We start from the raw sequence: 57,671 nt of genomic DNA, 5'->3' as shown, positions 1-57,671 counted from the left end.
GTATAATATTTTCTATGGTTGCAGTTTACATTACAATAGTCGTAATAGGGGCTGAGCGTCTAAATCAAACACAACGAGCGGCTTCGAATTCATTTATTGAAGTGAACGGCAGAGCTTATGATTATCTGTCTAATGTTGCAGTCATAAAATGTTTTAATGCGGAAAAAATAGCCTCTGAGAAAATTTCAATATCATTGAAACTTGCAGTGGAAAGTTGGTCAAGCTGGTATAGAAAACGATCTCTTACGGCATCTCTGTCTGCAATGACAATTTTGGCAGGCATATCAATTATTATTTTCATTTCAATACAAGATTTTACTTCAGACAAATTAAGTATTGGTGATTTTGTTCTAATTAATACCGTGATTTTTCAGTTATTACGCCCGCTTGAAGGATTAAGCTTGTCATATCGAGACATTTGCAGAGCGTTAATATATATTGAAGGTGTATCGGACTTGTTCTCTGAAAAAATTGAAGCAAATAAAAACAGGAGTGAAGCGCGCAGCGAAATAACACGTGGGGAGGTAGTGTTCCGAAATGTACGATTTGGCTATGAAGGTGGCAAAGACGTAGTCCAAGGTCTCAATTTTCAGATCTCAGCGGGCAAAATATTAGGGATTGTTGGTCCAAGTGGCTCAGGCAAGTCCACGATTGCAAGATTGCTGTTACGTCTATATGAAACAGTTGATGGTAGGATTGATATTGATGGTAAACCCGCAGATGCAATATCTCATGAAAACATACGAGACGCTATTGCTATCGTAAGTCAAGAGACGACATTGTTTAATGATACTATTGGTTTCAATATTGGGATGGGTAGATTAAGCTATAGTCAAGAAGATATTGAAGAGGCAGCTAAAGCTGCTGAGTTGCATGATTTCGTTTTGTCATTACCTAATGGTTACGACACTATTGTGGGGCAACAAGGCCTAAAGTTATCGGGGGGAGAGCGCCAAAGAGTTGCAATTGCACGAGCATTAATTAGAAAGCCAAAATTATTTATATTTGATGAAGCGACATCCTCACTGGATTCTATTACCGAGCAGCAGATCCAGAAAAATATTTTGAAAATATCGCGTAATATTACAACATTGATTATCGCCCATAGGCTATCCACTGTTTGTCACGCGGACGAGTTACTAGTCATGGATAAAGGATCTATTATAGAACGTGGAACACACAATGCGTTGATACTCCAATCTGGAGTTTATGCTAAGTTATGGCGATACCAAGACAAAGCAAAACTGATTGTGAGTTGATGATTAGTAAGCGTCCGCTCAGGACCGCCTTACTTGTTTGTTTTCGATAGAGTATTTTCCTCCTGAGTTTTATGGAGGATGGCGTTGTCAGAGGTGGTCCCGTTTGTTTGGACAGTTTAGGACGGTTTATAAGTGGATCTGCTCCGATTACGCCGCAGCTTGAGTTATGCCTTGCGGGTGGTTGCAGTAAGCCTGATCCGGGGTATTCCAGTCAAGCGATGAATGTGGGCGTTTCTGATTATAAAAGTAAGCGGTGTTTAGACCACACCTTGACTTTCTTGTTCCTCAAAATTCCAGGGCAGGAGTTCGTTGATCTTGCTTTGTTTGTGGCCTTGGGCGATTTTTGTGAGTGTGGTTGCAAGGTAGGTGTGTGGGTTGATAGCACCCAGTTTGCAAGTTTCAATAAGAGAAGCGATCATGGCCCAGTTTTCCGCTCCAGCATCATGACCGGCAAATAATGCATTCTTGCGGTTTAGAGTTATTGGCCTGATTGTGCGCTCAACAGAATTGTTGTCCAGCTCTATGCGCCCATCGTCAAGGAAGCGGATTAGTCCATTCCAGTATTTGGCAATATAACTGAGGGCTTCTCCAAGAGGTGATTTTCTGGAGACCTTGGCCCTGTGGTTGTTCAACCACTCTTCAAAGGATTCGATTAACGCTCTGCTGTGTTTCTGACGCGCGACCAGACGTAACCGTCCGCTCAAGACCGCCTTACTTGATTGCGTTTGATTGAGTATTTTCTTCTTCAGTTTTTGCTGAGGAGGCAAGTCATTGTTGGATGGATCGAAGCCACGGCGGTCGTGGACACGGGTAGAAAAGGCGGCAATCACCGCGCAAGTTGGGGTTGATGGAGCAACGCTGTTCGATGTTGCGCAGAGCCATGATGTCAGCCGGTGCTTGCTGAAGCGATGGATGGCTAAGTACGGCGACAGCAACACAAGTGAAAACACGAAGGCTCCCCTTTTTGTGCCTGTTGTTGTTACTGATCCAGAACCGTCAGGACTGTAAGCGTCCGCTCAGGACCGCCTTACGGGTTTGTTTCTGATAGGGTATTTACCTCCTGAGTTTTGTAACCGTCCGCTCAGTACCGCCTTACTTGGGTAACCGTCCGCTCAGTACCGCCTTACTTGGGTAACCGTCCGCTCAGGACCGCCTTACTTGGTTGCGTTTGATTGAGTATTTTCTTCTTCAGTTTTAGTTGAGGAGGCAAGTCATTGTTGGATGAATCGAGGCCACGGCGGTCGTGGACACGGGTAGAAAAGGCGGCAATCACTGCGCAAGTTGGGGTTGATGGAGCAACGCTGTTTGATGTTGCGCAGAGCCATGGTGTCGGCCGGTACTTGCTGAAGCGATGGATGGCTCAGTACTGCGACAGCAACACAAGTGAAAACACGAAGGCTCCCATTTTTGTGCCTGTTGTTGTTACTGATCCTGAGCCTTCAGGACCCACCGTTATTGAGGTTGGGCTCGGGAACGGTCGCAGCCTGAGGGTTTCCAGTGACTTAAGTGATGCGCAGGTTCGCCGGTTTATTGGGCTGGTGGAAGCGACATGATCGGGCCGGGAACAGGTGTGCGGGTTTATCTTGCGTGCGGTGTGACGGATATGCGCAAGGGCATTGCGGGTCTGGCCGCTTTGGCGGAGACGGAATTACGCCAGCGCCCTGCAAATGGCGCCGTGTTTGCGTTTCGCGGTCGGCGCGGCGATCGGATCAAGTTGCTTTACTGGGATGGTCAGGGATTTTGCCTTTACTACAAGGTGCTGGAAAAGGGTCGGTTCCCGTGGCCTTCACCAGTCGATGGCTCAGCCCGACTTACCTCAGCACAGCTGGCCATGCTGTGGGAAGGGATGGACTGGAGACGCCCCAGTTGGGGAGCTCCGCCCGTTCGAATGGGGTGAATATCTTGGGTTTTGAATGAGGTATTACTTTGATATTGGAGATATATGAGGTAAAATATCCATATGAACCAGTCTCTTAACTCCCTTCCTGATGATCCAGTTTTACTCAAGGCCATGGTGCTGGCGTTGCAGGGAAAGGTTGAGAGTTTACAAGCCAATGAGCAGGCCCATCTGGTTCTGATCACATGGTTCAAACAAGCTTTGGCCAAGTTGCGCAGGCAACGCTTTGGCGCATCTTCAGAAAAGATCGACCGCGAGATTGCCCAGCTTGAACTGGCGCTGGAAAACCTGGAGACTGCCCACCCATGCCAGGAGCCGGAAGATGAGCAGTTGCCCGTGCCGGAACTGGCCACCTCCACACTTGAAGAGCCCCCCAAACCGACCCGCGGCAAACCTCGGGTGCGTAGCGATGTGGAACGCGAGCGGGTCACTCTGCAGTCACCCAAAGCGTGCCCCGAGTGTGGCGGCGAGCTGCGGCTCATCGGGGAGGATGTGTCTGAGCTGGTGGAGTTCATCACCGCAAAGCTAAAGGTGATTGAAACAGCGCGGCCCAAGACGTCCTGCCGGGTGTGCGAGAAAATCGTGCAAGCTCCAGCACCAACCCGGCCCATTGAAAAATCCAGTGCCGGAGCCAGCTTACTGGCGCATATTCTGGTCTCCAAGTTCGATGATCATTTGCCGCTATACCGTCAGAACGAAATCCTTGCCCGGCATGGCATTGATATTCCCCGCTCTACTCTGTCGGACTGGTGCGGGCTTGCCATGAAAACGCTGGCTCCGCTGAGCGAACTGCTTAAAGCTGAGGTGATGCTCTCAGATCGCTTGCATACCGATGACACACCCATTGATGTCCTGGGTCGCCAGTTCAAGGCGGCGAGCGGTTCCGGCAAAGCTTCGAGGCAGGGCCGGATCTGGACCTATGTGCGCGATGATCGCCCCTTCGCAGGAGAGGCCCCGCCTATTGCTGCCTATTGGTTCTCCGCAAATCGCAAGGCTGACAACCCGCGATGCCACCTCAAAGAGTTTTCCGGCATTCTGCAGGCCGATGCCTATGCCGGCTACAAGCAACTTTATGACAGCGGGGACATTAAAGAAGCCGCCTGCTGGGCGCATTGGCGCCGCGACTTCCATGATATCTTCACCGCCACCAAATCAGAACTGGCCAGATACGCACTGGAGCAGATCGGTAAGCTTTATGACATTGAACGTCAGATCAGCGGAAAACCACCAGACCTGCGGCATGAAGTGAGGCAGAAGCACAGTAAACCCATCGCTCAGGCCTTCAAGGCCTGGTGCGAGGCTCAGCTTACCCGCATCTCAGGCAAATCACCGCTGGCCAAAGCCATCCGTTATGGCCTCTCCCGTTGGCACGCCTTCACCTTGTTCCTCGACGAGGGTCGCGTCGCGATCGACAACAATGCGGCTGAGCGCGCAGTCAGACCTATTGCATTGGGCCGTAAAAACTTCTTATTTGCCGGATCAATGGCCGGCGGAGAAACTCTGGCGGACGCCATGACGTTGATTGAAACCGCCAAACTCAATGGTCTCAACCCGCAGGACTATCTCACAGATGTCCTTGCCCGCATCAACGATCACATGATCAACCGCCTCCACGAGTTCCTGCCATGGAACTGGAAGCCGGACGCAAAATCACAGCGTCAAGCCCAAATCATGGCGCCTTGAGCGGACGGTTACTTACTTGGTTGCATTTGATTGAGTATTTTCTTCTTCAGTTTTAGTTGAGGAGGCAAGTCATTGTTGGATGAATCGAGGCCACGGCGGTCGTGGACACGGGTAGAAAAGGCGGCAATCACTGCGCAAGTTGGGGTTGATGGAGCAACGCTGTTTGATGTTGCGCAGAGCCATGGTGTCGGCCGGTACTTGCTGATGTCAGTGCTGGATGTATTCTCCCCATTTGTGCTGCTTGAAAATTTCCCACTTTCGCAGCTTTGACTTTTGATTGAAGGGGCATGCCCCTTCAATCAAAAGCTGGCCAAACTCTCCCTCACGTTCCGGTTGGAAAAAGGGGTGCGGAGGGGTGGTCAATCGTAACCGTCCGCTCAAGGCGCCATGATTTGGGCTTGACGCTGTGATTTTGCGTCCGGCTTCCAGTTCCATGGCAGGAGCTCGTGGAGGCGGTTGATCATGTGATCGTTGATGCGGGCAAGGACATCTGTGAGATAGTCCTGCGGGTTGAGACCATTGAGTTTGGCGGTTTCAATCAACGTCATGGCGTCCGCCAGAGTTTCTCCGCCGGCCATTGATCCGGCAAATAAGAAGTTTTTACGGCCCAATGCAATAGGTCTGACTGCGCGCTCAGCCGCATTGTTGTCGATCGCGACGCGACCCTCGTCGAGGAACAAGGTGAAGGCGTGCCAACGGGAGAGGCCATAACGGATGGCTTTGGCCAGCGGTGATTTGCCTGAGATGCGGGTAAGCTGAGCCTCGCACCAGGCCTTGAAGGCCTGAGCGATGGGTTTACTGTGCTTCTGCCTCACTTCATGCCGCAGGTCTGGTGGTTTTCCGCTGATCTGACGTTCAATGTCATAAAGCTTACCGATCTGCTCCAGTGCGTATCTGGCCAGTTCTGATTTGGTGGCGGTGAAGATATCATGGAAGTCGCGGCGCCAATGCGCCCAGCAGGCGGCTTCTTTAATGTCCCCGCTGTCATAAAGTTGCTTGTAGCCGGCATAGGCATCGGCCTGCAGAATGCCGGAAAACTCTTTGAGGTGGCATCGCGGGTTGTCAGCCTTGCGATTTGCGGAGAACCAATAGGCAGCAATAGGCGGGGCCTCTCCTGCGAAGGGGCGATCATCGCGCACATAGGTCCAGATCCGGCCCTGCCTCGAAGCTTTGCCGGAACCGCTCGCCGCCTTGAACTGGCGACCCAGGACATCAATGGGTGTGTCATCGGTATGCAAGCGATCTGAGAGCATCACCTCAGCTTTAAGCAGTTCGCTCAGCGGAGCCAGCGTTTTCATGGCAAGCCCGCACCAGTCCGACAGAGTAGAGCGGGGAATATCAATGCCATGCCGGGCAAGGATTTCGTTCTGACGGTATAGCGGCAAATGATCATCGAACTTGGAGACCAGAATATGCGCCAGTAAGCTGGCTCCGGCACTGGATTTTTCAATGGGCCGGGTTGGTGCTGGAGCTTGCACGATTTTCTCGCACACCCGGCAGGACGTCTTGGGCCGCGCTGTTTCAATCACCTTTAGCTTTGCGGTGATGAACTCCACCAGCTCAGACACATCCTCCCCGATGAGCCGCAGCTCGCCGCCACACTCGGGGCACGCTTTGGGTGACTGCAGAGTGACCCGCTCGCGTTCCACATCGCTACGCACCCGAGGTTTGCCGCGGGTCGGTTTGGGGGGCTCTTCAAGTGTGGAGGTGGCCAGTTCCGGCACGGGCAACTGCTCATCTTCCGGCTCCTGGCATGGGTGGGCAGTCTCCAGGTTTTCCAGCGCCAGTTCAAGCTGGGCAATCTCGCGGTCGATCTTTTCTGAAGATGCGCCAAAGCGTTGCCTGCGCAACTTGGCCAAAGCTTGTTTGAACCATGTGATCAGAACCAGATGGGCCTGCTCATTGGCTTGTAAACTCTCAACCTTTCCCTGCAACGCCAGCACCATGGCCTTGAGTAAAACTGGATCATCAGGAAGGGAGTTAAGAGACTGGTTCATATGGGTATTTTACCTCATATATCTCCAATATCAAAGTAATACCTCATTCAAAACCCAAGATATTCACCCCATTCGAACGGGCGGAGCTCCCCAACTGGGGCGTCTCCAGTCCATCCCTTCCCACAGCATGGCCAGCTGTGCTGAGGTAAGTCGGGCTGAGCCATCGACTGGTGAAGGCCACGGGAACCGACCCTTTTGTAGGGTAAGAGACGTCAGCCACAGCTGACGTTTCTCCCCTCCGAACCGTACGTGCGGCTTTCACCGCATACGGCTCTCCATTCAAGCTTGGCTAGAAAGCCAGCACGAGACCACGATAGTGCGTTTCGTAGAAAGGAGCCTCGTTCTTTTCCCGAAGATAAGGATTTGAACGTGGTGTCTTCCAGCGGAATTGCCCGCGCTGATGATTGGTTAGCCGGTACAAGATGCTTGAAACGCGTACTCCTTCTTTCGTCATCGAGTGCACCATCCATGTCTTGGCTTTTAAGCCATACGGCCGCGCGAACCACTTTCGCATCAGACGAGAGATGCGCGAGCGATACTTGCGCCCCAGCCAATGTGCCATTTTCCAGAACACGACGGTATCGACGTGCTGGAAGACCTTGGATGTGTAATCGGTGAACTGATAGAAGTTTGCCCAACCCATGAGTTGGCGGTTTAGCCGCTTAATCATGTCGGTATGGGGCGTATTGTGGTCGCCGCTAAGAGCCTTAACCAGTCGATGTTTGAAACCGCTGGTTTTCTCTCGGGGAATGGTCGTTACTGGCCGCATCACGCCACGGGGACCGCGTTTGCGAATGATCCGGTGACCGAGAAAGACAAACCCATCATTAACATGAGTGACATGGGTTTTCTCCATGTTTAACGTCAATGCCAGATCGCCTTCCAGGAATGCTCGGCATTCCTCGCGTACCGCGAGCGCCTGTGCCTTCGTGCCTTTGACGATGACAACAAAGTCATCGGCATAACGGCAATAGGACACTGCCGGTCTGCGACAGCGGTTCTCACGAACCGCCACAGGGCTGGCTTTTCTGACGCTCTCATTCCAACCACGACGTTTGTTGCGCGCTGCTTTTCCAAGGAATTTCTCATCCATCCAACGATCAAACTCATTGAGCATAATGTTGGACAGAAGCGGAGAAAGAACCCCGCCTTGAGGAACGCCCTTGCTGGCGGCGCAGAAGAGGCCTTTATCGATGTGACCTGCCTTCAAAAGCCTCCAGAGCAGTGCGATAAACCGTTTGTCCCGGATGCGCTTGCGCACACACGAGAGCAGCTTGCGGTGATGGACAGTATCAAAGTAGCTTGCTAGATCACCTTCGATCACCCAGCGACCCTTTGTGTTCCTGCCATCCGTTGTCTGCATCAAAACGGCCCGGATCGCGTGGTGCACGCTACGCTGTGGCCTGAAACCATATGAGTAAGGACTGAAGTCGCTTTCCCAAATCGGCTCCATCACCATCAGCATGGCGCGCTGTACTATGCGATCCGTCAGTGTCGGTATTCCCAACGGTCTCAGCTTTCCGTTCCCTTTCGGGATGTAGACGCGTCGTGTTGGAGCGGGCGCATAGGTCCCATCCAGCAGAGATCGCCCCAACGTCGCAAGGAGTTCCTCCTCATTTTGTCGGAAACGATCTCGGTCCACGCCATCTACGCCCGGGGTCTTTGCGCCGCTCGACGCCAAGGCAACCCGGGCAGCCTCAGTCAGCCAAGTCCGATCGGCAATTAAGCGTAAGAGGCGATCAAATCTTCTGGTTCGCTCGTCCTGCGCCCATTTCGCAAGCTTGTGTTGCATGTCGCTGATTATCAAAGGTCTTCACCTCGTTGTGGTCAGTTAATGTGCAGCCCTAAGCAGCTTGAACTGTTCCCCTTCGCCATGTGACAGGCTTTCCCTATCTCGGACTACTACGGGAACTCCGCCAGCGTGGCCGTCATCGGGGTGAACTCCCTTGCGAGTATTAAATATACCAACCTCATTCGGCACACGCCTTCCCTCGTTCCTATGTTGGACTTAAAGCGTATTGGTTAGGCTGCCGGCCGTAGTCTTTTCCCTTGCGTCCCGCAAGTCGGCATCGGCCATCGCCAACAAACTGCATAAGTTGACGACACCCTCGAAAGCGTTTCTGGAGTACGCTGTCGGTTTGCGCGCTTCCGGTCATGAAATCCATGGCGCGACCGATGTTCCGCCTGTTAAGCCATGTAGGCGGAGGCTACAATTCAGCCCCTCAGATACGGTTTAGCCGGTTCGTGTTCCTCAACCTTCCAATACTCAGCCTGAAGATGGGTCTTGACTTAATGGCTTCGTCGCACATCTCTTTATCCCACGGGCTACGTCACCTTGCCAGTTCACGACAAATCACCGCCGCTTCGGCTCTCGCCCTTTCGCAGTAAAGGACGGTCTGTTAAAGGAAACCCCTCCTTTCACTAGAATTCCAAACATAAGCGCCCCGGTCGAAACCAGGTTCGAGGCGCACCCAGCACCTTGTAGTAAAGGCAAAATCCCTGACCATCCCAGTAAAGCAACTTGATCCGATCGCCGCGCCGACCGCGAAACGCAAACACGGCGCCATTTGCAGGGCGCTGGCGTAATTCCGTCTCCGCCAAAGCGGCCAGACCCGCAATGCCCTTGCGCATATCCGTCACACCGCACGCAAGATAAACCCGCACACCTGTTCCCGGCCCGATCATGTCGCTTCCACCAGCCCAATAAACCGGCGAACCTGCGCATCACTTAAGTCACTGGAAACCCTCAGGCTGCGACCGTTCCCGAGCCCAACCTCAATAACGGTGGGTCCTGAAGGCTCAGGATCAGTAACAACAACAGGCACAAAAATGGGAGCCTTCGTGTTTTCACTTGTGTTGCTGTCGCAGTACTGAGCCATCCATCGCTTCAGCAAGTACCGGCCGACACCATGGCTCTGCGCAACATCAAACAGCGTTGCTCCATCAACCCCAACTTGCGCAGTGATTGCCGCCTTTTCTACCCGTGTCCACGACCGCCGTGGCCTCGATTCATCCAACAATGACTTGCCTCCTCAACTAAAACTGAAGAAGAAAATACTCAATCAAACGCAACCAAGTAAGGCGGTCCTGAGCGGACGGTTACGAAGATCGTAATGATCCATAATTTGAAGCAGCAAGGCTTGTCTATAAGTGCCATAGCGCGCAAAGCGAGCCTGGATAGAAAGACAGTCGCTAAATATCTGCACCAAGGCCTTGAAGCCCCTGTTTACGGACCTCGTCAGCGTGATGGGCGTATGCTGGAGGACTACAAAGACTACTTGCTTGAACGCCTGGAGCGGTTCCCAGGCCTGTCTGCCCGGCGCTTACACCGTGAGTTAAAGGCACTGGGATTTGAAGGCGGTTACTCCACTGTAACGGAGTATCTTCGCGAGCTTCGCCCAGCTTCGGCACGCCCGTTCGAACGACGCTTTGAGACAGCACCCGGCCAGCAGGCACAGGTGGATTTTGCTGAATTTCAGGTAGAGTTCACCAGTGAACCGGGCATGACGCGCAAAGTCTTTTTGTTTTCTATTGTCCTTGGCAATTCTCGGTTTGTGTGGGGACGCTATTGTTCCAATCAAAAACTGGAAACAGTCCTGCGCTGTCATATTGCAGCCTTTGAAGCCTTCGGCGGTGCCACACTGGAGGTGCTGTATGATCGCATGAAGACAGCCGTACTGGGAGAGGATCCAGATGGCACTGTTCGCTTTAATCCATCTCTTGTCGCTCTTTTGGACCATTATGACGCTCAGCCGGATGCTTGCCAGCCATACCGGGCCAAGACCAAAGGCAAGGTAGAACGTCCATTTCGCTACATCCGGCAGGATTTCTTTCTCGCTCGCACATTCCGCGATCTGGATGATCTCAATGCCCAGTTCACAAGGTGGTGCGAGGACTTTGCCAATGCCCGTGTTCATGCCACCACCAATCGTGTCGTGAACGAGGCTTTCTGTGAGGAACAGCCTGCTCTGATCCCTTTGCCAGCACACCCTTATGATGCTGTTTTGCTGGTGGAACGACGGGTGACACATGAAGGCATGGTCTCAGTTGCAGGGAACCTTTATTCAGTGCCGGACACCGTCAAGAAGCGCAGGGTTGAAGTCCAGCATCATCCGCAAGAAGTTCGCATCTATGAAGAGGGTCAACTGATTGCCACCCACCCGGTATTGGAAGGCAAGAACCAGCGTCAGGTTGACCCACGTCATCGTAAAGCCCTTCCACGGACAACACAGCGCCGCCGTGGCGGGAAAGAGCCAGCCAAACACAGCGGTGTAAGTCAACGCCCACTGGAGTTCTATGAAGCCGTAGGCCAGCGACTTGCCTGGGCGGGAGGCAAGCCATGAGTTCTCTTAGTAAACGTATTCAGTCTTCACTGGTGGGCTTGAAAATGCCTCGGGCATTGGAGGTACTCGACCACACGCTCAGCCAGCTGGAACAAGGCGAGCTCACAGCACTGGAGGCTTTAGATAGCCTGCTCAATGAAGAGTATTCAACGCGCGAAGGCCGCCGCATTGGTGTCGCTCTGACAACAGCCCGTCTTACACCCATCAAAACACTGGAAAGCTTTGACTTCACATTCCAGCCCTCATTGGACCGGGAGCGCATCATGGCTCTGGCGGAGCTGGAGTTTATCAGCCGCAATGAAGTGCTTCACTTTCTGGGACCTCCTGGAACCGGGAAGAGCCACCTGGCAACGGCTTTGGGAGTTGCTGCCGTTAAAGCGGGAAAGCGCGTCTATCGCATCGCCTTAGCTGACCTGATTGAAGCCTTGGCAAAAGCTGAAAGAGAAGGCCGGCTGACGGAGAAACTGCGTTTCTTTGCACGAACCTCTCTGTTGATCGTCGATGAGATTGGCTATCTGCCAATCACCACAGGAGGGGCAAACCTGTTCTTCCAACTCGTCAATGCCCGTTATGAAAAAGGCTCGATGATCCTCACGTCAAACCGTGGCTTTGCAGAATGGGGAGAGATCTTTGGCGATCGTGTTGTTGCAACCGCTCTTCTCGACAGACTGTTACATCATGCCGTTGTCATTCACATCGAAGGCGCAAGCTACCGCTTGCGCGGTCACACCGACCTTATTCCAGAGCATATAAGAGCCAACGCATCAATAACTCCTCCACCACCACCCAAACGTCGCGGAAGACCACCTAAAAAGGAGAACTAGACCTAAAAAAAAGGCTGGTCACCAAACCTCAAACTGGGGAAATTTGGTCCAGCACTTTTGGGGAAATTTGACCCAGCATTGACAGCTGAAGCGATGGATGGCTAAGTACTGCGACAGCAACACAAGTGAAAACACGAAGGCTCCCCTTTTTGTGCCTGTTGTTGTTACTGATCCAGAACCGTCAGGACCAGTAGTTATTGAGGTTGGGTTCGGGAATGGCCGGAGCCTGCGACTTTCCAGTGACTTAAGTGATGCGCAGGTTCGCCGGTTTATTGGGCTGGTGGAAGCGACATGATCGGGCCGGGAACAGGTGTGCGGGTTTATCTTGCGTGCGGTGTGACGGATATGCGCAAGGGCATTGCGGGTCTGGCCGCTTTGGCGGAGACGGAATTACGCCAGCGCCCGGCAAATGGCGCCGTGTTTGCGTTTCGCGGCCGGCGCGGCGACCGGATCAAGTTGCTTTACTGGGATGGTCAGGGGTTTTGCCTTTATTACAAGGTGCTGGGTGCGCCTCGAACCTGGTTTCGACCGGGGCGCTTATGTTTGGAATTCTAGTGAAAGGAGGCGTTTCCTTTAACAGACCGTCCTTTACTGCGAAAGGGCGAGAGCCGAAGCGGCGGTGATTTGTCGTGAACTGGCAAGGTGACGTAGCCCGTGGGATAAAGAGATGTGCGACGAAGCCATTAAGTCAAGACCCATCTTCAGGCTGAGTATTGGAAGGTTGAGGAACACGAACCGGCTAAACCGTATCTGAGGGGCTGAATTGTAGCCTCCGCCTACATGGTTTAACAGGCGGAACATCGGTCGCGCCATGGATTTCATGACCGGAAGCGCGCAAACCGACAGCGTACTCCAGAAACGCTTTCGAGGGTGTCGTCAACTTATGCAGTTTGTTGGCGATGGCCGATGCCGACTTGCGGGACGCAAGGGAAAAGACTACGGCCGGCAGCCTAACCAATACGCTTTAAGTCCAACATAGGAACGAGGGAAGGCGTGTGCCGAATGAGGTTGGTATATTTAATACTCGCAAGGGAGTTCACCCCGATGACGGCCACGCTGGCGGAGTTCCCGTAGTAGTCCGGGATAGGGAAAGCCTGTCACATGGCGAAGGGGAACAGTTCAAGCTGCTTAGGGCTGCACATTAACTGACCACAACGAGGTGAAGACCTTTGATAATCAGCGACATGCAACACAAGCTTGCGAAATGGGCGCAGGACGAGCGAACCAGAAGATTTGATCGCCTCTTACGCTTAATTGCTGATCGGACTTGGCTGACTGAGGCTGCCCGGGTTGCCTTGGCGTCGAGCGGCGCAAAGACCCCGGGCGTAGATGGCGTGGACCGAGATCGTTTCCGACAAAATGAGGAGGAACTCCTTGCGACGTTGGGGCGATCTCTGCTGGATGGGACCTATGCGCCCGCTCCAACACGACGCGTCTACATCCCGAAAGGGAACGGAAAGCTGAGACCGTTGGGAATACCGACACTGACGGATCGCATAGTACAGCGCGCCATGTTGATGGCGATGGAGCCGATTTGGGAAAGCGACTTCAGTCCTTACTCATATGGTTTCAGGCCACAGCGTAGCGTGCACCACGCGATCCGGGCCGTTTTGATGCAGACAACGGATGGCAGGAACACAAAGGGTCGCTGGGTGATCGAAGGTGACCTGGCAAGCTACTTTGATACTGTCCATCACCGCAAGCTGCTCTCGTGTGTGCGCAAGCGCATCCGGGACAAACGGTTTATCGCACTGCTCTGGAGGCTTTTGAAGGCAGGTCACATCGATAAAGGCCTCTTCTGCGCCGCCAGCAAGGGCGTTCCTCAAGGCGGGGTTCTTTCTCCGCTTCTGTCCAACATTATGCTCAATGAGTTTGATCGTTGGATGGATGAGAAATTCCTTGGAAAAGCAGCGCGCAACAAACGTCGTGGTTGGAATGAGAGCGTCAGAAAAGCCAGCCCTGTGGCGGTTCGTGAGAACCGCTGTCGCAGACCGGCAGTGTCCTATTGCCGTTATGCCGATGACTTTGTTGTCATCGTCAAAGGCACGAAGGCACAGGCGCTCGCGGTACGCGAGGAATGTCGAGCATTCCTGGAAGGCGATCTGGCATTGACGTTAAACATGGAGAAAACCCATGTCACTCATGTTAATGATGGGTTTGTCTTTCTCGGTCACCGGATCATTCGCAAACGCGGTCCCCGTGGCGTGATGCGACCAGTAACAACCATTCCCCGGGAGAAAACCAGGGGGTTCAAATACCGCATGGTTAAGGCTCTTTGCGGCGACCACAACATGGCCCATAGCGACATGATTAAGCGGCTAAACCGTCAACTCATGGGTTGGGCAAACTTCTATCAGTTCACCGATTACACATCCAAGGTCTTCCAGCACGTCGATACCGTCGTGTTCTGGAAAATGGCACATTGGCTGGGGCGCAAGTATCGCTCGCGCATCTCTCGTCTGATGCGAAAGTGGTTCGCGCGGCCGGATGGCTTAAAAGCCAAGACATGGATGGTGCACTCGATGACGAAAGAAGGAGTACGCGTTTCAAGCATCTTGTACCGGCTAACCAATCATCAGCGCGGGCAATTCCGCTGGAAGACACCACGTTCAAATCCTTATCTTCGGGAAAAGAACGAGGCTCCTTTCTACGAAACGCACTATCGTGGTCTCGTGCTGGCTTTCTAGCCAAGCTTGAATGGAGAGCCGTATGCGGTGAAAGCCGCACGTACGGTTCGGAGGGGAGAAACGTCAGCTGTGGCTGACGTTTCTTACCCTACAAAAGGGCCGGTTCCCGTGGCCTTCACCAGTCGATGGCTCAGCCCGACTTACCTCAGCACAGCTGGCCATGCTGTGGGAAGGGATGGACTGGAGACGCCCCAGTTGGGGAGCTCCGCCCGCTCGAATGGGGTGAATATCTTGGGTTTTGAATGGGGTATTACTTTGATATTGGAGATATATGAGGTAAAATACCCATATGAACCAGTCTCTTAACTCCCTTCCTGATGATCCAGTTTTACTCAAGGCCATGGTGCTGGCGTTGCAGGGAAAGGTTGAGAGTTTACAAGCCAATGAGCAGGCCCATCTGGTTCTGATCACATGGTTCAAACAAGCTTTGGCCAAGTTGCGCAGGCAACGCTTTGGCGCATCTTCAGAAAAGATCGACCGCGAGATTGCCCAGCTTGAACTGGCGCTGGAAAACCTGGAGACTGCCCACCCATGCCAGGAGCCGGAAGATGAGCAGTTGCCCGTGCCGGAACTGGCCACCTCCACACTTGAAGAGCCCCCAAACCGACCCGCGGCAAACCTCGGGTGCGTAGCGATGTGGAACGCGAGCGGGTCCCCCTGTGTCAGGGATGTTGTCCGCTGTTCTATTTTTCTCTATTTTAAGGTGGGCGGGATAGGAAGATGACGTGGGATATTCACCGGAACGAAAAGCGGCAGTGCTTAAGCGGATGCTGCCACCGGGCAACATAGCCATTCGGCAGTTGTCGCGCGAGGAAGGGATTTGCGAGGCGACGCTCCATAAATGGCGGGCTGAGGCGCGCGGCAAAGGCCAGCTTTTGCCCTGCGCTGACACGAGCCCTGAGGGATGGTCCTCGCGTGATAAGTTTGCCGCTGTGTTGGAAACGGCGGCGTTGAATGAGGCTGATTTGGGCGAATACTGCCGCAAGCGCGGGCTCTATCCGGCGCAGATCGCTGCATGGCGGGTCGCTTGTGAGCAGGCAAATGACTGGGACCGCGCCAGCACTGCGCGTCTTGGTCAAGCGACGAAAGAAGAGAAAAAGAAGGTTAAGGATCTGGAACGGGAACTGGCCCGAAAGGAGAAAGCTCTGGCTGAGGCTGCTGCGTTGCTTATTCTCAGAAAAAAGGTCTCAGCGATCTGGGGGGGCGCAGAGGACGCATGATCAGCACCCCAGATCGCACAACCGCAGTCGCTCTGATCAACGAGGCTGTCACCGCTGGCGCACGACGCCTCATGGCCTTCGCAGAGCTGGAGATCAGTGAGCGGACATTCAGGAGATGGACGAAAGACGGCCAAATTCAGCCCGATCAGCGGCCTATTGTGCCGCGCCTGGAGCCAGCTAATAAGCTCAGCGAGTATGAGCGTGCCGCAGTGCTGGAGGTCTGTAATTCAGAGGAATTCGCCAGCTTGCCACCCAGCCAGATTGTACCAAAACTGGCCGATCAAGGCCGATATCTGGCGTCTGAATCCAGCTTTTACCGCATCCTGCGCACAGATGGTCAGCAGCATCACCGTGGCCGTGCCAAGCCTCCTGTACGGCGCAAACCACCCACCAGTTATCAGGCCAGAGGGCCCTGCCAGGTGTGGACATGGGACATAACCTGGATGCCCGGACCGATTGCGGGCATGTTCTTCTACCTTTACCTGATCGTGGACATTTTCAGCCGGAAAATCGTCGGCTGGGAAGTGCATGAGCGAGAGAGCGCAGAACGAGCTGCTGAGCTCATCGAAAAGGCGGTGCTGGCCCAGGGCTGTGTTCTGAAACCTCTGGTCCTCCACGCAGATAACGGCAGCCCAATGAAGGGGGCTACCATGAAAACAACGATGGAAAGGCTGGGCATTACAGCGTCCTACAGCCGACCACGTGTCAGCAACGACAATCCCTTTTCAGAAGCGTTATTCCGAACCTGCAAATACCGCCCTGACTGGCCCTCCAGGGGATTTGCCACAAAGGCCGATGCGCAGGCGTGGGTAAAATCCTTCGTCATCTGGTATAACAGCGAGCACTTGCACAGCGCGATCCGCTTCGTTACGCCAGACGCGCGCCATGCAGGGCAGGACCGAGCAACGCTCGACAAACGTGCCAGGATTTATGCAAATGCACGTGCGCAAAAGCCAGAACGCTGGTCAGGAAAAACACGCAACTGGCTACCTGAAGGACCCGTCTGGCTAAACCCGGAACGCGAAATCAGCGGCACCGAAATCAGAGACGCTGCATGAAATTGGCGGACAACTTGTTTGACAAACACCGGCTTATCGATCACCATGGAAGTGGAATTTTGTATCGAGGCGCTGGCAAAGCACGGCAAGCCAGAGATTTTCAACTCTGATCAAGGCTCTCAGTTTACCAGCATAGATTTTACGGATGTGCTTAAACGCAAGGACATCAAGATCTCCATGGATGGCAAGGGCGCTTGGCGCGACAATGTTTTCATTGAGCGGTTCTGGCGCACCATCAAATATGAGGAGGTCTACCTCAAGGCCTACGCCAGTGTGCCAGAAGCTAGAAAGGCCATCGGTAAATTCATCGCCTTTTATAATCAGAAACGCCCACATTCATCGCTTGACTGGAGTACCCCGGATCAGGCTTATTGCAACCACACGCAAGGCATAACTCAAGCTGCAGCATAATCGGAGCGGATCCACTTATAGATGATGCTCAACTGTCCAAACAAACGGGACCACCTCTGATTAATTAGTCATAAACCTAAGCTGTACATTCACTTAAAATGATTAGGAACACGAGAAATGAAAAAATCAATTCTTATGGGCAGTGTATTTGCTGCTACATTGACGTTTGCTACACTAGGCATGGCAAAGACCCTTGTTTACTGTTCAGAAGGTTCTCCTGAGGGCTTCACACCAGCTCTCTACACAGCAGGGACTACTTTTGATGCATCTTCCAAAAATATCTTCAACAGACTTATTGAGTTCGAGCGCGGTACCACAAACGTAGTTCCAGGGCTGGCTGAAAGCTGGGAAGTATCCGAAGATGGTAAAAAATACACGTTCCACCTTCGTAAAGGCGTAAAATTCCACACCACCAATAAATTCGCTCCATCTCGCGATTTTAATGCAGATGATGTAATATTCTCATTTGACCGTCAGAGCAATAAAGAAAACCCTTACCACAGTGTTTCTGGTGGCACTTACGAGTACTTTAACAGCATGTCTATGCCAACTCTTATCAAAGACATCGTTAAAGTTGATGACTACACAGTGAAGTTCGTACTCTCACGCCCAGAAGCTCCAATGATCGCAAATCTTGCGATGGACTTCGCATCCATTCATTCCGCTGAATATGCGGACAAAATGATGGATAACAAAGAAACATTCGACCAGAATCCTGTAGGGACTGGCCCGTTCCAGCTTGTGGGTTACCAGAAAGATGCCGCGATCCGCTACAAAGCTAACCCGGATTACTGGGCAGGTAAAGCGCCGATTGACAACCTCATCTTCGCGATCACGACTGATCCAGCCGTTGCCTATCAGAAGCTGAAAGTTGGTGAATGTCACATTATGGCATACCCAAACCCAGCTGATATTGCAGCAATGAAGGAAGATCCGTCTATCAACCTGTTGCAGAGTGAAGGTCTAAATATTGGCTTCTTGGCTTACAACACTCAGATGCCTCCGTTTGATAACGTTAAGGTCCGTAAGGCTCTAAACTCCGCTATCAACAAACAGGCAATTTTGGATACCGTGTTCCAAGGAGCTGGTAAAGCAGCAACCAACCCAATCCCACCGACCATCTGGTCTTACAAAGCCGACTTGAAGGACGACACTTACGATCCTGCTGCTGCAAAAGCGGCTCTACAAGCAGAAGGTGTGAAAGACCTGAAGATGAAGATCTGGGCAATGCCTGTGCCGCGTCCTTACAACCCAAACGCACGTCGTATGGCAGAAGTTATTCAGGCCGACTTCGCAAAGGTTGGTGTTGATGTTGAAATCGTGACGTACGAATGGGGTGAGTATCTCAAGCGCTCCACAGACGTAGAGCGTGACGGTGCTGTTCTTCTCGGTTGGACCGGTGATAATGGTGATCCAGATAATTTCCTCGCAGTTCTTCTTGGCTGTGATGGTGTTGGTGGAGCCAACCGCGCTCAGTGGTGTAATGCTGAATTCGAAAGTCTGATTCAAAAAGCGAAAGTAACTGCAAACCCTGCGGAGCGTACAAAACTTTACGAGCAGGCTCAGGTTGTTTTCAAGCGGGAAGCTCCATGGGCAACCATTGCACACTCATTGGTGTCTCAGCCAATCTCTGTAAACGTCAAGAACTACAAGATCGATCCATTCGGTGGTCACATCTTCTACGGTGTTGACCTGAAATAATTCGGAAAAATATTGCATGAAAATGAGAAGACTTGTAAGTATCCGGTGAAGCTTGCAGTTACCAATAAGTTGGGTTCTGTCGCAAACTTTAGGTGCGGACAGAATCCAGCTATGGTCTGGACGCAGTTATCCTGCGAGCGCCATAAACTGACGAAAGGCCTTAAAGCCCATCATGGGTTTGGTGATGCCCTTGATAAAGCGGTGATCCAGCTCAACGATATTGTTGAGGTATTTGACTTGAAGAATATCAATGAAGGACTGCCAGCGGCCCGCCAGGAAGAGGCAAATATTGATGTTGGTTAACCCGGCTTTGTTTGCTCCGCTTTTATCCATCACCACTTTTCCTGGACCAGTCCATACAGCGAAAGCAAAGACTGAAATTCTAATTGAACAGCCCGATGCACCAACTCCCTTGCGCCCTCTCTTATCAACTGCGTGAGCAGATCGGCCAGAAGACCGTTTTGACGAGCAAGCTCAAGAACTTTATCATGTGCCATGGTGGCGTATCTCCAAGTGGTTAAAACATTGATTTGCTCATCAATTATTCAACCCAATACGCTGCTATCTTAAAAGCCCCGTACACCAGATTCAGTTATAGCTCTTGGCACGGAGGGGCCATACATTTACTCCCGGATGCAAATCAACTCGCCTTACGTGTGCAGCTGTTCTTTGATGGTACGCCCATTAGCCCGCCCTCCGTGCCAATAAGTGTGAGACATTCCACCACCCCCTGTGTCAGGGATGTTGTCCGCTATTCTATTTTTCTCTATTTTAAGGTGGGCGGGATAGGAAGATGACGTGGGATATTCACCGGAACGAAAAGCGGCAGTGCTTAAGCGGATGCTGCCACCGGGCAACATAGCCATTCGGCAGTTGTCGCGCGAGGAAGGGATTTGCGAGGCGACGCTCCATAAATGGCGGGCTGAGGCGCGCGGCAAAGGCCAGCTTTTGCCCTGCGCTGACACGAGCCCTGAGGGATGGTCCTCGCGTGATAAGTTTGCCGCTGTGTTGGAAACGGCGGCGTTGAATGAGGCTGATTTGGGCGAATACTGCCGCAAGCGCGGGCTCTATCCGGCGCAGATCGCTGCATGGCGGGTCGCTTGTGAGCAGGCAAATGACTGGGACCGCGCCAGCACTGCGCGTCTTGGTCAAGCGACGAAAGAAGAGAAAAAGAAGGTTAAGGATCTGGAACGGGAACTGGCCCGAAAGGAGAAAGCTCTGGCTGAGGCTGCTGCGTTGCTTATTCTCAGAAAAAAGGTCTCAGCGATCTGGGGGGGCGCAGAGGACGCATGATCAGCACCCCAGATCGCACAACCGCAGTCGCTCTGATCAACGAGGCTGTCACCGCTGGCGCACGACGCCTCATGGCCTGCGCAGAGCTGGAGATCAGTGAGCGGACATTCAGGAGATGGACGAAAGACGGCCAAATTCAGCCCGATCAGCGGCCTATTGTGCCGCGCCTGGAGCCAGCTAATAAGCTCAGCGAGTATGAGCGTGCCGCAGTGCTGGAGGTCTGTAATTCAGAGGAATTCGCCAGCTTGCCACCCAGCCAGATTGTACCAAAACTGGCCGATCAAGGCCGATATCTGGCGTCTGAATCCAGCTTTTACCGCATCCTGCGCACAGATGGTCAGCAGCATCACCGTGGCCGTGCCAAGCCTCCTGTACGGCGCAAACCACCCACCAGTTATCAGGCCAGAGGGCCCTGCCAGGTGTGGACATGGGACATAACCTGGATGCCCGGACCGATTGCGGGCATGTTCTTCTACCTTTACCTGATCGTGGACATTTTCAGCCGGAAAATCGTCGGCTGGGAAGTGCATGAGCGAGAGAGCGCAGAACGAGCTGCTGAGCTCATCGAAAAGGCGTGCTGGCCCAGGGCTGTGTTCTGAAACCTCTGGTCCTCCACGCAGATAACGGCAGCCCAATGAAGGGGGCTACCATGAAAACAACGATGGAAAGGCTGGGCATTACAGCGTCCTACAGCCGACCACGTGTCAGCAACGACAATCCCTTTTCAGAAGCGTTATTCCGAACCTGCAAATACCGCCCTGACTGGCCCTCCAGGGGATTTGCCACAAAGGCCGATGCGCAGGCGTGGGTAAAATCCTTCGTCATCTGGTATAACAGCGAGCACTTGCACAGCGCGATCCGCTTCGTTACGCCAGACGCGCGCCATGCAGGGCAGGACCGAGCAACGCTCGATAACCGTGCCAGGATTTATGCAAATGCACGTGCGCAAAAGCCAGAACGCTGGTCAGGAAAAACACGCAACTGGCTACCTGAAGGACCCGTCTGGCTAAACCCGGAACGCGAAATCAGCGGCACCGAAATCAGAGACGCTGCATGAAATTGGCGGACAACTTGTTTGACAAACACCGCTGGTGGATCTTGGTGTGCTTAAATCCCACAGCCGACCCCATACCTCAAACGACAACCCGTTCTCAGAGACCCACTTCAAGACGCTGAAATATCAGCCCGAATTCCCCAAGAAGTTTGAAACCATCGAGCAAGCCCGCCACTTTTGCCGCAGATTCTTTGCATGGTACAACGAGCAACACCATCATGCAGGCATCGGACTCATGACCCCTGATCAGGTTCACTTTGGACAGGCCGAGGCAGTCTATGCCGCACGCCAAGTAACTCTCGAGGCTGCATTCATCAGTACACCCGAGCGCTTCGTACAAAAACCGCCAAAACCACCTCAAATCCCGACGGCCGTCTGGATCAATCCACCAAAGACAACGAAAGAAAATCAAGTTTAAAATCCAAAAGCTACTGTCTCAAAGTCGTTGACACGTTCCGCCCTCCGTGCCAATAAGTGTGAGACATTCCACCAGCTGAAGTTTAGACTTGATGGCGTAGGAGAACGACCCCATGGTTATGCCTTCACAGAGACCGCTTTCAGCCGATACTGGGCCTGATGATATTGTGCCCACGCCACCGCCAGCCCGCATGGTGACAGCGCCAGTGCAGCCTACAGCCGAGCTGACTGCGATCCCTAAGCGGAGAAGTTTCACAGCCAAATACAAACTACGCATTCTGGATGAGACGGACCAAGCAGCAGACACAGGTGGTGTTACAGCCATACTACGGCGCGAAGGGCTTTATTCTTCTGCGCTAACGGATTGGCGTCGGGCACGCGCTGCAGGCTCATTGGGAGCATTGCAGCCGCGTCACCGTGGCCCACAAAAAGCACCCGCCAACCCATTAGAGGCCGAACTGGCCAAGGCTAACCGTGAAGTTTCAGCGCTACGGCGGCGTCTGGACCAGGCGGAAGCCATCCTTGCAATCCAAAAAAAAGTGGCGACATTGTTGGACGAGATGGAGCAGACGCCAGAGCGCAGCGGCAAGTCATGATGGCCGTCGCGATTGCTCTGCCCTCAGGCAGCGGCCTGACCTCAGCCGTTTGCTCCGCGCTCTCGTTGTCGCGGGCAAGCGTTCTTCGCCATCGCGCTACATTGGCTGCTCCGCCACGCGCGGTAAAGCCACGCCCCCCTTCAGCGCGTGCCTTGCCGGAAAATGAACGGGCTCGGGTACTGGATCATCTGCGTGGGCCCAGGTTTGCCGACCAGACCCCCACCGAGGTATTCGCCACTTTACTGGATGAAGGCACCTACCTGTGTTCGATCCGCACGATGTATCGGATATTGGCCGCTCAGGGCGAGGTCACTGAGCGTCGCCGTCAACGCACGCACCCTGTCTATCAAAAGCCGGAACTTCTAGCCGAAGCTCCCAATCAGGTCTGGTCTTGGGATATTACCAAGCTGATGGGCCCGGTGAAATGGTCTTACTTCTATCTCTATGTCATCTTGGACATCTTCAGCCGCCGTGTTGTTGGCTGGCGCATTGAGCAGGCCGAAAGCGCCAGCCAGTTCAAGGAACTGTTCATGGATGCAATGGAAAAGCATGCTGTGCAACGCGATCAACTGACATTACATGCCGATCGTGGCGGGCCAATGAAGGCAAAGACAACTGCCCTGATGCTGGTGGATCTTGGTGTGCTTAAATCCCACAGCCGACCCCATACCTCAAACGACAACCCGTTCTCAGAGGCCCACCTCAAGACGCTGAAATATCAGCCCGAATTCCCCAAGAAGTTTGAAACCATCGAGCAAGCCCGCCACTTTTGCCGCAGATTCTTTGCATGGTACAACGAGCAACACCATCATGCAGGCATCGGACTCATGACCCCTGATCAGGTTCACTTTGGACAGGCCGAGGCAGTCTATGCCGCACGCCAAGTAACTCTCGAGGCTGCATTCATCAGTACACCCGAGCGCTTCGTACAAAAACCGCCAAAACCACCTCAAATCCCGACGGCCGTCTGGATCAATCCACCAAAGACAACGAAAGAAAATCAAGTTTAAAATCCAAAAGCTACTGTCTCAAAGTCGTTGACACGTTCCGCGGGTGCACAGCAACTTTTGCGAGCGGCCATTGAGAGTGAAGTCATGAGCGTGCTTTCGCTTTACTCGGACTTAAAATTACCAGATGGCCGTCAGCGGGTGGTTCGGCATGGGCATTTGCCAGAGCGACAGGTCCAGACTGGCATTGGGCCAGTCACGGTCAGCAAACCTCGGATCCGGGATCGAGATGAGAATGCAGAAGAGAAAATTCATTACCATTCCAATTTGTTACCTAATTATCTGCGCCGTTCAACCAGTCTTGATGAATTGATCCCAGCGCTCTATTTGCGTGGGGTTTCTACCAATAATGTTCAGCAAGCTTTGAGTGCTTTGTTGGGTGTTGATGCCCCCAACCTTTCACCGGATGTCATCCGCGGCCTTGTCAAAAGCTGGCGATCTTTATGGGAAGAGTGGAAAACTCGAGACCTGTCAGCGCGCAACTACGTTTATATGTGGGCAGATGGCATCTATCTGAAAGCCCGGGGAGAACGGGAAAGTCGCTGTATTCTGGTGTTGATCGGGGCAACACCGGAAGGCAAGAAAGAGCTGATTGGCTTTGATGATGGCTACCGGGAAGATACTCAGAGCTGGCGGGAACTATTGCTTGCTCTCAAAGCTCGTGGCCTGCAGATCGAACCGAAATTAGAAGTGGGAGATGGTGCTCTGGGGTTCTGGGCGGCATTGCGGGAAGTCTTTAGCACAACAAAAGCTCAACGCCTGCTGGGTCCACAAGACAATGAATGTCTTAAGCAAAATGCCTAAATCCTTGCAGGCCAAAGCAAAGAAAGATCTACAGGATATCTGGATGGCAGAGAACCGCGTAGATGCTGAGGCGGCTTTTGATCTTTTCATAGAGAAATTTGAGGCCAAATACCCCAAAGCCACGCAATGCCTTGCCAAGGATAGGATCGAACTGTTGGCTTTTTATGACTTTCCTGCTGAGCATTGGGGGCATATCAGAACCACCAATCCAATTGAATCAACCTTTGCGACTGTGCGCCACAGAACAAGGCAGACCAAGAACTGCCTCTCCCGGGATACTGCAATGCCAATGGTCTTCATGCTGATCAAGGCAGCGGAGAAGCGCTGGCAGAAATTGAGAGGCAAAAATCAATTGCCGAAGATAATACAGGGTGTCATCTTCAAAAATGGCATCGAGAGTGATGCAAACCAAAATCACGCCGCGTGAAACCCATCACCAACTTTTGCGGTTAGCTCCGGATCTACTGGAGCAGATCGAGGGTTCTATTGCCACGTTTCTTGGCGATGGAGCCTATGACGGAGCTGCGACAAGACAGGAAATAGCAGCTCACTATGACGGTGTCGAGGTCATCATGAGCTATTGTCAATTCTGGTGTATCAGCTTTTCCTTAAGCAGCTTTTTGCTCGGGTTCAGGTTGTTCGATACCGTCTTTGAAATTGATGCCTGTGATGACTTTGCCAAGATCGGCAAAGCCGCGTAGTTTTCGCCAGCTTCCCTGAGCGCACTGGCTGAGTTTGAACATCATGTGAAGCATGCCATCACGGTTCAAGCACCCCTTCGAGCGCTTGGTGCGGTGCCTGATGGTCGCGAAGGTGGATTCAATCGGGTTGGAGGTGCGGATCGACTGCCAGTGCCTCTGCGGAAAATCGTAGAATGCGAGCAGATCGTGCTGGTCTTTGAGAAGACATTCCACCGCTCTGGGATACTTGCCCTCGAACTGTTCCACAAACAGGTCAAAAGCAACTTCTGCCTTTGCCTTGGTCGGTGCCATCCAGATATCCTTGACGCAAGCCCTTGCCTTGTCCTGCAAAGATTTTGGCAGGTACCCCACGATATTATTTGTCTTGTGCACCCAGCAGCGTTGGTGGCGCGTTTGCCCAAAGACTTCGTCAAGGGCGGCCCAGAACCCCATGGCACCATCGCCGACTGCCAGCTTGGGCACGTTCATGCCGCGCTTCTTCAGCTTCACCAGTACTTCACGCCAACTTTGCGTGCTCTCGCGCACGCCGTCTTCAATGGCAAGGAACTTCTTCTGTCCCAGAGCGTTAACGCCAATCACCACCAGCGTGCACAGCTTGACATCTTCTGCCCGCAGGCCGCTGTAAATGCCATCCACCCAGATATAGACCCACTCGTCCTGGTCCAGGCGAGACTGGCGCCATTGTTCATATTGGCCCTTCCATTCCTTCTTCAGGCGAGAGACCGTGCTGGCTGAGAGACCTTCCGCGTCGGGACCAACAAGAACCTTCAAAGCGTCGTCCATCTCTCCGCTGGAAACGCCTTTTAAGTAAAGCCATGGCAACTCAGCCTCCAGACTTTTAGCCTTGCGCACATAGGGAGGGACAAGTGCTGAGTGGAACGTGACAGGGGCGCCTGAACGGGTTCGCACCTTGGGCACTTTCACACACACAGGCCCAATACCAGTCTGGATCTTGCGTTCCGGATGATAACCATTGCGTACAACGCGAGCGCGACCAGTCTCATCAACGTCATCTTCATACAGCGAAAGCAAAGACTGAAATTCTAATTGAACAGCCCGATGCACCAACTCCCTTGCGCCTTCTCTTATCAACTGCGTGAGCGGATCGGCCAGAAGACCGTTTTGACGAGCAAGCTCAAGAACTTTATCATGTGCCATGGTGGCGTATCTCCAAGTGGTTAACACATTGATTTGCTCATCAATTAGTCAACCCGATACGCTGCTATCTTAAAAGCCCCGTACACCAGATTCAGTTATAGCTCGGTCATCATACCGCCGCCCAAAACAGCCGTCCCCAGCCCTAAGGCTGAGACCGCTCCCACTGCTCGTGATCGAGATATATTGGCCATTGAGAGACATGGCAGAATGGGGTGGCAGAAGCAAACCGGCTACGGGCGGCGCTCAAGAGGCGAGACCTTGATGGGGCGATCTAAACAGATCTTCGGGACCGCGTTGAAGTCCCGTGATTTTGAAAACCAGAAGACGGAAGCCAGGATCAATGTCTCCGTCCTCAACACAATGGCCACCCTCGGACGTGCGACGTTTGAGCGGATCTTCGCGACCTGAGTTAAGCGGGTAAGGGCGAGCTGTAAGCTAAAGTTGAGTTCCGCAACAACGCCGATCAACGTAAGCGGTGTTTAGAGCCCACCTTGACTTTCTTGTTCAGCAAAATTCCAGGGCAGAAGTTCGTTGATCTTGCTTTGTTTGTGGCCTTTTGCGATTCTGGTGAGTGTGGTTGCCAGATAAGTGTGTGGATTGATACCGCCCAGTTTGCAAGTTTCAATAAGAGAAGCGAGCATGGCCCAGTTTTCCGCTCCAGCATCATGACCGGCAAATAATGCATTCTTGCGATTTAGAGTTATTGGCCTGATTGTGCGCTCAACAGAATTGTTGTCCAGCTCTATGCGCCCATCGTCAAGGAAGCGGATTAGTCCATTCCAGTATTTGGCAATATAACTAAGGGCTTCTCCAAGAGGTGATTTTCTGGAGACCTTGGCCCTGTGATTGATCAACCACTCTTCAAAGGCTTCGATTAACGCTCTGCTGTGTTTCTGACGCGCGACCAGACGTTCCTCAGGGCTATTCCCCCGGATCGTCTTTTCGATCTGGTACAGCTCGCCAATCTGGCGCAGGCCTTCCTCGGCAATAGGTGCGGTTTTGTTGCGTGCTACTTCATAGAGTTTGCGCCTTGCGTGGCTCCAGCAGTAGGCAAGTGCCACCGGGCTCTTTTGTCGTTTCAGCAACCGATTATAGCCCGCGTAGCCATCTACCTGCAGTACTCCTTCAAAATCCTTCAGGATTTCCTCAGCCACTTCACCAGATCGGTTCGGGGCATAAGTGAAGGCCACACCTGGTGGCTCTGGCCCGTTCCAAGGCCGGTCATCCCTTGCCAAAGCCCAGAAATACCCGGTTTTGGTCTTCCTTCGTCCAGGATCCAGCACCGGTGCCGGGGTTTCATCCATAAACAGTTTGGTAGACTTCTTGAGCTCACCAAGCAGTGCCTCAAAGACGGGTTTGAGCTCATTGGCCGAACGCCCAACCCAGTCGGCCAGCGTGGAGCGGTCCAGATCAACACCCTGACGGGCATAAATCTGTGCCTGACGGTACAGCGGGCAGTGGTCCGCATATTTTGAGGTAATTACATGGGCCAGGGTTGCCTCGCTCGGCAGTCCTGCCTCAATAATGTGATCTGGTGCTGGCGCTTGTTTGACACCTTCCTCGCAAGCCCGACAGGCATATTTGGGTCTGCGGGTAACGATCACCCGGAACTGGGCGGGGATCACATCAAGACGCTCGGATACATCTTTACCGATCACATGACAGACACACCCACACACGCATGTGGTTTCCTCAGGCTCGATCACCACCTCAATACGCGGCAGATGCCCCGGCAGCTTACCGCGATTGGTCTTGCGTTTCTTGCGTGGGTTTGTTGGCGGCGCAATGTTTTCCGCTTCTGCCTGCGTGGCGGCAATGGCTGTTTCCAGATCCTCAAAGGCCAGCATATACTGATCGGGATCCGCCTTCTCCGATTTGCGCCCGTATTGGGCTGCCTTGTAGTCAGCCACCAGCTTTTCGAGCCGGACAATCACCTCTTCTTTGAGTTGGATATGAACTTCCTGCTGGGAGAGTTGAGTTTGGGCTGCCTGCAATAGCGCCTTCAAAACCTTTGGATCATCAGGGAGTTCACTTGTCTTGTTCATGAGGAACAGTATACCCGAACAGCAGCTTCAAAACCGCAGAAATACGGGGAATTACAGGTTATTCCACACCTTGCGGGGCCCGACTTTCAAGGGCTCTGATCTTCCGCCAGTCAAGGCCACCAAACAGCGCCTCGAACTGGACTATGGAAAGCGACATCACCCCATCTCTGACTTCCGGCCAGCAAAAACTGTTCTCTTCCAGTCGCTTGTAGACCAGCACCAATCCTGACCCATCCCAGAACACAAGCTTCAACCGGTCTGCTCGCCGTGAGCGGAACACAAAGACTGTGCCGGTAAACGGATCACTCTTCAGCTCGTTGTGAACCAAAGCAGCTAACCCGTTATGGCCTTTGCGAAAATCAACAGGACGAGTGGCAACCACAATACGCACATGCTGCCCCGGCAGGATCATCGCCCAGTCTCCAGTGCAAGGACAAGCTCGGCAATCCGCTCCACAGCCATATCTTTAGGAAGCTGAAGCCGAATGACACCAAATTCAAGTTCAATCTCGCGTAAGCAACCACATGGCGATGGGTGATGCTCGTCTTCAGATACCGGCACATCCTTTCCCAAGACAGGCAAAACCTCAACCTGGACCGATGCAAATGCCATAGCCTCTTCACAAGGCCCCTTCTGTGCTGCCAGGGACTTAGCCAACTTACGCCAATAGTAAATCAGAGAGCGTGTAACACCATGCAGCTTGGCCGTTTGCATCACTCCAAACTCATAACTATCGCGCACGATCAGCGCACGCTCTTCACTACTGCGCCGCACCTGCCGCTTCTTCTCAACTAGCCCGTCCGGACAAACAACTTCACTCATCAAAAACTCCAGCGTTAAAAACACCAGAATGCCGACACAAAGAAAAAATGGAAGGTGGGGTCAGAACACCGCTTACCGATCAACACCATTTTCCGACCACGCCGCTACAAACTGTCTTCTCATTCCTACCGTCACGCAAGACTCGATGCTTTCGCCTTTCCGGAACGTGTCAACGACTTTGAGACAGTGGCATTTGGACTTTAAGCTTGATTTTCTTTCTCTGGCTTTGGTGGATTGATCCAGACGGCCGTCGGGATTTGAGGTGGTTTTGGCGGTTTTTGTACGAAGCGCTCGGGTGTACTGATGAATGCTGCGTCGAGGGTTGCTTGGCGTGCGGCATAGACAGCCTCGGCCTGTCCAAAGTGGACCTGATCAGGGGTCATGAGTCCGATGCCTGCATGATGGTGTTGCTCGTTGTACCATGCAAAGAATCTGCGGCAAAAGTGGCGGGCTTGCTCGATGGTTTCAAACTTCTTGGGGAATTCGGGCTGATATTTCAGCGTCTTGAGGTGGGCCTCTGAGAACGGGTTGTCGTTTGAGGTATGGGGTCGGCTGTGGGATTTAAGCACACCAAGATCCACCAGCATCAGGGCAGTTGTCTTTGCCTTCATTGGCCCGCCACGATCGGCATGTAATGTCAGTTGATCGCGTTGCACAGCATGCTTTTCCATTGCATCCATGAACAGTTCCTTGAACTGGCTGGCGCTTTCGGCCTGCTCAATGCGCCAGCCAACAACACGGCGGCTGAAGATGTCCAAGATGACATAGAGATAGAAGTAAGACCATTTCACCGGGCCCATCAGCTTGGTAATATCCCAAGACCAGACCTGATTGGGAGCTTCGGCTAGAAGTTCCGGCTTTTGATAGACAGGGTGCGTGCGTTGACGGCGACGCTCAGTGACCTCGCCCTGAGCGGCCAATATCCGATACATCGTGCGGATCGAACACAGGTAGGTGCCTTCATCCAGTAAAGTGGCGAATACCTCGGTGGGGGTCTGGTCGGCAAACCTGGGCCCACGCAGATGATCCAGTACCCGAGCCCGTTCATTTTCCGGCAAGGCACGCGCTGAAGGGGGGCGTGGCTTTACCGCGCGTGGCGGAGCAGCCAATGTAGCGCGATGGCGAAGAACGCTTGCCCGCGACAACGAGAGCGCGGAGCAAACGGCTGAGGTCAGGCCGCTGCCTGAGGGCAGAGCAATCGCGACGGCCATCATGACTTGCCGCTGCGCTCTGGCGTCTGCTCCATCTCGTCCAACAATGTCGCCACTTTTTTTTGGATTGCAAGGATGGCTTCCGCCTGGTCCAGACGCCGCCGTAGCGCTGAAACTTCACGGTTAGCCTTGGCCAGTTCGGCCTCTAATGGGTTGGCGGGTGCTTTTTGTGGGCCACGGTGACGCGGCTGCAATGCTCCCAATGAGCCTGCAGCGCGTGCCCGACGCCAATCCGTTAGCGCAGAAGAATAAAGCCCTTCGCGCCGTAGTATGGCTGTAACACCACCTGTGTCTGCTGCTTGGTCCGTCTCATCCAGAATGCGTAGTTTGTATTTGGCTGTGAAACTTCTCCGCTTAGGGATCGCAGTCAGCTCGGCTGTAGGCTGCACTGGCGCTGTCACCATGCGGGCTGGCGGTGGCGTGGGCACAATATCATCAGGCCCAGTATCGGCTGAAAGCGGTCTCTGTGAAGGCATAACCATGGGGTCGTTCTCCTACGCCATCAAGTCTAAACTTTAGTCGGTGGAATGTCTCACACTTATTGGCACGGAGGGTTCGGGCGGATTATGCTGGCGAAATGAAAGCGTGAAATATGCCCATCAAGGGCTTTTGCAACTCACCTCAAATAACTTGGCAATGCCGTTCCTGGACTTACAAGGCTACGAAAAATACGCTTGAGAACCTTTCTACAGAATGGAAGTAGAGCCAATTTGTTTCATAATGATGTTAATTACTTGCAGCCTATGTGTATCAACATAGAAATGCCCAGCTGAAATAAGGTGCAAGCAAGTATCTTTTGTAGTGTGTTCTCGCCAAGTTTCTAACTCGTGGCGCAGTACACCCTGATCCATTGTTCCTCCGATGACAGATATGGGGCACTCAAGGAGAGTTGCGCCTTCAAAGCAATAGACTTCACACAATCGCACATCAGACCTCAAGATCGGTAAGAAAATATCTCGTAACTCACTGCTTTCGAAGATCTCTCTTGGAAGACCGTCACTTTCGCCAAGCTTACTTAAAAAGTCGTCATCAGACAAATTGTATGTCACATCCATGACGCGAGGTAACTGCGGGGCCCTTGAGGCTGAAGGGAAGAAGTGTAAAATTTCGTGTCCTAGCCTCTCTTTCACAGCGCGGGAGAACTCAAAGCCAAGTAAGCCTCCCATGCTGTGCCCAAAAACGATTAGAGGCAGCTCATTAAGATGCCCATAGTTTACAAGGATATCATTGATATGCGTGTTTATATCTGCAGACAAGCGTTCATTAAATCTACCTCCACGGCCACGCAAATCTACAGCTAATAGTTCCACATCATCAGGTATGTACTTTGCCCAATCCTTATACATAAATGAACCTCCTCCTGCGTATGGAAAGCAAATTAATCTAATTCGAGGGTTGCGGCTCTTTTTCCAGCAAACAAGAGGTTCGCCCAAATTACTCATAAAATCTCCAAAAAACTTAATGTGATCTCAGTTATTATTTTATTATCTAGAATTGATCAGTTGTATATAACTACTCTAAGGAGTAGACACATAAATTCTGATGGCATTGCTAAATTATTTGATTTTGGTTACCCAGCTCTGATGAAGATACCGAGTTCCTTTGAGCGGCTGAAAGGCTTTCGTTTTCCTCGTGAGGTCGTGGCCTATGCAGTGCCCTATGGGCAGACTACACTGTTGAAATGACTGCGTAAAATCAGCTCAAACAAAGCTTTTGCAAGCCATCTCAAATAACTTGACAGTGCCCTCCGCTGAGTTGAGGGCGTAGTCACACCAGCATAGATGACAGAGCCCAGAAAGCTTCTAAACGAGAAGGCCTTTCCTGAAAATACGAAAAAAATAGCGATAGAACCCATATTTCAGCTTGTGATACACATTTAGGAATGATATATTCGACGAAGTGTATGTAATACACTACCCAATCACCTTTCCCCAGAGGCATCTGCCTCTGGTTTTTTTTCTAATTGTGATGGGCATTGTCGCATTAATCTCGTTAAAAGGTATACCGTCTCCGAAGTTTTTATGCCGTTTAAGCACAACGCTGCCCGTCGTCACAAGTTTGACAAAGCCGAATACAAGGTGACGAACTGGTCTGAATATAATGAGAGTCTGCGCCAGCGGGGATCAATCTCGGTCTGGGTTGAAGACGGTGTTGCCAGTGCTTGGTTAGCGCCGGCAAGCAAGACGCGCGGGCGGCCCACCAAATACTGGCGTTGTTGCAGTATCCCCCTGACGTGGAGTATCTTCTCTGAAATTTCCTTTTCAGAAGATCTACTTAAAGCCATTTAAACAGACTGCTGACACTTACGTCACAAGTTCGATAAAGCCCAATTCAAAGTGACGACCTGGCCGGATTATAACGCGAGCTTGTGCCGCCGTGGTGACATCACGGTCTGGATTGACAAGAGCGTCATCGAAGCCTGGCTTGCCCCCGCAAGTAATCGACCCGGAAGACCCGCCACGTATTCGGACCTGGCCATTGAAATCAGTTTGCGCGTCAAGTCTGTGTTTAGTTTGGCTTTACGGCAAACACAGGGATTTGTTCGCTCTGTGTTCGCGTTGTTGGATCTGACCTTACCAGTTCCAGACTATAGCACGGTGTCGCGTCGAACTACTGGATTGAACCTTTCCAAAGTCGAGTCTGACAAGACTGCAGGCCCGGCCACCCTTGTAATCGATAGCACGGGCGTGAAGATGTTCGGGGCTGGTGAATGGCAGGAAACCAAGCATGGAACCAAGAAAAAACGCAGAAAATGGCGAAAACTTCATCTTGGCCTGGATTTGGAAAGCGGGATCATCGTCTGCCGTGAACTGACGGAGGATACGGTTGGCGATCCAACTGTTGTGCCGGATCTACTGGAGCAGATCGAGGGTTCTATTGCCACGTTTCTTGGCGATGGAGCTTATGACGGAGCTGCGACAAGACAGGAAATAGCAGCTCGCTATGACGGTGTCGAGGTCATCATACCGCCGCCCAAAACAGCCGTCCCCAGCCCTAAGGCTGAGACTGTCAGTGCTGGATGTATTCTCCCCAAAAGCGCTGGTTGAAAATTCCCCACTTTTCAGCTTTGACTTTTGTTTGAAGGGGCATGCCCCTTCAAACAAAAGTTGGCGAAACTCTCCTCTACGTCCCTGTTGGAAAGAAGGGGTGTGGAGGAGTGGTCAATCTAGGGAAGATCGTAATGATCCATAATTTGAAGCAGCAGGGACTGTCTGTAAGTGCCATAGCGCGCAAAGCCGGGCTGGATAGAAAGACGGTCAGCAAATACTTACACCAAGGCCTTGAAGCTCCTGTCTACGGCCCCCGCCAGCGTGACGGGCGTGTACTGGAGGAATACAAAGGCTATTTACTTGAGCGACTGGAGCGGTTTCCCGGTCTATCTGCCCGGCGCTTGCTTCGTGAGCTGAAGACACTGGGGTTTAAGGGCGGTTACTCCACTGTAACGGAATATCTTCGCCTGATCCGTCCAGCTCCTCCGCATGCATTTGAACGGCGCTTTGAGACAGCACCAGGCCAGCAGGCACAGGTAGATTTTGCTGAGTTTCAGGTGGCGTTCACCAGTGAACCAGATGTGGTGCGAAAAATCTTTTTGTTTTCAATGGTGCTGAGTAATTCACGGTTTTTGTGGGGGCGCTATTGTGCCAATCAAAAACTAGAGACAGTCCTGCGTTGTCATATCGCGGCCTTTGAGGTCTTCGGCGGAGCGACACTGGAAGTCCTGTATGATCGCATGAAGACAGCCGTTCTGGGAGAGGAGCCAGATGGCACTGTTCTTTTTAATCCTGCTCTTGTCGCTCTTCTGGACCATTATGGCGCTCAGCCGGATGCCTGCCAGCCCTACCGGGCCAAAACCAAGGGCAAGGTGGAGCGTCCATTTCGTTACATCCGGCAGGATTTCTTCCTTGGTCGTACGTTCCGCGATCTGGACGATCTTAATGCCCAGTTCACACGCTGGTGCAAGGAAATTGCCAATGCCCGTGTTCATGCCACCACCAACCGTGTGGTGGGCGAGGTCTTTGGAGAGGAACAGCCCGCTCTGATCCCTTTGCCAGCGCACCCTTATGATGCTGTTTTACTGGTGGAGCGGCGGGTCACGCGTGATGGCATGGTCTCCGTTGGAGGTAATCTTTATTCAGTGCCGGACACCGTTAAGAAACGGATGGTCGAAGTCCAGCATCACCCGCAAGAGGTGCGCATCTATGGACACGGTCAGCTCATCGCCACCCATCCGGTCATGGAGGGAAAGAACCAGCGCCGGGTTGATCCATGCCATCGCAAGGCTCCTCCACGGGCAACACAGCGCCGTCGTCTGGCTGCGGAGCCAACCAAACACAGCGGTGTAAACCAACGCCCACTGGAGTTCTATGAAGCGGTAGGCCAACGACTTGCCAGTACTGGAGGTAAGCCATGAGTTCGCTCAGTAAACGCATTCAGTCTTCACTGGTAGGCTTAAAAATGCCGCGGGCTTTAGAGGTGCTCGACCACACGCTGAGCCAATTGGAACAAGGGGAACTCACGGCCCTGGAGGCCCTGGATTCTCTGCTCAATGAAGAATATTCAACACGCGAGGGCCGCCGTATCGGCGTCGCCCTGACGACAGCGCGGCTTACTCCGATAAAAACACTGGAAAGCTTCGACTTTACCTTCCAGCCCTCGCTGGACAGGGATCGCATCATGGCTCTAGCCGAACTGGAGTTCATCACTCGCAATGAAGTGGTACACTTTCTCGGTCCACCTGGTACAGGAAAGAGCCATCTGGCAACTGCTCTTGGGGTTGCAGCCGTTAAAGCGGGTAAACGGGTGTATCGCATTGCTTTAGCTCACCTCATCGAAGCCTTGGCAAAAGCTGAAAAAGAAGGGCGGTTGACTGAGAAACTACGCTTCTTTGCACGAACTTCACTGCTAATCGTCGATGAAATCGGTTATCTGCCAATTACCAATGGGGGAGCAAACTTGTTCTTCCAGCTCGTCAATGCCAAATATGAAAAGGGATCCATGATCCTCACCTCAAACCGTGGCTTTGCGGAATGGGGTGAGATCTTTGGTGATCGCGTTATTGCCACAGGCCTTCTCGATCGGCTTTTGCATCATGCCGTCGTCATCCAGATCAAAGGTGCTAGTTATCGGTTGCGCAGCCATGCGGACCTCATGCCAGAGCACGTACGGGCTAACGCTTCAATAGCTCCACCTCCACCACCAAAACGACGCGGCAGGCCACCCAAAAAGGAGAGTTAGACCCACAGACAAGGCTGGTCACCAAATACTCAAACTGAGGACTTTCCGTCCAGCACATGTGGGGAAATTTGACTCAGCATTGACAGTAAGCGCTGTTTTGCCGATTGCATCCGCAAAGATCGGCCAAAGCCAAATAATAAATGGCATCTGGATGAGGTGGTTATTACCATCCGTGGGGTGATATACTGGCTCTGGCGGGCGATTGACGCAGATGGTGACGTGCTCGATATCTTGGTTCAAAAGCACCGGAACGCCAAGGCTGCCAAACGGTTTTTCAAAAAACTTGTCAAACAATTTGGTGAGCCACGGGTCGTGGTAACGGATAAACTGCGCAGCTATATCAAACCTGTACAGACCCTTGCTCCAGATGCAGATCGCCGCGCCCACAAAGGCTTGAACAACAGGATAGAAAACTCTCATCGCCCAACAAGAAAGCGAGAGAAGATCATGGGGCGGTTCAAATCGCTTTGGCAAGCGCAACGGTTCTTGTCAGCCCATGATCAGATCAACACCATTTTCCGACAACGCCGAGTTGAGTTGTAATATTGATGTATGTAAGTTATTGTTTAAATGCGCACTTAAGCAAATAGTAACCACACTACCTCTGAGAAATTAGACAGCATTCTTTAGTTAATTGATGAGTAATAGTCGCTTATTTTGTTTTATAGCTTAAAAATTATCATCATATATATCACATTAGCCAATGTGATTGTTCATATAGTAAAAAATTACTTTATAAATATTTGTATACATGTATTATCTACTCAGAATTAAAGTGTGGAAGCTACCACCTACTTTTCGTGTTTAACTATACTGCGAGCATTACAATGTCTGAAATTGAATCAACTGAAGCCTATGTTGTTGTCGTTAATGAAGAAGAGCAATGGTCAATTTGGCCGCTTCACAAAAAGGTTCCTGAAGGATGGAAGTTAGGAGACAAGAAAGGAAATAAGGAAGAGTGTTTGGAGTTTATTAAGTCGGTATGGATCGATATGCGCCCACTCTCTCTGAGAAAAAAAATGGATGGATATAAAGATAAGGTGGCAATCGCCGAGTTATCGGAGCAATAGAATTTGCACTTTTTAGTTTTTTATTTTTAGTTTTTTCTGTGAGGGGCAGTCTTGCAATATAAGTTGTTGAAGCTTTCACACTCTCAAGAACGTCTTTGGTTTTTGGATCAACTGGCGCCAAAGCAGTCTACTTACGATAACTCTGCAGCCATCAAATTAAATGGTGCGTTGGATGTACCTTCACTTGAAAGGGCGTTTGCAGCACTGATTGAGCGTCATGAGAGCTTGCGCACGCGGATTGTAGAAGAAGAGGGGGTTGGTTATCAGGTAATTGATCCGCCGGCAGATTTCCTATTGAAGATTACCGATGTGGATGGCTTGTCCTCAGAACAGCTGAAGGCACACATGCAGGATCTGACTGCTGCACGGTTTGATCTTTTGACAGGTCCCTTGTTCCGGGCAGAGCTTTTACGCCTTGCCGCGGATCACCATGTGCTGGTTGTGAATGTACATCATATTGTTTCTGATGCTTGGTCTGTATGCATCTTGGTGCGGGAAGTGGGAGAGCTTTATGCTGCACAATGTGAGGAACGGCCAGCCGATCTTCCAACCCTGCCCGTGCAATATGCTGATTATGCCGCCTGGCAGCGGCGCTGGCTTGAGGGGGAGCGTCTGGAGGGGCAGCTTTCGTACTGGTGTGACAAGCTTCAGGAGCTTCCAACATTAGACCTTCCTACAGATCATCCTCGTCCGGCAGTGATGAGTGGCCATGGGGGCCGGATTGAGGTGACTTTCCCGGCTGAACTATCAGGCGCGTTGACAGCCTTGAGCCAGCGGGAAGGCGTGACCCTGTTCACAGTTCTTCTGGCAGCCTTTCAGGTTCTGCTCAGCCGTCACAGCGAGCAAAATGATGTGGTGGTGGGTGTCCCTGTGGCCGGGCGTCGTCGAGCAGAGTTTAAAGGGCTGATTGGGTGTTTCGTCAACACCTTGGTGTTACGCGGAAATCTGTCAGATGATCCCAGTGTGCATGAACTGCTGGCTAATACAAAAAAATATGCACTGAAGGCTTACGCTCGTCAAGATGTGCCGTTTGAGCGGTTGGTTGAAGCACTCCAGCCGCAACGAGATCTTTCTCGCCACCCACTTTGTCAGGCGTTACTAAATTTTTTCCCACGACCTGACAATTCTTTCCTGAATTTGGAAACTGAAATAGATCAAGTTTTTCCAACTAAGCGCACTGAGTTTGATCTGCAATTGCATTTGAGTGAAACGCGGGAAGGGCTGCGCGGGCGCCTGGAATACAGCACAGATCTGTTTGAAGCGTCGACAATGGAACGCCTGGTTGTCCATCTGGAGCGTCTTTTGGCGGCGATGGCCTCCGCAGATCCAGAGCAGAAGATCTCCACGCTCTCACTGCTTGATGAGGCAGAACGTCATCAGGTTTTAGAAGAGTGGAATGCAACGGCAGCAGATTATCCGCAAGACCGTTGCTTGCATGAGCTTATTGCTGAACAGGCTGCCCGACAGCCAGATGCAGTTGCAGTGGAGTTTGAGGGGCAGTGTTTAAGTTATGGTGAGTTAGAGGCTCGTGCCAATCAGCTTGCCCATCATTTGCGTACTCTTGGAGTTGGCCCAGAAGTTATTGTTGGCTTGTGCGTTGACCGGTCAGCTGAGATGGTTGTGAGTTTGCTGGCCATCCTCAAGGCTGGAGGTGCCTACCTTCCGCTTGATCCTGCCTATCCGCCTGACCGGTTAGCGTTTATGCTGCAGGATGCGGGGGCCTCTCTTGTTGTATGTGATGATGCTCATTCAGGATTGGTCAGTGATCATCCATTGGTGTGTTTGCAGGCCGATGCGGAGATCATTCGCCAATATCCTCAAAGCTCACCGGATGTGACGGTGGATGCTGAAAACCTTGCCTATGTGACTTACACGTCCGGCTCAACCGGACACCCTAAAGGGGTCATGATCCGTCATGGAGGATTAAATGGGGCGTTATCTAGCTTAACAGCGGTCCTTGAGCTCACAGCTGGCGATGTTTTGGCAGCAGTTACCAACTTGACTTTTGATATAGCTACTCTTGAAATTTTAGCTCCACTTATATTAGGTGGCCGCTGTGTTTTGGTAACACGGTCAAGCGCAGCAGATGGACTTGCCTTAACTAACATATTGAAGAGTAGTCGCGTAACAGTTCTTCAAGCTACTCCTGCCACTTGGTATCTCTTGTTGGAGACTGGAGGTATACCTTCAGGACTACGAAAGATATTGTGTGGTGGGGAAGCACTATCCCGAGATCTTGCAGGTGGGTTAACAGCATGCCATGAGCATGTTTGGAATTTATATGGGCCGAGTGAGACGACAATTTGGTCTGCATTGCATAAAGTCACGTCAGGAAAAGCATCTGTTCCGATCGGTCATCCGATCTGGAACACTCAGCTTTACGTTCTTGATGGAGGGCTTGAGCCTGTGCCTGTTGGGGTATCAGGCGAGCTTTACATTGGCGGAGTTGGCTTAGCTCGTGGTTATTTAGGGCGGCCGGATTTGACCGCGGAACGTTTTGTTCCAGATCCGTTTGGTTCGGCCGGAGGCCGGTTATACCGCACCGGAGACCGGGTTTGCCGGCGTGCTGATGGTGCACTTGAGTTCTTAGGTCGCTACGACCATCAGGTGAAGCTGCGGGGTTACCGGATCGAGACCGGTGAGATTGAAGCGGCTCTAACATCGCATCCATCCGTTGGTCAGGCAGCTGTGTTGCTACGTGCAGATGGCCCCGGAGAAGGGCGGCTGGTTGCTTATGTGGTCGGAGATGCAAGCGCAGGTGATTTACGCGCGCATCTTCAGCAGACCTTGCCTGATTACATGGTTCCAGCGGCATTTGTTACTTTGTCAGCTCTGCCCTTAACCCCGAACGGAAAGCTTGACCGCAAGGCGCTGCCAGAACCTGATGACAGCGGATTGGTGCGTAAGGCTTATATTGCTCCGCGTACACCAGTTGAAGAGATGCTTACCAGCATCTGGGCAGAAGTTCTGGGCGTGACACAGGTCGGCGTTGAGGACAACTTCTTCGATTTGGGGGGGCATTCCCTTCTAGCCATGCAGGTTATGGCGCGTGTGGGACAGGCTTTTGCTGTAGAGATACCGTTGAAGGCATTGTTCGAGGCACCATGCGTTAAAGATCTGGCGGCAGCTGTCGAGCTGGCTCTCGGTTTGGGCCGGACTATGGAAGATCTGCCTCTGGATCCAGTGGACCGAAGTGGGGCTTTGAAGCTTTCACACTCTCAAGAACGTCTTTGGTTTTTGGATCAACTGGCACCAGAACAGTCTGCTTATAATGTTTCCGGGGCAGTCAGGTTAAATGGTGCGTTGGATGTACCTTCACTTGAAAGGGCGTTTGCAGCACTGATTGAGCGTCATGAGAGCTTGCGCACGCGGATTGTAGAAGAAGAGGGGGTCGGTTATCAGGTAATTGATCCGCCGGCAGATTTCCTATTGAAGATTACCGATGTGGATGGCTTGTCCTCAGAACAGCTGAAGGCACACATGCAGGATCTGACTGCTGCGCGGTTTGATCTTTCGACTGGTCCCTTGTTCCGGGCAGAGCTTTTACGCCTTGCCGCGGATCGCCATGTGCTGGTTGTGAGCATACATCATATTGTTTCTGATGCCTGGTCCATAGGCGTCTTGGTGCGGGAACTGGGAGAGCTTTATGCTGCACAATGTGAGGAACGGCCAGCCGATCTTCCAACCCTGCCCGTGCAATATGCTGATTATGCCGCCTGGCAGCGGCGCTGGCTTGAGGGGGAGCGTCTGGAGGGGCAGCTTTCGTACTGGTGTGACAAGCTTCAGGAGCTTCCAACATTAGACCTTCCTACAGATCATCCTCGTCCGGCAGTGATGAGTGGCCATGGGGCCCGGATTGAGGTGACTTTCCCGGCTGAACTATCAGGCGCGTTGACAGCCTTGAGCCAGCGGGAAGGCGTGACCTTGTTCATGGTTCTTCTGGCAGCCTTTCAGGTTCTGCTCAGCCGTCACAGCGAGCAAAATGATGTGGTGGTGGGTGCCCCTGTGGCCGGGCGTCGCCGCCCAGAGCTGGAAGGGCTGATTGGCTTTTTTGTCAACACCTTGGTGTTGCGCGGCAATCTGTCAGATAATCCCAGTGTGCATGACCTTCTGGTTCGCACGAGAGAACTGGCGCTTGAAGCGTATGGTCATCAAGATGTGCCGTTTGAGCGGTTGGTTGAAGCACTCCAGCCGCAACGAGATCTTTCTCGCCACCCTCTGTTCCAGGCAATGTTGGTGCTGCAAAACGCTCCAGGGGATGCCATGGCACTGCCTGGTCTAAGCGTTCAGAGCGAGCCGCTCACAGGCAATACGGCAAAGTTTGATCTTACTTTGAGTTTGAGTGAAACGCGGGAAGGGCTGCGCGGGCGCCTGGAATACAGCACAGATCTGTTTGAAGCGTCGACAATGGAACGCCTGGTTGTCCATCTGGAGCGTCTTTTGGCGGCGATGGCCTCCGCAGATCCAGAGCAGAAGATCTCCACGCTCTCACTGCTTGATGAAACTGAACGTCATCAGGTTTTAGAAGAGTGGAATGCAACGGCAGCAGATTATCCGCAAGACCGTTGCTTGCATGAGCTTATTGCTGAACAGGTTGCCCGACAGCCAGATGCAGTTGCAGTGGAGTTTGAGGGGCAGTGTTTAAGTTATGGTGAGTTAGAGGCTCGTGCCAATCAGCTTGCCCATCATCTGCGTACTCTTGGAGTTGGCCCAGAAGTTATTGTTGGCTTGTGCGTTGACCGGTCAGCTGAGATGGTTGTGAGTTTGCTGGCCATCCTCAAGGCTGGAGGTGCCTACCTTCCACTTGATCCTGCCTATCCGCCTGACCGGTTAGCGTTTATGCTGCAGGATGCGGGGGCCTCTCTTGTTGTATGTGATGATGCTCATTCAGGATTGGTCAGTGATCATCCGTTGGTGTGTTTGCAGGCCGATGCGGAGATCATTCGCCAATATCCTCAAAGCTCACCGGATGTGACGGTGGATGCTGAAAACCTTGCCTATGTGATTTACACGTCCGGCTCAACCGGACGCCCGAAAGGGGTCATGATCCGTCACCAAAACCTGAAGAGCTATTTATTATGGGCAGCACATACTTATGGCGCAAGTGATTGGACCAAGTCACTTGTCCATAGTCCAATCTTCTTTGATCTTTCTGTTACCTCATTGTGGTTGCCCCTTTTGCTTGGGCGATGCTGTGAATTGGTTCCTGAGGAACCTGATGCTCTGAAGTTTACCTTGCAACGCATCCCAGATAGCAAAAGCTTTATAAAGCTCACCCCCAGCCATCTTCGTATGCTTGAGGGCGAAATCCCGACAGATGCTATTGATACAACCAACCTTCTTGTCATCGGTGGAGAAGCATTATCTAGCGATGGATTCGGTCCATGGTCGAAGAAACATACAACAGAGATCGTGAATGAGTATGGCCCATCTGAGGCAACAGTCGGTTGCTGTGTGCAAACAGTATCAATTCCGTCCGATACGTCGATTGGCGAGCAAAAGTCGAGCTCTGTTCCGATTGGTTATCCGATCTGGAACACTCAGCTTTACGTTCTTGATGGAGGGCTTGATCCTGTGCCTGTTGGGGTATCAGGCGAGCTTTACATTGGCGGAGTTGGCTTAGCTCGTGGTTACTTGGGGCGGCCGGATTTGACCGCGGAACGTTTTGTTCCAGATCCGTTTGGTTCGGCCGGAGGCCGGTTATACCGCACCGGAGACCGGGTTTACCGGCGTGCTGATGGTGCACTTGAGTTCTTAGGTCGCTACGACCATCAGGTGAAGCTGCGGGGTTACCGGATCGAGACCGGTGAGATTGAAGCGGCTCTAACATCGCATCCATCCGTTGGTCAGGCAGCTGTGTTGCTACGTGCAGATGGCCCCGGAGAAGGGCGGCTGGTTGCTTATGTGGTCGGAGATGCAAGCGCAGGTGATTTACGCGCGCATCTTCAGCAGACCTTGCCTGATTACATGGTTCCAGCGGCATTTGTTACTTTGTCAGCTCTGCCCTTAACCCCGAACGGAAAGCTTGACCGCAAGGCGCTGCCAGAACCTGATGACAGCGGATTGGTGCGTAAGGCTTATATTGCTCCGCGTACACCAGTTGAAGAGATGCTTACCAGCATCTGGGCAGAAGTTCTGGGCGTGACACAGGTCGGCGTTGAGGACAACTTCTTCGATTTGGGGGGGCATTCCCTTCTAGCCATGCAGGTTATGGCGCGTGTGGGACAGGCTTTTGCTGTAGAGATACCGTTGAAGGCATTGTTCGAGGCACCATGCGTTAAAGATCTGGCGGCAGCTGTCGAGCTGGCTCTCGGTTTGGGCCGGACTATGGAAGATCTGCCTCTGGATCCAGTGGACCGAAGTGGGGCTTTGAAGCTTTCACACTCTCAAGAACGTCTTTGGTTTTTGGATCAACTGGCACCAGAACAGTCTGCTTATAATGTTTCCGGGGCAGTCAGGTTAAATGGTGCGTTGGATGTACCTTCACTTGAAAGGGCGTTTGCAGCACTGATTGAGCGTCATGAGAGCTTGCGCACGCGGATTGTAGAAGAAGAGGGGGTCGGTTATCAGGTAATTGATCCGCCGGCAGATTTCCTATTGAAGATTACCGATGTGGATGGCTTGTCCTCAGAACAGCTGAAGGCACACATGCAGGATCTGACTGCTGCGCGGTTTGATCTTTCGACTGGTCCCTTGTTCCGGGCAGAGCTTTTACGCCTTGCCGCGGATCGCCATGTGCTGGTTGTGAGCATACATCATATTGTTTCTGATGCCTGGTCCATAGGCGTCTTGGTGCGGGAACTGGGAGAGCTTTATGCTGCACAATGTGAGGAACGGCCAGCCGATCTTCCAACCCTGCCCGTGCAATATGCTGATTATGCCGCCTGGCAGCGGCGCTGGCTTGAGGGGGAGCGTCTGGAGGGGCAGCTTTCGTACTGGTGTGACAAGCTTCAGGAGCTTCCAACATTAGACCTTCCTACAGATCATCCTCGTCCGGCAGTGATGAGTGGCCATGGGGCCCGGATTGAGGTGACTTTCCCGGCTGAACTATCAGGCGCGTTGACAGCCTTGAGCCAGCGGGAAGGCGTGACCTTGTTCATGGTTCTTCTGGCAGCCTTTCAGGTTCTGCTCAGCCGTCACAGCGAGCAAAATGATGTGGTGGTGGGTGCCCCTGTGGCCGGGCGTCGCCGCCCAGAGCTGGAAGGGCTGATTGGCTTTTTTGTCAACACCTTGGTGTTGCGCGGCAATCTGTCAGATGATCCCAGTGTGCATGACCTTCTGGTTCGCACGAGAGAACTGGCGCTTGAAGCGTATGGTCATCAAGATGTGCCGTTTGAGCGGTTGGTTGAAGCACTCCAGCCGCAACGAGATCTTTCTCGCCACCCTCTGTTCCAGGCAATGTTGGTGCTGCAAAACGCTCCAGGGGATGCCATGGCACTGCCTGGTCTAAGCGTTCAGAGCGAGCCGCTCACAGGCAATACGGCAAAGTTTGATCTTACTTTGAGTTTGAGTGAAACGCGGGAAGGGCTGCGCGGGCGCCTGGAATACAGCACAGATCTGTTTGAAGCGTCGACAATGGAACGCCTGGTTGTCCATCTGGAGCGTCTTTTGGCGGCGATGGCCTCCGCAGATCCAGAGCAGAAGATCTCCACGCTCTCACTGCTTGATGAAACTGAACAGATAATACAAATTTCACCAAAAACTCAGTTTGTACCCAAGCCCGCAGGTTTTCTGGCACGAGAGCATTCTTCGGCAGAAGAAACGATTCATGATCGTTTTGAAGCAATTGTTAACCGCTATGGGGATCGGTTAGCAGTAGTTGGAGATAGTATCTCCTGGAGTTACAAAGAGCTGAATATACGAGTAAATAACATAGCTCATACACTGACTGCTAACATACCACAGCACTCCAGAATAGGAATATTAATGCCTAATAGCTGTAATGCAATTGCAGCAATATTAGGCGTTCTTAAGGCTGGTTCAGCATTTTTCCCTCTTGATCCGTTGCAACCCAAAGATCGCTTAAACAAAATCATTGATCAGATTGATCCTATAGCAATTATAACAATTGAAGAATATTTTGAGGTTGCAGAGGAACTTATAAACGATATCCCAATCATCCTGATGTCACAAGCAACACCTCAATGTGCTGGCAGTATATTTCAGACGCAAAGTAAATCACAAGACCTTGCTTACGTACTTTTTACTTCAGGAACTACTGGCATCCCTAAAGGAGTGATGCAGAATCATCGGAACGTTCTTCATTTCAACCATCTTTACGTTAACTCTGTAAAAATTGTTCCTGATGATCAATTGTCATTGCTGAGTTGGTTTGGTTTTGATGCGGCAATTATGGATATATTTGGGGCACTGCTCAGCGGTGCGTCTCTGCGCATTTTCAACCTAAATGAAGCGAAACTTATTGATTTTAAGAATGACTTTGCTGAGAGTAAACTCACGATATGGCATTCAACTCCGACAGTATTGCGGGCAGTTATCCCGCTGTTACCATTTGAGATGATTGAGGCAATCAGAATCGTTGTGCTAGGTGGTGAAGTTGCAGACTTACGCGATGTCGATATACTGAAACAATACTTTTCTAAAAATTGTTTGCTGCTTAATGGGTACGGGCCTACTGAATCAACATTAGCTCTGCAGCATGTTATGCTCCCCAATTCTAGTGTCGATACGGTTGGTTCTACTCTTCCCATCGGCTGGCCTGTCAAAGGTACCAGAGTAATGTTACTCGATAGTAAGGGCCGGCCAACAGAGTTGGTTGGGCGTTTGGCTATATTGGATCCTCATATTGCGCTTGGGTATTGGGGAAACTCTGAGCTTACACAACAGGTATTTAAAGAGACTATTTGTGAACATAAAGCGCGGGCGTTTATTACCGGAGACCGGGTTTGCCGGCGTGCTGATGGTGCACTTGAGTTCTTAGGTCGCTACGACCATCAGGTGAAGCTGCGGGGTTACCGGATCGAGACCGGTGAGATTGAAGCGGCTCTAACATCGCATCCATCCGTTGGTCAGGCAGCTGTGTTGCTACGTGCAGATGGCCCCGGAGAAGGGCGGCTGGTTGCTTATGTGGTCGGAGATGCAAGCGCAGGTGATTTACGCGCGCATCTTCAGCAGACCTTGCCTGATTACATGGTTCCAGCGGCATTTGTTACTTTGTCAGCTCTGCCCTTAACCCCGAACGGAAAGCTTGACCGCAAGGCGCTGCCAGAACCTGATGACAGCGGATTGGTGCGTAAGGCTTATATTGCTCCGCGTACACCAGTTGAAGAGATGCTTACCAGCATCTGGGCAGAAGTTCTGGGCGTGACACAGGTCGGCGTTGAGGACAACTTCTTCGACTTGGGGGGGCATTCCCTTCTAGCCATGCAGGTTATGGCGCGTGTGGGACAGGCTTTTGCTGTAGAGATACCGTTGAAGGCATTGTTCGAGGCACCATGCGTTAAAGATCTGGCGGCAGCTGTCGAGCTGGCTCTCGGTTTGGGCCGGACTATGGAAGATCTGCCTCTGGATCCAGTGGACCGAAGTGGGGCTTTGAAGCTTTCACACTCTCAAGAACGTCTTTGGTTTTTGGATCAACTGGCACCAGAACAGTCTGCTTATAATGTTTCCGGGGCAGTCAGGTTAAATGGTGCGTTGGATGTACCTTCACTTGAAAGGGCGTTTGCAGCACTGATTGAGCGTCATGAGAGCTTGCGCACGCGGATTGTAGAAGAAGAGGGGGTCGGTTATCAGGTAATTGATCCGCCGGCAGATTTCCTATTGAAGATTACCGATGTGGATGGCTTGTCCTCAGAACAGCTGAAGGCACACATGCAGGATCTGACTGCTGCGCGGTTTGATCTTTTGACTGGTCCCTTGTTCCGGGCAGAGCTTTTACGCCTTGCCGCGGATCGCCATGTGCTGGTTGTGAGCATACATCATATTGTTTCTGATGCCTGGTCCATAGGCGTCTTGGTGCGGGAACTGGGAGAGCTTTATGCTGCACAATGTGAGGAACGGCCAGCCGATCTTCCAACCCTGCCCGTGCAATATGCTGATTATGCCGCCTGGCAGCGGCGCTGGCTTGAGGGGGAGCGTCTGGAGGGGCAGCTTTCGTACTGGTGTGACAAGCTTCAGGAGCTTCCAACATTAGACCTTCCTACAGATCATCCTCGTCCGGCAGTGATGAGTGGCCATGGGGCCCGGATTGAGGTGACTTTCCCGGCTGAACTATCAGGCGCGTTGACAGCCTTGAGCCAGCGGGAAGGCGTGACCTTGTTCATGGTTCTTCTGGCAGCCTTTCAGGTTCTGCTCAGCCGTCACAGCGAGCAAAATGATGTGGTGGTGGGTGCCCCTGTGGCCGGGCGTCGCCGCCCAGAGCTGGAAGGGCTGATTGGCTTTTTTGTCAACACCTTGGTGTTGCGCGGCAATCTGTCAGATGATCCCAGTGTGCATGACCTTCTGGTTCGCACGAGAGAACTGGCGCTTGAAGCGTATGGTCATCAAGATGTGCCGTTTGAGCGGTTGGTTGAAGCACTCCAGCCGCAACGAGATCTTTCTCGCCACCCTCTGTTCCAGGCAATGTTGGTGCTGCAAAACGCTCCAGGGGATGCCATGGCACTGCCTGGTCTAAGCGTTCAGAGCGAGCCGCTCACAGGCAATATGACAAAGTTTGATCTTACTTTGAGTTTGAGTGAAACGCGGGAAGGGCTGCGCGGGCGCCTGGAATACAGCACAGATCTGTTTGAAGCGTCGACAATGGAACGCCTGGTTGTCCATCTGGAGCGTCTTTTGGCGGCGATGGCCTCCGCAGATCCAGAGCAGAAGATCTCCACGCTCTCACTGCTTGATGAGGCAGAACGTCATCAGGTTTTAGAAGAGTGGAATGCAACGGCAGCAGATTATCCGCAAGACCGTTGCTTGCATGAGCTTATTGCTGAACAGGCTGCCCGACAGCCAGATGCAGTTGCAGTGGAGTTTGAGGGGCAGTGTTTAAGTTATGGTGAGTTAGAGGCTCGTGCCAATCAGCTTGCCCATCATCTGCGTACTCTTGGAGTTGGCCCAGAAGTTATTGTTGGCTTGTGCGTTGACCGGTCAGCTGAGATGGTTGTGAGTTTGCTGGCCATCCTCAAGGCTGGAGGTGCCTACCTTCCGCTTGATCCTGCCTATCCGCCTGACCGGTTAGCGTTTATGCTGCAGGATGCGGGGGCCTCTCTTGTTGTATGTGATGATGCTCATTCAGGATTGGTCAGTGATCATCCGTTGGTGTGTTTGCAGGCCGATGCGGAGATCATTCGCCAATATCCTCAAAGCTCACCGGATGTGACGGTGGATGCTGAAAACCTTGCCTATGTGATTTACACGTCCGGCTCAACCGGACGCCCGAAAGGGGTCATGATCCGTCATAACGGTGCGCGTCATTCTATAATAGCTCTAATTGAAGTGTTCTCTATTACAGCTGACTCCCGAGTCTTACAATTTGCAAGCTTTAGTTTCGATGTGTCAGTTTGGGAGATCTTTTGCACACTAAAGGCTGGTGCGCGGCTGATAGTCCCGCCTCCACGCACGCATTTAGTTGGTTCTGTATTGACGAACCAGATAAGTGCACGCGCTATAACAACTTTGATGCTTCCTCCATCTATCTTGGCGACAATTAAGCCAGACCAAGCTCTCAATCTAAAAATGCTAGGAGTAGCAGGCGAAGCTTCACTTCCATCCTTATTGAAGCCATGGTGTAATGGACGGCGAATTGTAAACGCTTACGGCCCTACAGAAATTACTGTATTTGCTAGTTGGTATTTGGTAAATGCAACGGAGCAATCATCTGTTCCGATTGGTTATCCGATCTGGAACACTCAGCTTTACGTTCTTGATGGAGGGCTTGAGCCTGTGCCTGTTGGGGTATCAGGCGAGCTTTACATTGGCGGAGTTGGCTTAGCTCGTGGTTATTTAGGGCGGCCGGATTTGACCGCGGAACGTTTTGTTCCAGATCCGTTTGGTTCGGCCGGAGGCCGGTTATACCGCACCGGAGACCGGGTTTGCCGGCGTGCTGATGGTGCACTTGAGTTCTTAGGTCGCTACGACCATCAGGTGAAGCTGCGGGGTTACCGGATCGAGACCGGTGAGATTGAAGCGGCTCTAACATCGCATCCATCCGTTGGTCAGGCAGCTGTGTTGCTACGTGCAGATGGCCCCGGAGAAGGGCGGCTGGTTGCTTATGTGGTCGGAGATGCAAGCGCAGGTGATTTACGCGCGCATCTTCAGCAGACCTTGCCTGATTACATGGTTCCAGCGGCATTTGTTACTTTGTCAGCTCTGCCCTTAACCCCGAACGGAAAGCTTGACCGCAAGGCGCTGCCAGAACCTGATGACAGCGGATTGGTGCGTAAGGCTTATATTGCTCCGCGTACACCAGTTGAAGAGATGCTTACCAGCATCTGGGCAGAAGTTCTGGGCGTGACACAGGTCGGCGTTGAGGACAACTTCTTCGATTTGGGGGGGCATTCCCTTCTAGCCATGCAGGTTATGGCGCGTGTGGGACAGGCTTTTGCTGTAGAGATACCGTTGAAGGCATTGTTCGAGGCACCATGCGTTAAAGATCTGGCGGCAGCTGTCGAGCTGGCTCTCGGTTTGGGCCGGACTATGGAAGATCTGCCTCTGGATCCAGTGGACCGAAGTGGGGCTTTGAAGCTTTCACACTCTCAAGAACGTCTTTGGTTTTTGGATCAACTGGCACCAGAACAGTCTGCTTATAATGTTTCCGGGGCAGTCAGGTTAAATGGTGCGTTGGATGTACCTTCACTTGAAAGGGCGTTTGCAGCACTGATTGAGCGTCATGAGAGCTTGCGCACGCGGATTGTAGAAGAAGAGGGGGTCGGTTATCAGGTAATTGATCCGCCGGCAGATTTCCTATTGAAGATTACCGATGTGGATGGCTTGTCCTCAGAACAGCTGAAGGCACACATGCAGGATCTGACTGCTGCGCGGTTTGATCTTTCGACTGGTCCCTTGTTCCGGGCAGAGCTTTTACGCCTTGCCGCGGATCGCCATGTGCTGGTTGTGAGCATACATCATATTGTTTCTGATGCCTGGTCCATAGGCGTCTTGGTGCGGGAACTGGGAGAGCTTTATGCTGCACAATGTGAGGAACGGCCAGCCGATCTTCCAACCCTGCCCGTGCAATATGCTGATTATGCCGCCTGGCAGCGGCGCTGGCTTGAGGGGGAGCGTCTGGAGGGGCAGCTTTCGTACTGGTGTGACAAGCTTCAGGAGCTTCCAACATTAGACCTTCCTACAGATCATCCTCGTCCGGCAGTGATGAGTGGCCATGGGGCCCGGATTGAGGTGACTTTCCCGGCTGAACTATCAGGCGCGTTGACAGCCTTGAGCCAGCGGGAAGGCGTGACCTTGTTCATGGTTCTTCTGGCAGCCTTTCAGGTTCTGCTCAGCCGTCACAGCGAGCAAAATGATGTGGTGGTGGGTGCCCCTGTGGCCGGGCGTCGCCGCCCAGAGCTGGAAGGGCTGATTGGCTTTTTTGTCAACACCTTGGTGTTGCGCGGCAATCTGTCAGATGATCCCAGTGTGCATGACCTTCTGGTTCGCACGAGAGAACTGGCGCTTGAAGCGTATGGTCATCAAGATGTGCCGTTTGAGCGGTTGGTTGAAGCACTCCAGCCGCAACGAGATCTTTCTCGCCACCCTCTGTTCCAGGCAATGTTGGTGCTGCAAAACGCTCCAGGGGATGCCATGGCACTGCCTGGTCTAAGCGTTCAGAGCGAGCCGCTCACAGGCAATACGGCAAAGTTTGATCTTACTTTGAGTTTGAGTGAAACGCGGGAAGGGCTGCGCGGGCGCCTGGAATACAGCACAGATCTGTTTGAAGCGTCGACAATGGAACGCCTGGTTGTCCATCTGGAGCGTCTTTTGGCGGCGATGGCCTCCGCAGATCCAGAGCAGAAGATCTCCACGCTCTCACTGCTTGATGAGGCAGAACGTCATCAGGTTTTAGAAGAGTGGAATGCAACGGCAGCAGATTATCCGCAAGACCGTTGCTTGCATGAGCTTATTGCTGAACAGGTTGCCCGACAGCCAGATGCAGTTGCAGTGGAGTTTGAGGGGCAGTGTTTAAGTTATGGTGAGTTAGAGGCTCGTGCCAATCAGCTTGCCCATCATTTGCGTACTCTTGGAGTTGGCCCAGAAGTTATTGTTGGCTTGTGCGTTGACCGGTCAGCTGAGATGGTTGTGAGTTTGCTGGCCATCCTCAAGGCTGGAGGTGCCTACCTTCCGCTTGATCCTGCCTATCCGCCTGACCGGTTAGCGTTTATGCTGCAGGATGCGGGGGCCTCTCTTGTTGTATGTGATGATGCTCATTCAGGATTGGTCAGTGATCATCCGTTGGTGTGTTTGCAGGCCGATGCGGAGATCATTCGCCAATATCCTCAAAGCTCACCGGATGTGACGGTGGATGCTGAAAACCTTGCCTATGTGATTTACACGTCCGGCTCAACCGGACGCCCGAAAGGAGTCATGATCCGTCATAGCAGCGCTGTTCAATATCTATTAGACTTTAATCATCGGTATAAAATCTGCTCTTCTGACCATACTGTTGTGATCCCACCAATCACATTTGATGCCTCAATTAGAAATATTTTTGGTTTATTAATTGCTGGCGGAGAAGTAATCATACCTCCTAGAGAAGTGGGGAATGACCCTTTTTTCGTTGCAAATAGGATTTTATCCAGAAACGTGACACTTCTCATTAGTACAACGCCGAGTTTTTTCTCTGCAATTTTGGATTACATTTCTTCCAGTTCATCAAAGCACTTGCCGCTTCGCCTCGCTATGATAAGTGGAGAGTCTCTACCTTGGAACTTGGTTTCAAGAGCAAAAAGCATTTTTCCGAACATTTTCTTAGTCAACTTATGTGGAGCAACTGAATGCACAATGTCCTCAACTTATTTTGAGGTTCCTTCTGATGCGTCGATTGACGAGCAAAAGTCGAGCTCTGTTCCGATCGGTCATCCGATCTGGAACACTCAGCTTTACGTTCTTGATGGAGGGCTTGAGCCTGTGCCTGTTGGGGTATCAGGCGAGCTTTACATTGGCGGAGTTGGCTTAGCTCGTGGTTATTTAGGGCGGCCGGATTTGACCGCGGAACGTTTTGTTCCAGATCCGTTTGGTTCGGCCGGAGGCCGGTTATACCGCACCGGAGACCGGGTTTGCCGGCGTGCTGATGGTGCACTTGAGTTCTTAGGTCGCTACGACCATCAGGTGAAGCTGCGGGGTTACCGGATCGAGACCGGTGAGATTGAAGCGGCTCTAACATCGCATCCATCCGTTGGTCAGGCAGCTGTGTTGCTACGTGCAGATGGCCCCGGAGAAGGGCGGCTGGTTGCTTATGTGGTCGGAGATGCAAGCGCAGGTGATTTACGCGCGCATCTTCAGCAGACCTTGCCTGATTACATGGTTCCAGCGGCATTTGTTACTTTGTCAGCTCTGCCCTTAACCCCGAACGGAAAGCTTGACCGCAAGGCGCTGCCAGAACCTGATGACAGCGGATTGGTGCGTAAGGCTTATATTGCTCCGCGTACACCAGTTGAAGAGATGCTTACCAGCATCTGGGCAGAAGTTCTGGGCGTGACACAGGTCGGCGTTGAGGACAACTTCTTCGATTTGGGGGGGCATTCCCTTCTAGCCATGCAGGTTATGGCGCGTGTGGGACAGGCTTTTGCTGTAGAGATACCGTTGAAGGCATTGTTCGAGGCACCATGCGTTAAAGATCTGGCGGCAGCTGTCGAGCTGGCTCTCGGTTTGGGCCGGACTATGGAAGATCTGCCTCTGGATCCAGTGGACCGAAGTGGGGCTTTGAAGCTTTCACACTCTCAAGAACGTCTTTGGTTTTTGGATCAACTGGCACCAGAACAGTCTGCTTATAATGTTTCCGGGGCAGTCAGGTTAAATGGTGCGTTGGATGTACCTTCACTTGAAAGGGCGTTTGCAGCACTGATTGAGCGTCATGAGAGCTTGCGCACGCGGATTGTAGAAGAAGAGGGGGTCGGTTATCAGGTAATTGATCCGCCGGCAGATTTCCTATTGAAGATTACCGATGTGGATGGCTTGTCCTCAGAACAGCTGAAGGCACACATGCAGGATCTGACTGCTGCGCGGTTTGATCTTTCGACTGGTCCCTTGTTCCGGGCAGAGCTTTTACGCCTTGCCGCGGATCGCCATGTGCTGGTTGTGAGCATACATCATATTGTTTCTGATGCCTGGTCCATAGGCGTCTTGGTGCGGGAACTGGGAGAGCTTTATGCTGCACAATGTGAGGAACGGCCAGCCGATCTTCCAACCCTGCCCGTGCAATATGCTGATTATGCCGCCTGGCAGCGGCGCTGGCTTGAGGGGGAGCGTCTGGAGGGGCAGCTTTCGTACTGGTGTGACAAGCTTCAGGAGCTTCCAACATTAGACCTTCCTACAGATCATCCTCGTCCGGCAGTGATGAGTGGCCATGGGGCCCGGATTGAGGTGACTTTCCCGGCTGAACTATCAGGCGCGTTGACAGCCTTGAGCCAGCGGGAAGGCGTGACCTTGTTCATGGTTCTTCTGGCAGCCTTTCAGGTTCTGCTCAGCCGTCACAGCGAGCAAAATGATGTGGTGGTGGGTGCCCCTGTGGCCGGGCGTCGCCGCCCAGAGCTGGAAGGGCTGATTGGCTTTTTTGTCAACACCTTGGTGTTGCGCGGCAATCTGTCAGATGATCCCAGTGTGCATGACCTTCTGGTTCGCACGAGAGAACTGGCGCTTGAAGCGTATGGTCATCAAGATGTGCCGTTTGAGCGGTTGGTTGAAGCACTCCAGCCGCAACGAGATCTTTCTCGCCACCCTCTGTTCCAGGCAATGTTGGTGCTGCAAAACGCTCCAGGGGATGCCATGGCACTGCCTGGTCTAAGCGTTCAGAGCGAGCCGCTCACAGGCAATACGGCAAAGTTTGATCTTACTTTGAGTTTGAGTGAAACGCGGGAAGGGCTGCGCGGGCGCCTGGAATACAGCACAGATCTGTTTGAAGCGTCGACAATGGAACGCCTGGTTGTCCATCTGGAGCGTCTTTTGGCGGCGATGGCCTCCGCAGATCCAGAGCAGAAGATCTCCACGCTCTCACTGCTTGATGAGGCAGAACGTCATCAGGTTTTAGAAGAGTGGAATGCAACGGCAGCAGATTATCCGCAAGACCGTTGCTTGCATGAGCTTATTGCTGAACAGGTTGCCCGACAGCCAGATGCAGTTGCAGTGGAGTTTGAGGGGCAGTGTTTAAGTTATGGTGAGTTAGAGGCTCGTGCCAATCAGCTTGCCCATCATTTGCGTACTCTTGGAGTTGGCCCAGAAGTTATTGTTGGCTTGTGCGTTGACCGGTCAGCTGAGATGGTTGTGAGTTTGCTGGCCATCCTCAAGGCTGGAGGTGCCTACCTTCCACTTGATCCTGCCTATCCGCCTGACCGGTTAGCGTTTATGCTGCAGGATGCGGGGGCCTCTCTTGTTGTATGTGATGATGCTCATTCAGGATTGGTCAGTGATCATCCGTTGGTGTGTTTGCAGGCCGATGCGGAGATCATTCGCCAATATCCTCAAAGCTCACCGGATGTGACGGTGGATGCTGAAAACCTTGCCTATGTGATTTACACGTCCGGCTCAACCGGACACCCTAAAGGGGTCATGATCCGTCATGGAGGATTAAATGGGGCGTTATCTAGCTTAACAGCGGTCCTTGAGCTCACAGCTGGCGATGTTTTGGCAGCAGTTACCAACTTGACTTTTGATATAGCTACTCTTGAAATTTTAGCTCCACTTATATTAGGTGGCCGCTGTGTTTTGGTAACACGGTCAAGCGCAGTAGATGGACTTGCCTTAACTAACATATTGAAGAGTAGTCGCGTAACAGTTCTTCAAGCTACTCCTACCACTTGGTATCTCTTGTTGGAGACTGGAGGTATACCTTCAGGACTACGAAAGATATTGTGTGGTGGGGAAGCACTATCCCGAGATCTTGCAGGTGGGTTAACAGCATGCCATGAGCATGTTTGGAATTTATATGGGCCGAGTGAGACGACAATTTGGTCTGCATTGCATAAAGTCACGTCAGGAAAAGCATCTGTTCCGATCGGTCATCCGATCTGGAACACTCAGCTTTACGTTCTTGATGGAGGGCTTGAGCCTGTGCCTGTTGGGGTATCAGGCGAGCTTTACATTGGCGGAGTTGGCTTAGCTCGTGGTTACTTGGGGCGGCCGGATTTGACCGCGGAACGTTTTGTTCCAGATCCGTTTGGTTCGGCCGGAGGCCGGTTATACCGCACCGGAGACCGGGTTTGCCGGCGTGCTGATGGTGCACTTGAGTTCTTAGGTCGCTACGACCATCAGGTGAAGCTGCGGGGTTACCGGATCGAGACCGGTGAGATTGAAGCGGCTCTAACATCGCATCCATCCGTTGGTCAGGCAGCTGTGTTGCTACGTGCAGATGGCCCCGGAGAAGGGCGGCTGGTTGCTTATGTGGTCGGAGATGCAAGCGCAGGTGATTTACGCGCGCATCTTCAGCAGACCTTGCCTGATTACATGGTTCCAGCGGCATTTGTTACTTTGTCAGCTCTGCCCTTAACCCCGAACGGAAAGCTTGACCGCAAGGCGCTGCCAGAACCTGATGACAGCGGATTGGTGCGTAAGGCTTATATTGCTCCGCGTACACCAGTTGAAGAGATGCTTACCAGCATCTGGGCAGAAGTTCTGGGCGTGACACAGGTCGGCGTTGAGGACAACTTCTTCGATTTGGGGGGGCATTCCCTTCTAGCCATGCAGGTTATGGCGCGTGTGGGACAGGCTTTTGCTGTAGAGATACCGTTGAAGGCATTGTTCGAGGCACCATGCGTTAAAGATCTGGCGGCAGCTGTCGAGCTGGCTCTCGGTTTGGGCCGGACTATGGAAGATCTGCCTCTGGATCCAGTGGACCGAACAGCTTAATCGTTCAAAAACCGGCGTTTAACGATTTTATTTATAAATACAAGGGAGTGCATTTTGCCACATAAATTATTAATGCTTTCACACTCTCAAGAACGTCTTTGGTTTTTGGATCAACTGGCACCAGAACAGTCTGCTTATAATGTTTCCGGGGCAGTCAGGTTAAATGGTGCGTTGGATGTACCTTCACTTGAAAGGGCGTTTACAGCACTGATTGAGCGTCATGAGAGCTTGCGCACGCGGATTGTAGAAGAAGAGGGGGTCGGTTATCAGGTAATTGATCCGCCGGCAGATTTCCTATTGAAGATTACCGATGTGGATGGCTTGTCCTCAGAACAGCTGAAGGCACACATGCAGGATCTGACTGCTGCGCGGTTTGATCTTTCGACTGGTCCCTTGTTCCGGGCAGAGCTTTTACGCCTTGCCGCGGATCGCCATGTGCTGGTTGTGAGCATACATCATATTGTTTCTGATGCCTGGTCCATAGGCGTCTTGGTGCGGGAACTGGGAGAGCTTTATGCTGCACAATGTGAGGAACGGCCAGCCGATCTTCCAACCCTGCCCGTGCAATATGCTGATTATGCCGCCTGGCAGCGGCGCTGGCTTGAGGGGGAGCGTCTGGAGGGCAGCTTTCGTACTGGTGTGACAAGCTTCAGGAGCTTCCAACATTAGACCTTCCTACAGATCATCCTCGTCCGGCAGTGATGAGTGGCCATGGGGCCCGGATTGAGGTGACTTTCCCGGCTGAACTATCAGGCGCGTTGACAGCCTTGAGCCAGCGGGAAGGCGTGACCTTGTTCATGGTTCTTCTGGCAGCCTTTCAGGTTCTGCTCAGCCGTCACAGCGAGCAAAATGATGTGGTGGTGGGTGCCCCTGTGGCCGGGCGTCGCCGCCCAGAGCTGGAAGGGCTGATTGGCTTTTTTGTCAACACCTTGGTGTTGCGCGGCAATCTGTCAGATGATCCCAGTGTGCATGACCTTCTGGTTCGCACGAGAGAACTGGCGCTTGAAGCGTATGGTCATCAAGATGTGCCGTTTGAGCGGTTGGTTGAAGCACTCCAGCCGCAACGAGATCTTTCTCGCCACCCTCTGTTCCAGGCAATGTTGGTGCTGCAAAACGCTCCAGGGGATGCCATGGCACTGCCTGGTCTAAGCGTTCAGAGCGAGCCGCTCACAGGCAATACGGCAAAGTTTGATCTTACTTTGAGTTTGAGTGAAACGCGGAAAGGGCTGCGCGGGCGCCTGGAATACAGCACAGATCTGTTTGAAGCGTCGACAATGGAACGTTTAGTTGTCCATCTGGAGCGTCTTTTGGCGGCGATGGCCTCCGCAGATCCAGAGCAGAAGATCTCCACGCTCTCACTGCTTGATGAGGCAGAACGTCATCAGGTTTTAGAAGAGTGGAATGCAACGGCAGCAGATTATCCGCAAGACCGTTGCTTGCATGAGCTTATTGCTGAACAGGTGCCCGACAGCCAGATGCAGTTGCAGTGGAGTTTGAGGGGCCAGTGTTTTAAGTTATGGTGAGTTAGAGGCTCGTGCCAATCAGCTTGCCCATCATCTGCGTACTCTTGGAGTTGGCCCAGAAGTTATTGTTGGCTTGTGCGTTGACCGGTCAGCTGAGATGGTTGTGAGTTTGCTGGCCATCCTCAAGGCTGGAGGTGCTACCTTCCACTTGATCCTGCCTATCCGCCTGACCGGTTAGCGTTTATGCTGCAGGATGCGGGGGCCTCTCTTGTTGTATGTGATGATGCTCATTCAGGATTGGTCAGTGATCATCCGTTGGTGTGTTTGCAGGCCGATGCGGAGATCATTCGCCAATATCCTCAAAGCTCACCGGATGTGACGGTGGATGCTGAAAACCTTGCCTATGTGATTACACGTCCGGCTCAACCGGACACCCTAAAGGGGTCATGATCCGTCATGGAGGATTAAATGGGGCGTTATCTAGCTTAACAGCGGTCCTTGAGCTCACAGCTGGCGATGTTTTGGCAGCAGTTACCAACTTGACTTTTGATATAGCTACTCTTGAAATTTTTAGCTCCACTTATATTAGGTGGCCGCTGTGTTTTGGTAACACGGTCAAGCGCAGTAGATGGACTTGCCTTAACTAACATATTGAAGAGTAGTCGCGTAACAGTTCTTCAAGCTACTCCTACCACTTGGTATCTCTTGTTGGA

The 57,671-nt window shown here is 52.3% G+C and carries 37 protein-coding genes and 8 pseudogenes (1 of these 45 running past the window's edge); 31 read left to right on the top strand and 14 right to left on the bottom strand.

Translation table 11 applies throughout. From position 1 onward, the window contains the following. Window positions 1-1,259: the 3' portion of an ATP-binding cassette domain-containing protein gene (locus tag BLS62_RS27985; RefSeq protein WP_093190195.1), read on the top strand. Its footprint begins 502 nt before the window's first position; the window shows 1,259 of its 1,761 coding nt (coding positions 503-1,761); its start codon lies beyond the left edge, outside the window; it ends in the stop codon at window positions 1,257-1,259. Between the two features lie 257 nt (window positions 1,260-1,516). Here BLS62_RS27985 and BLS62_RS27980 read toward each other — a convergent pair whose 3' ends face one another. Further along, the gene (locus BLS62_RS27980) at window positions 1,517-2,089 is read right to left on the bottom strand and encodes an IS66 family transposase (protein WP_280141891.1); all 573 of its coding nucleotides are present in this window, start codon (window positions 2,087-2,089) and stop codon (window positions 1,517-1,519) included. Here BLS62_RS27980 and BLS62_RS27975 point away from each other — a divergent pair. The 5 genes from BLS62_RS27975 (at window position 2,031) to BLS62_RS27955 (ending at window position 5,109) form a co-directional block, all read left to right on the top strand. Next, window positions 2,031-2,267 carry a transposase gene (locus BLS62_RS27975; RefSeq protein ID WP_093190193.1) on the top strand — a complete coding sequence of 79 codons (237 nt, stop codon included), beginning with the start codon at window positions 2,031-2,033 and terminating at the stop codon, window positions 2,265-2,267. The two genes, BLS62_RS27980 and BLS62_RS27975, sit on opposite strands and share 59 nt — an antisense overlap. Before the next feature lie 206 nt (window positions 2,268-2,473). Then, window positions 2,474-2,812 carry a transposase gene (locus BLS62_RS27970; protein ID WP_093178124.1) on the top strand — a complete coding sequence of 113 codons (339 nt, stop codon included), beginning with the start codon at window positions 2,474-2,476 and terminating at the stop codon, window positions 2,810-2,812. Next, the gene (gene tnpB / locus BLS62_RS27965) at window positions 2,809-3,156 is read left to right on the top strand and encodes an IS66 family insertion sequence element accessory protein TnpB (protein ID WP_093190191.1); all 348 of its coding nucleotides are present in this window, start codon (window positions 2,809-2,811) and stop codon (window positions 3,154-3,156) included. Before BLS62_RS27970 ends, tnpB (BLS62_RS27965) begins: the two co-directional genes overlap by 4 nt. A gap of 63 nt (window positions 3,157-3,219) precedes the next feature. Continuing rightward, complete coding sequence (locus BLS62_RS27960) at window positions 3,220-4,839, top strand: IS66 family transposase (RefSeq protein ID WP_093180813.1); 1,620 nt, start codon at window positions 3,220-3,222, stop codon at window positions 4,837-4,839. A gap of 72 nt (window positions 4,840-4,911) precedes the next feature. Beyond that, window positions 4,912-5,109, top strand: a complete 198-nt coding sequence (locus BLS62_RS27955; RefSeq protein ID WP_093190189.1) for a hypothetical protein — start codon at window positions 4,912-4,914, stop codon at window positions 5,107-5,109. A 107-nt stretch (window positions 5,110-5,216) separates the two neighbouring features. Here the strand turns inward: BLS62_RS27955 and BLS62_RS27950 are convergent, their stop codons facing one another. The 5 genes from BLS62_RS27950 to BLS62_RS27930 form a co-directional block, all read right to left on the bottom strand. Further along, window positions 5,217-6,836: an IS66 family transposase gene (locus tag BLS62_RS27950; protein WP_093178121.1), complete on the bottom strand. Its 1,620-nt coding sequence runs from the start codon at window positions 6,834-6,836 to the stop codon at window positions 5,217-5,219. A 63-nt stretch (window positions 6,837-6,899) separates the two neighbouring features. Beyond that, window positions 6,900-7,058, bottom strand: coding sequence for an IS66 family insertion sequence element accessory protein TnpB (gene tnpB, locus BLS62_RS27945; protein ID WP_143521606.1), 159 nt, complete (start codon window positions 7,056-7,058; stop codon window positions 6,900-6,902). 67 nt (window positions 7,059-7,125) lie between these two features. Continuing rightward, complete coding sequence (gene ltrA / locus BLS62_RS27940; protein ID WP_348271852.1) at window positions 7,126-8,643, bottom strand: group II intron reverse transcriptase/maturase; 1,518 nt, start codon at window positions 8,641-8,643, stop codon at window positions 7,126-7,128. A 614-nt stretch (window positions 8,644-9,257) separates the two neighbouring features. Continuing rightward, on the bottom strand, window positions 9,258-9,521 hold the full coding sequence (tnpB, locus tag BLS62_RS27935; protein WP_093175362.1) for an IS66 family insertion sequence element accessory protein TnpB: 264 nt from the start codon (window positions 9,519-9,521) through the stop codon (window positions 9,258-9,260). Further along, window positions 9,518-9,856, bottom strand: a complete 339-nt coding sequence (locus BLS62_RS27930) for a transposase (protein ID WP_093178124.1) — start codon at window positions 9,854-9,856, stop codon at window positions 9,518-9,520. The genes tnpB (BLS62_RS27935) and BLS62_RS27930 overlap by 4 nt, the downstream gene beginning before the upstream one ends. Window positions 9,857-9,949: 93 nt before the next feature. On the opposite strand from BLS62_RS27930, the gene istA (BLS62_RS27925) reads away from it, so the two are divergent. The 10 genes and pseudogenes from istA (BLS62_RS27925) (at window position 9,950) to BLS62_RS27880 (ending at window position 19,080) form a co-directional block, all read left to right on the top strand. After that, the gene (gene istA / locus BLS62_RS27925; RefSeq protein WP_093190187.1) at window positions 9,950-11,179 is read left to right on the top strand and encodes an IS21 family transposase; all 1,230 of its coding nucleotides are present in this window, start codon (window positions 9,950-9,952) and stop codon (window positions 11,177-11,179) included. Next, window positions 11,176-12,003 carry an IS21-like element helper ATPase IstB gene (gene istB, locus BLS62_RS27920; RefSeq protein WP_093190185.1) on the top strand — a complete coding sequence of 276 codons (828 nt, stop codon included), beginning with the start codon at window positions 11,176-11,178 and terminating at the stop codon, window positions 12,001-12,003. The genes istA (BLS62_RS27925) and istB (BLS62_RS27920) overlap by 4 nt, the downstream gene beginning before the upstream one ends. Window positions 12,004-12,100: 97 nt before the next feature. Then, a complete protein-coding gene (locus tag BLS62_RS27915; protein WP_093190183.1) occupies window positions 12,101-12,298 on the top strand; it encodes a hypothetical protein in 198 nt (65 codons plus the stop codon). Beyond that, a complete protein-coding gene (tnpB, locus tag BLS62_RS27910) occupies window positions 12,295-12,558 on the top strand; it encodes an IS66 family insertion sequence element accessory protein TnpB (protein ID WP_093175362.1) in 264 nt (87 codons plus the stop codon). Before BLS62_RS27915 ends, tnpB (BLS62_RS27910) begins: the two co-directional genes overlap by 4 nt. 614 nt (window positions 12,559-13,172) lie before the next feature. After that, complete coding sequence (gene ltrA / locus BLS62_RS27905) at window positions 13,173-14,690, top strand: group II intron reverse transcriptase/maturase (RefSeq protein WP_348271876.1); 1,518 nt, start codon at window positions 13,173-13,175, stop codon at window positions 14,688-14,690. Window positions 14,691-14,757: 67 nt separating this feature from the next. After that, complete coding sequence (gene tnpB / locus BLS62_RS27900) at window positions 14,758-14,916, top strand: IS66 family insertion sequence element accessory protein TnpB (RefSeq protein ID WP_143521651.1); 159 nt, start codon at window positions 14,758-14,760, stop codon at window positions 14,914-14,916. Between the two features lie 63 nt (window positions 14,917-14,979). Next, entirely contained in the window at window positions 14,980-15,414 is a 435-nt protein-coding gene (locus tag BLS62_RS32680; RefSeq protein WP_093190179.1) for an IS66 family transposase, read from the top strand. Between the two features lie 43 nt (window positions 15,415-15,457). After that, window positions 15,458-16,968, top strand: a protein-coding gene (locus BLS62_RS27890; protein ID WP_208991308.1) for an IS3 family transposase whose coding sequence is annotated in 2 segments (ribosomal slippage) — window positions 15,458-15,878 and window positions 15,878-16,968 — 1,512 coding nt in all. Because the reading frame shifts where the segments join, the coding sequence is not laid out codon by codon here. A 33-nt stretch (window positions 16,969-17,001) separates the two neighbouring features. Continuing rightward, a pseudogene (locus BLS62_RS27885) lies at window positions 17,002-17,379 on the top strand (integrase core domain-containing protein); the annotation flags it as partial. A 117-nt stretch (window positions 17,380-17,496) separates the two neighbouring features. After that, a complete protein-coding gene (locus BLS62_RS27880; protein WP_093190177.1) occupies window positions 17,497-19,080 on the top strand; it encodes an ABC transporter substrate-binding protein in 1,584 nt (527 codons plus the stop codon). A gap of 153 nt (window positions 19,081-19,233) precedes the next feature. Here the strand turns inward: BLS62_RS27880 and BLS62_RS27875 are convergent. Then, window positions 19,234-19,428, bottom strand: a pseudogene (locus BLS62_RS27875) (DDE-type integrase/transposase/recombinase); the annotation flags it as partial. Further along, the gene (locus tag BLS62_RS31135) at window positions 19,413-19,577 is read right to left on the bottom strand and encodes a hypothetical protein (RefSeq protein ID WP_159436597.1); all 165 of its coding nucleotides are present in this window, start codon (window positions 19,575-19,577) and stop codon (window positions 19,413-19,415) included. The gene BLS62_RS31135 and the pseudogene BLS62_RS27875, both read right to left, overlap by 16 nt. A 343-nt stretch (window positions 19,578-19,920) precedes the next feature. On the opposite strand from BLS62_RS31135, the pseudogene BLS62_RS27870 reads away from it, so the two are divergent. From BLS62_RS27870 to BLS62_RS30565, 4 genes and pseudogenes are all read left to right on the top strand, one after another. Beyond that, window positions 19,921-21,430: pseudogene (locus BLS62_RS27870) on the top strand (IS3 family transposase). A 31-nt stretch (window positions 21,431-21,461) separates the two neighbouring features. Then, window positions 21,462-21,761 (top strand): annotated as a pseudogene (locus BLS62_RS27865) (integrase core domain-containing protein); the annotation flags it as partial. Window positions 21,762-21,957: 196 nt separating this feature from the next. Next, window positions 21,958-23,450, top strand: a protein-coding gene (locus BLS62_RS27860) for an IS3 family transposase (RefSeq protein ID WP_093190170.1) whose coding sequence is annotated in 2 segments (ribosomal slippage) — window positions 21,958-22,387 and window positions 22,387-23,450 — 1,494 coding nt in all. Because the reading frame shifts where the segments join, the coding sequence is not laid out codon by codon here. A gap of 27 nt (window positions 23,451-23,477) precedes the next feature. Beyond that, window positions 23,478-24,678: pseudogene (locus tag BLS62_RS30565) on the top strand (IS256 family transposase). A 181-nt stretch (window positions 24,679-24,859) separates the two neighbouring features. Here the strand turns inward: BLS62_RS30565 and BLS62_RS27845 are convergent. Beyond that, the gene (locus BLS62_RS27845) at window positions 24,860-26,110 is read right to left on the bottom strand and encodes an IS256 family transposase (RefSeq protein ID WP_093190164.1); all 1,251 of its coding nucleotides are present in this window, start codon (window positions 26,108-26,110) and stop codon (window positions 24,860-24,862) included. A gap of 207 nt (window positions 26,111-26,317) precedes the next feature. On the opposite strand from BLS62_RS27845, the gene BLS62_RS27840 reads away from it, so the two are divergent. Next, window positions 26,318-26,518, top strand: coding sequence for a hypothetical protein (locus BLS62_RS27840; RefSeq protein WP_093190161.1), 201 nt, complete (start codon window positions 26,318-26,320; stop codon window positions 26,516-26,518). Between the two features lie 71 nt (window positions 26,519-26,589). On the opposite strand, the gene BLS62_RS27835 is transcribed toward BLS62_RS27840, so the two are convergent. The 5 genes from BLS62_RS27835 to BLS62_RS27815 form a co-directional block, all read right to left on the bottom strand. Then, the gene (locus BLS62_RS27835) at window positions 26,590-28,155 is read right to left on the bottom strand and encodes an IS66 family transposase (RefSeq protein ID WP_093190158.1); all 1,566 of its coding nucleotides are present in this window, start codon (window positions 28,153-28,155) and stop codon (window positions 26,590-26,592) included. Window positions 28,156-28,213: 58 nt separating this feature from the next. Continuing rightward, window positions 28,214-28,567: an IS66 family insertion sequence element accessory protein TnpB gene (tnpB, locus tag BLS62_RS27830; RefSeq protein ID WP_093190155.1), complete on the bottom strand. Its 354-nt coding sequence runs from the start codon at window positions 28,565-28,567 to the stop codon at window positions 28,214-28,216. Then, window positions 28,564-28,977 carry a hypothetical protein gene (locus BLS62_RS27825; protein WP_093190153.1) on the bottom strand — a complete coding sequence of 138 codons (414 nt, stop codon included), beginning with the start codon at window positions 28,975-28,977 and terminating at the stop codon, window positions 28,564-28,566. Before BLS62_RS27825 ends, tnpB (BLS62_RS27830) begins: the two co-directional genes overlap by 4 nt. A 200-nt stretch (window positions 28,978-29,177) precedes the next feature. After that, a protein-coding gene (locus BLS62_RS27820) for an IS3 family transposase (protein WP_093190151.1) occupies window positions 29,178-30,670 on the bottom strand; the annotation gives its coding sequence in 2 pieces (ribosomal slippage) (window positions 29,178-30,241 and window positions 30,241-30,670; 1,494 coding nt in all). A 204-nt stretch (window positions 30,671-30,874) separates the two neighbouring features. Beyond that, window positions 30,875-31,630, bottom strand: a complete 756-nt coding sequence (locus tag BLS62_RS27815) for a thioesterase II family protein (protein WP_093190149.1) — start codon at window positions 31,628-31,630, stop codon at window positions 30,875-30,877. Between the two features lie 579 nt (window positions 31,631-32,209). On the opposite strand from BLS62_RS27815, the pseudogene BLS62_RS32380 reads away from it, so the two are divergent. The 10 genes and pseudogenes from BLS62_RS32380 to BLS62_RS27760 all read left to right on the top strand — a co-directional run. Further along, window positions 32,210-32,329 (top strand): annotated as a pseudogene (locus BLS62_RS32380) (IS5/IS1182 family transposase); the annotation flags it as partial. 195 nt (window positions 32,330-32,524) lie between these two features. Beyond that, complete coding sequence (locus tag BLS62_RS27805) at window positions 32,525-33,235, top strand: IS5 family transposase (RefSeq protein ID WP_093190145.1); 711 nt, start codon at window positions 32,525-32,527, stop codon at window positions 33,233-33,235. A 110-nt stretch (window positions 33,236-33,345) separates the two neighbouring features. After that, window positions 33,346-34,599 (top strand): IS21 family transposase, encoded by a 1,254-nt coding sequence (istA, locus tag BLS62_RS27800; protein WP_093191668.1) that lies wholly within the window; start codon window positions 33,346-33,348, stop codon window positions 34,597-34,599. After that, complete coding sequence (gene istB / locus BLS62_RS27795) at window positions 34,596-35,423, top strand: IS21-like element helper ATPase IstB (RefSeq protein ID WP_093190143.1); 828 nt, start codon at window positions 34,596-34,598, stop codon at window positions 35,421-35,423. Before istA (BLS62_RS27800) ends, istB (BLS62_RS27795) begins: the two co-directional genes overlap by 4 nt. A 96-nt stretch (window positions 35,424-35,519) precedes the next feature. After that, a pseudogene (locus BLS62_RS27790) lies at window positions 35,520-35,966 on the top strand (IS6 family transposase); the annotation flags it as partial. 284 nt (window positions 35,967-36,250) lie between these two features. Continuing rightward, on the top strand, window positions 36,251-36,493 hold the full coding sequence (locus BLS62_RS27785) for an MbtH family protein (RefSeq protein WP_093190141.1): 243 nt from the start codon (window positions 36,251-36,253) through the stop codon (window positions 36,491-36,493). 51 nt (window positions 36,494-36,544) lie between these two features. Beyond that, complete coding sequence (locus BLS62_RS27780; RefSeq protein ID WP_093190140.1) at window positions 36,545-55,495, top strand: non-ribosomal peptide synthetase; 18,951 nt, start codon at window positions 36,545-36,547, stop codon at window positions 55,493-55,495. 54 nt (window positions 55,496-55,549) lie between these two features. After that, the gene (locus BLS62_RS32675) at window positions 55,550-56,164 is read left to right on the top strand and encodes a condensation domain-containing protein (protein WP_143521626.1); all 615 of its coding nucleotides are present in this window, start codon (window positions 55,550-55,552) and stop codon (window positions 56,162-56,164) included. Between the two features lie 17 nt (window positions 56,165-56,181). Beyond that, window positions 56,182-57,018: pseudogene (locus BLS62_RS32670) on the top strand (condensation domain-containing protein); the annotation flags it as partial. A gap of 183 nt (window positions 57,019-57,201) precedes the next feature. After that, on the top strand, window positions 57,202-57,408 hold the full coding sequence (locus BLS62_RS27760) for a hypothetical protein (RefSeq protein ID WP_093190131.1): 207 nt from the start codon (window positions 57,202-57,204) through the stop codon (window positions 57,406-57,408). Window positions 57,409-57,671: the final 263 nt, after the last annotated feature.

Origin of the sequence: Pseudovibrio sp. Tun.PSC04-5.I4, assembly GCF_900104145.1 — a bacterium.
GTDB lineage: Bacteria > Pseudomonadota > Alphaproteobacteria > Rhizobiales > Stappiaceae > Pseudovibrio.
Note: the sequence above shows the minus strand (reverse complement) of the source record. Positions and strands in the feature narration are given on the sequence as shown.

Coding starts and splice junctions, on each gene's coding strand:
- BLS62_RS27880 (WP_093190177.1), top strand. CDS start 17,497: ATGAAAAAATCAATTCTTATGGGCAGTGTATTTGCTGCTACATTGACG.
- BLS62_RS27815 (WP_093190149.1), bottom strand. CDS start 31,630: ATGAGTAATTTGGGCGAACCTCTTGTTTGCTGGAAAAAGAGCCGCAAC.
- BLS62_RS27760 (WP_093190131.1), top strand. CDS start 57,202: ATGCTGCAGGATGCGGGGGCCTCTCTTGTTGTATGTGATGATGCTCAT.
- tnpB (WP_093190155.1), bottom strand. CDS start 28,567: ATGATCCTGCCGGGGCAGCATGTGCGTATTGTGGTTGCCACTCGTCCT.
- BLS62_RS27960 (WP_093180813.1), top strand. CDS start 3,220: ATGAACCAGTCTCTTAACTCCCTTCCTGATGATCCAGTTTTACTCAAG.
- tnpB (WP_093175362.1), bottom strand. CDS start 9,521: ATGATCGGGCCGGGAACAGGTGTGCGGGTTTATCTTGCGTGCGGTGTG.
- BLS62_RS27950 (WP_093178121.1), bottom strand. CDS start 6,836: ATGAACCAGTCTCTTAACTCCCTTCCTGATGATCCAGTTTTACTCAAG.
- istB (WP_093190143.1), top strand. CDS start 34,596: ATGAGTTCGCTCAGTAAACGCATTCAGTCTTCACTGGTAGGCTTAAAA.
- BLS62_RS27845 (WP_093190164.1), bottom strand. CDS start 26,110: ATGGCACATGATAAAGTTCTTGAGCTTGCTCGTCAAAACGGTCTTCTG.
- BLS62_RS31135 (WP_159436597.1), bottom strand. CDS start 19,577: ATGGCACATGATAAAGTTCTTGAGCTTGCTCGTCAAAACGGTCTTCTG.
- BLS62_RS27915 (WP_093190183.1), top strand. CDS start 12,101: ATGGCTAAGTACTGCGACAGCAACACAAGTGAAAACACGAAGGCTCCC.
- tnpB (WP_093190191.1), top strand. CDS start 2,809: ATGATCGGGCCGGGAACAGGTGTGCGGGTTTATCTTGCGTGCGGTGTG.
- istB (WP_093190185.1), top strand. CDS start 11,176: ATGAGTTCTCTTAGTAAACGTATTCAGTCTTCACTGGTGGGCTTGAAA.
- BLS62_RS27825 (WP_093190153.1), bottom strand. CDS start 28,977: ATGAGTGAAGTTGTTTGTCCGGACGGGCTAGTTGAGAAGAAGCGGCAG.
- BLS62_RS27785 (WP_093190141.1), top strand. CDS start 36,251: ATGTCTGAAATTGAATCAACTGAAGCCTATGTTGTTGTCGTTAATGAA.
- BLS62_RS32680 (WP_093190179.1), top strand. CDS start 14,980: ATGAACCAGTCTCTTAACTCCCTTCCTGATGATCCAGTTTTACTCAAG.
- tnpB (WP_093175362.1), top strand. CDS start 12,295: ATGATCGGGCCGGGAACAGGTGTGCGGGTTTATCTTGCGTGCGGTGTG.
- istA (WP_093190187.1), top strand. CDS start 9,950: ATGATCCATAATTTGAAGCAGCAAGGCTTGTCTATAAGTGCCATAGCG.
- BLS62_RS27840 (WP_093190161.1), top strand. CDS start 26,318: ATGGGGTGGCAGAAGCAAACCGGCTACGGGCGGCGCTCAAGAGGCGAG.
- BLS62_RS27835 (WP_093190158.1), bottom strand. CDS start 28,155: ATGAACAAGACAAGTGAACTCCCTGATGATCCAAAGGTTTTGAAGGCG.